The sequence below is a fragment of the Iodidimonas gelatinilytica genome, assembly GCF_008579125.1.
GTDB classification, from domain to species: domain Bacteria; phylum Pseudomonadota; class Alphaproteobacteria; order Sphingomonadales; family Rhodothalassiaceae; genus Iodidimonas; species Iodidimonas muriae.
In genome coordinates, this window is sequence record NZ_BKCL01000013.1 from 1 (window position 1) to 57,671 (window position 57,671).

General features: G+C 56.3%; 50 protein-coding genes, 2 tRNA genes and 10 pseudogenes (1 of these 62 running past the window's edge). 12 read left to right on the top strand and 50 right to left on the bottom strand.

Annotation, left to right across the window (positions count from 1 at the left end; all coding sequences use genetic code 11):
• Positions 1-53: 53 nt before the first annotated feature.
• A complete protein-coding gene (locus JCM17844_RS12515; protein WP_150001259.1) occupies positions 54-422 on the bottom strand; it encodes an energy transducer TonB in 369 nt (122 codons plus the stop codon).
• A gap of 330 nt (positions 423-752) precedes the next feature.
• Here JCM17844_RS12515 and JCM17844_RS12520 point away from each other — a divergent pair, with 330 nt between their 5' ends.
• Positions 753-1,493, top strand: a complete 741-nt coding sequence (locus tag JCM17844_RS12520; RefSeq protein ID WP_150001260.1) for a DUF2927 domain-containing protein — start codon at positions 753-755, stop codon at positions 1,491-1,493.
• Here the strand turns inward: JCM17844_RS12520 and JCM17844_RS12525 are convergent, their stop codons facing one another.
• The gene (locus JCM17844_RS12525) at positions 1,494-1,964 is read right to left on the bottom strand and encodes a GNAT family N-acetyltransferase (RefSeq protein ID WP_210431957.1); all 471 of its coding nucleotides are present in this window, start codon (positions 1,962-1,964) and stop codon (positions 1,494-1,496) included. It abuts the gene before it with no gap.
• A gap of 11 nt (positions 1,965-1,975) precedes the next feature.
• Complete coding sequence (locus JCM17844_RS12530; protein WP_210431958.1) at positions 1,976-2,956, bottom strand: zinc transporter ZntB; 981 nt, start codon at positions 2,954-2,956, stop codon at positions 1,976-1,978.
• A gap of 75 nt (positions 2,957-3,031) precedes the next feature.
• On the opposite strand from JCM17844_RS12530, the gene JCM17844_RS12535 reads away from it, so the two are divergent.
• The gene (locus JCM17844_RS12535; protein ID WP_150001317.1) at positions 3,032-3,772 is read left to right on the top strand and encodes a TerC family protein; all 741 of its coding nucleotides are present in this window, start codon (positions 3,032-3,034) and stop codon (positions 3,770-3,772) included.
• A gap of 12 nt (positions 3,773-3,784) precedes the next feature.
• On the opposite strand, the pseudogene thiD reads toward JCM17844_RS12535, so the two are convergent.
• From thiD to JCM17844_RS17415, 16 genes and pseudogenes are all read right to left on the bottom strand, one after another.
• Positions 3,785-4,584 (bottom strand): annotated as a pseudogene (gene thiD, locus JCM17844_RS17405) (bifunctional hydroxymethylpyrimidine kinase/phosphomethylpyrimidine kinase).
• A gap of 1 nt (position 4,585) precedes the next feature.
• Positions 4,586-5,949: pseudogene (glmM, locus tag JCM17844_RS17410) on the bottom strand (phosphoglucosamine mutase).
• 28 nt (positions 5,950-5,977) lie between these two features.
• The gene (gene folP / locus JCM17844_RS12550; protein WP_150001263.1) at positions 5,978-7,114 is read right to left on the bottom strand and encodes a dihydropteroate synthase; all 1,137 of its coding nucleotides are present in this window, start codon (positions 7,112-7,114) and stop codon (positions 5,978-5,980) included.
• Between the two features lie 46 nt (positions 7,115-7,160).
• Entirely contained in the window at positions 7,161-9,083 is a 1,923-nt protein-coding gene (ftsH, locus tag JCM17844_RS12555) for an ATP-dependent zinc metalloprotease FtsH (RefSeq protein WP_150001264.1), read from the bottom strand.
• A 191-nt stretch (positions 9,084-9,274) separates the two neighbouring features.
• Positions 9,275-10,600 carry a tRNA lysidine(34) synthetase TilS gene (gene tilS, locus JCM17844_RS12560; RefSeq protein ID WP_150001265.1) on the bottom strand — a complete coding sequence of 442 codons (1,326 nt, stop codon included), beginning with the start codon at positions 10,598-10,600 and terminating at the stop codon, positions 9,275-9,277.
• Positions 10,601-10,611: 11 nt separating this feature from the next.
• A complete protein-coding gene (ybgF, locus tag JCM17844_RS12565; RefSeq protein WP_150001266.1) occupies positions 10,612-11,574 on the bottom strand; it encodes a tol-pal system protein YbgF in 963 nt (320 codons plus the stop codon).
• 158 nt (positions 11,575-11,732) lie between these two features.
• The gene (gene pal / locus JCM17844_RS12570; protein ID WP_150001267.1) at positions 11,733-12,296 is read right to left on the bottom strand and encodes a peptidoglycan-associated lipoprotein Pal; all 564 of its coding nucleotides are present in this window, start codon (positions 12,294-12,296) and stop codon (positions 11,733-11,735) included.
• A 186-nt stretch (positions 12,297-12,482) separates the two neighbouring features.
• Positions 12,483-13,832, bottom strand: coding sequence for a Tol-Pal system beta propeller repeat protein TolB (gene tolB, locus JCM17844_RS12575; protein WP_150001318.1), 1,350 nt, complete (start codon positions 13,830-13,832; stop codon positions 12,483-12,485).
• A gap of 60 nt (positions 13,833-13,892) precedes the next feature.
• Complete coding sequence (tolA, locus tag JCM17844_RS12580; RefSeq protein WP_150001268.1) at positions 13,893-14,750, bottom strand: cell envelope integrity protein TolA; 858 nt, start codon at positions 14,748-14,750, stop codon at positions 13,893-13,895.
• A gap of 96 nt (positions 14,751-14,846) precedes the next feature.
• Positions 14,847-15,290 (bottom strand): protein TolR, encoded by a 444-nt coding sequence (gene tolR, locus JCM17844_RS12585; RefSeq protein ID WP_150001319.1) that lies wholly within the window; start codon positions 15,288-15,290, stop codon positions 14,847-14,849.
• Positions 15,290-15,949 carry a protein TolQ gene (gene tolQ / locus JCM17844_RS12590; RefSeq protein ID WP_150001269.1) on the bottom strand — a complete coding sequence of 220 codons (660 nt, stop codon included), beginning with the start codon at positions 15,947-15,949 and terminating at the stop codon, positions 15,290-15,292. Before tolQ ends, tolR begins: the two co-directional genes overlap by 1 nt.
• A gap of 83 nt (positions 15,950-16,032) precedes the next feature.
• Positions 16,033-16,536: a YbgC/FadM family acyl-CoA thioesterase gene (locus JCM17844_RS12595; RefSeq protein WP_150001270.1), complete on the bottom strand. Its 504-nt coding sequence runs from the start codon at positions 16,534-16,536 to the stop codon at positions 16,033-16,035.
• Positions 16,533-17,570, bottom strand: coding sequence for a Holliday junction branch migration DNA helicase RuvB (gene ruvB / locus JCM17844_RS12600; RefSeq protein WP_150001271.1), 1,038 nt, complete (start codon positions 17,568-17,570; stop codon positions 16,533-16,535). Before ruvB ends, JCM17844_RS12595 begins: the two co-directional genes overlap by 4 nt.
• The gene (ruvA, locus tag JCM17844_RS12605) at positions 17,567-18,217 is read right to left on the bottom strand and encodes a Holliday junction branch migration protein RuvA (RefSeq protein ID WP_150001272.1); all 651 of its coding nucleotides are present in this window, start codon (positions 18,215-18,217) and stop codon (positions 17,567-17,569) included. The genes ruvB and ruvA overlap by 4 nt, the downstream gene beginning before the upstream one ends.
• Complete coding sequence (gene ruvC / locus JCM17844_RS12610) at positions 18,214-18,780, bottom strand: crossover junction endodeoxyribonuclease RuvC (protein ID WP_150001273.1); 567 nt, start codon at positions 18,778-18,780, stop codon at positions 18,214-18,216. Before ruvC ends, ruvA begins: the two co-directional genes overlap by 4 nt.
• A gap of 57 nt (positions 18,781-18,837) precedes the next feature.
• Positions 18,838-19,586, bottom strand: a pseudogene (locus JCM17844_RS17415) (YebC/PmpR family DNA-binding transcriptional regulator).
• 895 nt (positions 19,587-20,481) lie between these two features.
• Here JCM17844_RS17415 and JCM17844_RS12620 point away from each other — a divergent pair.
• Positions 20,482-21,273 carry a hypothetical protein gene (locus JCM17844_RS12620; protein ID WP_150001274.1) on the top strand — a complete coding sequence of 264 codons (792 nt, stop codon included), beginning with the start codon at positions 20,482-20,484 and terminating at the stop codon, positions 21,271-21,273.
• Positions 21,270-21,668: a hypothetical protein gene (locus tag JCM17844_RS12625; protein WP_150001275.1), complete on the top strand. Its 399-nt coding sequence runs from the start codon at positions 21,270-21,272 to the stop codon at positions 21,666-21,668. The genes JCM17844_RS12620 and JCM17844_RS12625 overlap by 4 nt, the downstream gene beginning before the upstream one ends.
• A gap of 33 nt (positions 21,669-21,701) precedes the next feature.
• On the opposite strand, the gene glpK is transcribed toward JCM17844_RS12625, so the two are convergent.
• Positions 21,702-23,177 (bottom strand): glycerol kinase GlpK, encoded by a 1,476-nt coding sequence (glpK, locus tag JCM17844_RS12630; protein ID WP_150001276.1) that lies wholly within the window; start codon positions 23,175-23,177, stop codon positions 21,702-21,704.
• Positions 23,178-23,460: 283 nt separating this feature from the next.
• On the opposite strand from glpK, the pseudogene JCM17844_RS12635 reads away from it, so the two are divergent.
• From JCM17844_RS12635 to fghA, 3 genes and pseudogenes are all read left to right on the top strand, one after another.
• Positions 23,461-24,233, top strand: a pseudogene (locus JCM17844_RS12635) (enoyl-CoA hydratase).
• A 42-nt stretch (positions 24,234-24,275) separates the two neighbouring features.
• Complete coding sequence (locus JCM17844_RS12640) at positions 24,276-25,385, top strand: S-(hydroxymethyl)glutathione dehydrogenase/class III alcohol dehydrogenase (protein ID WP_150001277.1); 1,110 nt, start codon at positions 24,276-24,278, stop codon at positions 25,383-25,385.
• A gap of 6 nt (positions 25,386-25,391) precedes the next feature.
• Positions 25,392-26,226: pseudogene (gene fghA / locus JCM17844_RS12645) on the top strand (S-formylglutathione hydrolase).
• Between the two features lie 28 nt (positions 26,227-26,254).
• Here the strand turns inward: fghA and JCM17844_RS12650 are convergent.
• The gene (locus tag JCM17844_RS12650) at positions 26,255-27,220 is read right to left on the bottom strand and encodes an alpha/beta hydrolase (protein ID WP_210431968.1); all 966 of its coding nucleotides are present in this window, start codon (positions 27,218-27,220) and stop codon (positions 26,255-26,257) included.
• A 10-nt stretch (positions 27,221-27,230) separates the two neighbouring features.
• The gene (locus JCM17844_RS12655; RefSeq protein ID WP_210431969.1) at positions 27,231-29,531 is read right to left on the bottom strand and encodes a TonB-dependent receptor; all 2,301 of its coding nucleotides are present in this window, start codon (positions 29,529-29,531) and stop codon (positions 27,231-27,233) included.
• A gap of 160 nt (positions 29,532-29,691) precedes the next feature.
• Between JCM17844_RS12655 and JCM17844_RS12660 the strand changes: the two genes are divergently transcribed.
• Complete coding sequence (locus JCM17844_RS12660; protein WP_150001280.1) at positions 29,692-30,741, top strand: helix-turn-helix domain-containing protein; 1,050 nt, start codon at positions 29,692-29,694, stop codon at positions 30,739-30,741.
• A gap of 170 nt (positions 30,742-30,911) precedes the next feature.
• Here the strand turns inward: JCM17844_RS12660 and JCM17844_RS12665 are convergent.
• Positions 30,912-30,988: transfer RNA gene (locus JCM17844_RS12665), tRNA-Arg, on the bottom strand.
• Between the two features lie 134 nt (positions 30,989-31,122).
• Here JCM17844_RS12665 and JCM17844_RS12670 point away from each other — a divergent pair.
• Positions 31,123-31,482: a hypothetical protein gene (locus JCM17844_RS12670; protein WP_150001281.1), complete on the top strand. Its 360-nt coding sequence runs from the start codon at positions 31,123-31,125 to the stop codon at positions 31,480-31,482.
• Between the two features lie 237 nt (positions 31,483-31,719).
• Here the strand turns inward: JCM17844_RS12670 and ptsN are convergent, their stop codons facing one another.
• The 10 genes and pseudogenes from ptsN to JCM17844_RS12720 form a co-directional block, all read right to left on the bottom strand.
• Positions 31,720-32,178 (bottom strand): PTS IIA-like nitrogen regulatory protein PtsN, encoded by a 459-nt coding sequence (gene ptsN, locus JCM17844_RS12675; protein ID WP_150001320.1) that lies wholly within the window; start codon positions 32,176-32,178, stop codon positions 31,720-31,722.
• A gap of 52 nt (positions 32,179-32,230) precedes the next feature.
• A complete protein-coding gene (gene hpf, locus JCM17844_RS12680; protein WP_150001282.1) occupies positions 32,231-32,863 on the bottom strand; it encodes a ribosome hibernation-promoting factor, HPF/YfiA family in 633 nt (210 codons plus the stop codon).
• A gap of 161 nt (positions 32,864-33,024) precedes the next feature.
• On the bottom strand, positions 33,025-34,584 hold the full coding sequence (gene rpoN, locus JCM17844_RS12685; protein WP_150001283.1) for an RNA polymerase factor sigma-54: 1,560 nt from the start codon (positions 34,582-34,584) through the stop codon (positions 33,025-33,027).
• Between the two features lie 3 nt (positions 34,585-34,587).
• Complete coding sequence (lptB, locus tag JCM17844_RS12690; protein WP_210431978.1) at positions 34,588-35,313, bottom strand: LPS export ABC transporter ATP-binding protein; 726 nt, start codon at positions 35,311-35,313, stop codon at positions 34,588-34,590.
• A gap of 301 nt (positions 35,314-35,614) precedes the next feature.
• Complete coding sequence (locus JCM17844_RS12695; RefSeq protein ID WP_150001285.1) at positions 35,615-36,232, bottom strand: LptA/OstA family protein; 618 nt, start codon at positions 36,230-36,232, stop codon at positions 35,615-35,617.
• Positions 36,229-36,930 carry an LPS export ABC transporter periplasmic protein LptC gene (gene lptC / locus JCM17844_RS12700; protein ID WP_210431971.1) on the bottom strand — a complete coding sequence of 234 codons (702 nt, stop codon included), beginning with the start codon at positions 36,928-36,930 and terminating at the stop codon, positions 36,229-36,231. The genes JCM17844_RS12695 and lptC overlap by 4 nt, the downstream gene beginning before the upstream one ends.
• Positions 36,931-36,947: 17 nt before the next feature.
• Positions 36,948-37,565: a ribonuclease D gene (locus JCM17844_RS12705; protein WP_150001287.1), complete on the bottom strand. Its 618-nt coding sequence runs from the start codon at positions 37,563-37,565 to the stop codon at positions 36,948-36,950.
• 135 nt (positions 37,566-37,700) lie between these two features.
• Complete coding sequence (locus JCM17844_RS12710; protein ID WP_150001288.1) at positions 37,701-38,825, bottom strand: acyltransferase family protein; 1,125 nt, start codon at positions 38,823-38,825, stop codon at positions 37,701-37,703.
• 235 nt (positions 38,826-39,060) lie between these two features.
• Positions 39,061-39,764 (bottom strand): annotated as a pseudogene (locus tag JCM17844_RS12715) (MIP/aquaporin family protein).
• Positions 39,765-39,999: 235 nt separating this feature from the next.
• Positions 40,000-40,075 (bottom strand) — tRNA-Arg (locus JCM17844_RS12720).
• A gap of 147 nt (positions 40,076-40,222) precedes the next feature.
• On the opposite strand from JCM17844_RS12720, the gene JCM17844_RS12725 reads away from it, so the two are divergent.
• Both JCM17844_RS12725 and JCM17844_RS12730 read left to right on the top strand, forming a co-directional pair.
• Positions 40,223-42,049: an ATP-binding cassette domain-containing protein gene (locus JCM17844_RS12725; RefSeq protein ID WP_150001289.1), complete on the top strand. Its 1,827-nt coding sequence runs from the start codon at positions 40,223-40,225 to the stop codon at positions 42,047-42,049.
• Positions 42,049-43,137 (top strand): Kelch repeat-containing protein, encoded by a 1,089-nt coding sequence (locus JCM17844_RS12730; RefSeq protein WP_371864767.1) that lies wholly within the window; start codon positions 42,049-42,051, stop codon positions 43,135-43,137. The genes JCM17844_RS12725 and JCM17844_RS12730 overlap by 1 nt, the downstream gene beginning before the upstream one ends.
• A gap of 41 nt (positions 43,138-43,178) precedes the next feature.
• Here the strand turns inward: JCM17844_RS12730 and yaaA are convergent.
• Positions 43,179-43,812: pseudogene (gene yaaA / locus JCM17844_RS12735) on the bottom strand (peroxide stress protein YaaA).
• Positions 43,812-43,958, bottom strand: coding sequence for a hypothetical protein (locus JCM17844_RS15440; RefSeq protein ID WP_210431973.1), 147 nt, complete (start codon positions 43,956-43,958; stop codon positions 43,812-43,814). Before JCM17844_RS15440 ends, yaaA begins: the two are co-directional and overlap by 1 nt.
• Positions 43,959-44,121: 163 nt before the next feature.
• Here JCM17844_RS15440 and JCM17844_RS12740 point away from each other — a divergent pair.
• Positions 44,122-45,410 (top strand): annotated as a pseudogene (locus JCM17844_RS12740) (cystathionine gamma-synthase family protein).
• A gap of 14 nt (positions 45,411-45,424) precedes the next feature.
• Here the strand turns inward: JCM17844_RS12740 and JCM17844_RS12745 are convergent.
• The 15 genes and pseudogenes from JCM17844_RS12745 to rpsE all read right to left on the bottom strand — a co-directional run.
• Positions 45,425-46,827: pseudogene (locus tag JCM17844_RS12745) on the bottom strand (DUF885 domain-containing protein).
• A gap of 470 nt (positions 46,828-47,297) precedes the next feature.
• The gene (locus JCM17844_RS12750) at positions 47,298-47,999 is read right to left on the bottom strand and encodes an ATP12 family chaperone protein (protein WP_150001291.1); all 702 of its coding nucleotides are present in this window, start codon (positions 47,997-47,999) and stop codon (positions 47,298-47,300) included.
• 15 nt (positions 48,000-48,014) lie between these two features.
• Positions 48,015-48,422 (bottom strand): hypothetical protein, encoded by a 408-nt coding sequence (locus tag JCM17844_RS12755; protein ID WP_150001292.1) that lies wholly within the window; start codon positions 48,420-48,422, stop codon positions 48,015-48,017.
• A complete protein-coding gene (locus JCM17844_RS12760; protein WP_150001293.1) occupies positions 48,412-49,131 on the bottom strand; it encodes an HAD-IA family hydrolase in 720 nt (239 codons plus the stop codon). The genes JCM17844_RS12755 and JCM17844_RS12760 overlap by 11 nt, the downstream gene beginning before the upstream one ends.
• A 41-nt stretch (positions 49,132-49,172) precedes the next feature.
• Positions 49,173-50,525 carry a replication-associated recombination protein A gene (locus JCM17844_RS12765; protein WP_235899015.1) on the bottom strand — a complete coding sequence of 451 codons (1,353 nt, stop codon included), beginning with the start codon at positions 50,523-50,525 and terminating at the stop codon, positions 49,173-49,175.
• 3 nt (positions 50,526-50,528) lie between these two features.
• Positions 50,529-52,007 (bottom strand): Do family serine endopeptidase, encoded by a 1,479-nt coding sequence (locus JCM17844_RS12770; protein ID WP_150001294.1) that lies wholly within the window; start codon positions 52,005-52,007, stop codon positions 50,529-50,531.
• Between the two features lie 191 nt (positions 52,008-52,198).
• Positions 52,199-52,621, bottom strand: coding sequence for a 50S ribosomal protein L17 (gene rplQ / locus JCM17844_RS12775; RefSeq protein WP_150001295.1), 423 nt, complete (start codon positions 52,619-52,621; stop codon positions 52,199-52,201).
• A 57-nt stretch (positions 52,622-52,678) separates the two neighbouring features.
• Positions 52,679-53,695 (bottom strand): DNA-directed RNA polymerase subunit alpha, encoded by a 1,017-nt coding sequence (locus tag JCM17844_RS12780; RefSeq protein WP_150001322.1) that lies wholly within the window; start codon positions 53,693-53,695, stop codon positions 52,679-52,681.
• Between the two features lie 107 nt (positions 53,696-53,802).
• Positions 53,803-54,192, bottom strand: coding sequence for a 30S ribosomal protein S11 (gene rpsK / locus JCM17844_RS12785; RefSeq protein WP_150001296.1), 390 nt, complete (start codon positions 54,190-54,192; stop codon positions 53,803-53,805).
• Between the two features lie 71 nt (positions 54,193-54,263).
• The gene (rpsM, locus tag JCM17844_RS12790) at positions 54,264-54,632 is read right to left on the bottom strand and encodes a 30S ribosomal protein S13 (protein WP_150001297.1); all 369 of its coding nucleotides are present in this window, start codon (positions 54,630-54,632) and stop codon (positions 54,264-54,266) included.
• Between the two features lie 149 nt (positions 54,633-54,781).
• Complete coding sequence (locus tag JCM17844_RS12795; RefSeq protein ID WP_150001298.1) at positions 54,782-55,453, bottom strand: adenylate kinase; 672 nt, start codon at positions 55,451-55,453, stop codon at positions 54,782-54,784.
• Positions 55,450-56,777: pseudogene (gene secY / locus JCM17844_RS12800) on the bottom strand (preprotein translocase subunit SecY). Before secY ends, JCM17844_RS12795 begins: the two are co-directional and overlap by 4 nt.
• 45 nt (positions 56,778-56,822) lie before the next feature.
• Positions 56,823-57,317 carry a 50S ribosomal protein L15 gene (rplO, locus tag JCM17844_RS12805; protein WP_150001299.1) on the bottom strand — a complete coding sequence of 165 codons (495 nt, stop codon included), beginning with the start codon at positions 57,315-57,317 and terminating at the stop codon, positions 56,823-56,825.
• 44 nt (positions 57,318-57,361) lie between these two features.
• A complete protein-coding gene (rpmD, locus tag JCM17844_RS12810; RefSeq protein WP_150001300.1) occupies positions 57,362-57,550 on the bottom strand; it encodes a 50S ribosomal protein L30 in 189 nt (62 codons plus the stop codon).
• Positions 57,551-57,556: 6 nt separating this feature from the next.
• On the bottom strand, positions 57,557-57,671 hold the 3' end of the coding sequence (rpsE, locus tag JCM17844_RS12815; RefSeq protein ID WP_150001301.1) for a 30S ribosomal protein S5. 461 nt of this gene lie beyond the right edge of the window; 115 of the gene's 576 nt are visible here — the last part of the coding sequence; its start codon lies beyond the right edge, outside the window; its stop codon occupies positions 57,557-57,559.

Consider the following 57,671-nt stretch of genomic DNA (forward strand, 5'->3'; position numbering starts at 1 on the left):
AGACGGCACGAATTGTGCCGCCTGTTTCTTTTTAGCCAAAAAGCGCGCTTGGCTTATTGTAACGCCCAGCTTAAAGGCAAAATGAACGTCAAATATTCATCACCCATATCGCTTGGCGGCTTAGGGAGGGGATTCACCCGTTCCATCAGGCGTTCAACTTCATTGTCCAGAACGCGGACCCCGGTGGCTTGCACCACTTCATAAGATTTGATGGCCCCGGTGCGGTCCACGGTCATTTTCACCTTGGCCGTCCCTTCCATCTGACGCATCAAAGCGGATCGCGGATATACCTGCTTATCGGCAATGGTGCGGGCAACGGCCATTTGCCAATCAGAGGCCCCGGCAGCAAAGCTGTCTTTCGGCGTTGCAGCAATCGCAACCGCGACCAGTAGGCTGGCCGCCATCATAATACGAGCGAACATGTCAATGCTTTCTTATAGAGGGGAAATTGCGTGATGCGGCAGGGTTTTGTTTCCGTAGCAACACGCCCCTCCATTAAGGCCAAGGTTGTAAATTCTTCCTTAGCAAAAATGGTTAATTTTTATTTTTTCGCATCTGCAGCATAGACGGACGAGGCGGTCTGTAGACACGGCCTATTTCCACATCGGTAAATATAAATTCTAAGGGAGCGCCCTTTTCCCAGTCACACAAAATGTGATGGAAATGTGTGCAGGCTGCAATCTTATGCTCAGCTTTTATTAATGTTGTCTCAATATGGTTAACACATCGCTTTTCACAAGGATGCGTTTGCCATGCCTCTTTCCGTCCGCGCCATCTCTGCCTGTATCAGCCTTGCGATAATGCTCCACAGCCCCACTGTCAGGGCGAATATGATGGAGGTGTCCCCCAATCAGCTTTTCCGGCAATTCGATGATGTGGTGTTCGGGCATGAGCATGGCATGAAAAACAACACCATCCGGCGGTGGGGAGCGCCGCTTGAGGTGGCTATTTTCGCGTCACCCGCTCTGGATACGCCACCGCCTCTTGGCCGCATCCAATCGGTGCTCACAGAAATTTCCCGGATCACCGGCATCGATGTGGCTCGTGTCGACGACACCAAACAAGCCACTTTGCGGCTCGGATATTTCCCGCGCCGGGATTTTGCCGCCCTGCCCGCAGCCGATAAAACGGACCCTCGTTATCATGATTTTATCAACACAAGCGCTTGTCTGGGGGTTTCCAGCAGCGAAAGCGATCGCATCAAGGGCGGTGTTATCATGATCGGCAGCGATATTTCCCCGGCGCTGCAAGATCATTGTCTGATGGAAGAGCTGGTGCAGATCATGGGCCTGCCCAATGATGCCTGCAACTATCAGCCATCGCTGTTTTGCGAGGCCGACCATGTGACGGAATTGACCGAGGCCGACAAGGTCTTGCTGGCTATGCTCTATGATCCCCGCCTTCAAAGCGGGATGGAGCGTGCCGATGCCTTGACTCATGTGCGGAAAATGATCCTGGAGCGGGTCACAGATGCCGACCCCATGACAGAATGATCATAATGGCTTTTCAAAATACCGGATATCCTCCAAAGGATTGTCGTTATAAGCCGCGCAAGGGCTGAATCCCATCCGGTCATAAAGCGCATTGGCGGCCTTCAGCCGTGCCAAAGTGTCCAGCTTCATCATCCGGTAGCCGCGCATGGACGCTTCGGCTTCCAGCGCCCGGCACAAGGCTTCGGCCACCCCTGTCTCGCGTGCCGAAGGCCGCACATAAAGCCGTTTCATTTCGCACACACCGTCGCCCAGTTCTGAAAGCGGCTTCAGGGCCACAACGCCCACGGGCAAGCCATCGCTTTCCGCCAGCAAGATCACCCCAGAAGGCTCCCGATAAAGGCCGGGGAGATCCGCCAATTCCGCTTCAACCCCCTGAAAAGACAAATCCACGCCCAATTCGCGCAAATAAGCGGAAAAAAGCTGGCGGGCCGTTGCCATATCGGTCACGCCCACGGCGCGCCTGATGTCCATATCCAAGGCGTTCAAATCCATTTCAAAAACCGGAAAATCAACAGTTCCACAAAGATCAGCACCACCATTCCAAGGCAGAAATATAAAAATGCAACGGGGCTTTCCACCCCCGGCATACCGCCAATATTCACCCCGAACAGGCCGGTTAAAAAGCTGATGGGCAAGAACACGCCGGTGATGATTGTCAGAAGATAGACAATGCGGTTCATGCGGTCGGACAATTGCGAATAAAGTTCATCTTGCAAAACAAAGGCCCGCTCGCGGATCACATCCAGATCCTCCACATAACGGGTCACCCGGTCCACCTGTTCCAGCAGATGCTCCCGGTCTTCGCTTTCCAGCCATGGGGGCCGCGCCGTTGCCAATTCCGACAAAGCCTCGCGCTGGCTGGAAATATAGCGCCGCAAGGAAATGGCACGCCTGCGTACCGCCCCCAATTCCTTGCGCAAACCCACCCCCGGCTCATCCACCAGCCGCTCTTCCAAATCTCCCAATTCATCTTCCAGACTATCAAGGGCCGGCTCCATGCGTTCGGTCAGCCCGGCAGCAAGCATGGCAACAAATTGCCCAACGGTTTTTGGCCCCGTCCCTTGTTCGATCTTATCACGGATATTGGCAATGGCGGCGATCTTGTGCAGCCGCGCAGAGATGATGCAATGGGGCGTGATCCACAAACGAATCGCCACCATATTTGCAGGATCCTGGGAAGGATTGAGATTGACGCCGCGCAAGTTCAGCAAAACGCCATCGCTAAAGGCGGTGCAGCGTGGCCGCGTATCTTCCGCCAACAGCGCCCGAATGGCCATGGCATCAAGCCCCGATCCGGTTTTCAACCAATTTTGTGCGCGCGCATTGGTGCGATTCACATGAATCCATGTAAGCGGACCGGTCTCATCCTCTATCGAACGATCAAGCGCCTCCCACCCCAATGCCGCGCCACCGCCAAGACCATCCAGCGCATAGGCACAAATCAGACCGTCGTCTTCCCCCATAGGACATTCCTTTTCATTGCCCACATCCTGCCTTAAACAGAATAGCGAAAATCTCATGAAGGGACAGCGTCCATGATCCTCGATTATCTCGCCACCCCGGAAATTTGGGCCAGTTTTCTCACACTGTCTCTTCTCGAAATCGTTTTGGGCATCGACAATCTGGTGTTTTTGTCGGTCATCACCGAAAAGCTGCCTCCCGATCAGGCAAAGAAAGCCCGGCGTATCGGGCTTGCCGGTGCGCTTATCATGCGCATTGCCTTGCTTTTGATGCTGTCATGGATCATTGGCCTGACCGCCCCCATTCTGACCATTTATGATTTTGTCTTTTCCTGGCGCGATCTGATCCTTGGCGCAGGCGGGCTGTTCCTATTGTATAAAGGCACCAGAGAAATCCACGCAGAAGTGGAAGGCGAAGAAGAACACGGCCCCGAAAAAGTGGCGCTTGGCATGGCCGCCGCCATCATGCAGATCATGATATTGGATGCGGTGTTTTCGCTCGATTCCGTAATCACCGCCGTGGGCATGACAGCAGAACTGCCGGTGATGGTCGCCGCCGTGGTCTTTGCCATTCTGGTCATGCTGTTTGCCGCCGAACCCGTGGCGGCGTTCATCAGCCGCCATCCCACCACGAAAATGCTGGCCTTGAGCTTTTTGCTCCTGGTCGGCGTGGCCTTGGTGGCCGATGGCATGCACTTCCATATCCCGCGCGGCTATCTCTATTTTGCCATCGCCTTTTCCTTGTTGGTGGAAGGGCTGAATTTGGCCGCCATGCGCCGCCGGGCCCGCCTGCGCGCCGAAAGGAAAAATCAGTCTTGATCCCTTTTAGATTTAATCCAGAGGATGGCCGTGATTGAGCGGCCCATGGCCCTTGCCAAAGCCCGGTGCTGTGGCAATGGCCTTATGCACATAAGCATGGGCGCGGCGCACCGCGTCTTTTATATCCATGCCTTGCGCCAAGCCGGTGGCAATGGCACTGGCAAGGGTGCAGCCGGTGCCGTGGGTATGGCGGCTTTCGATACGGGATGCGGAAAACTGCGTCACCGTTTCTTCCTGCACCAAAAGATCCACCAGACCCGCCCCGTCCAGATGGCCGCCTTTGGCCAAAACCGCCATTTTATGGGGAAGCAATTCCGCACATAATGTCCGGGCCGCCTTTTCCATCATCCTGTGGTTTCAACAGGCAGACCGGTAAGGGCCGCAAGTTCCGGGGCATTGGGGGTAACAAGATAGGCAAGGGGCAACAAATGCTGCTTGAGACACGCCACGGCATCCGGTGCCAAAAGCGACGCCCCTCCCTTCGCCACCATCACAGGATCCAGAACAAGGGGGATCTGGCACGCCTCCTCACGCAAGACCTCCGCCACCGCCATGATGGTTTCCACATCGCCCATCATGCCCGTTTTGATCGCATCGGCCCCAATATCCCGCAGCACCACGCGGATCTGATCGGCAATCATATGGGGGGAAATGGCCTGCACACCGTGCACGCCCAGCGTATCTTGTACCGTAATGGCGGTGATGGCGCTGGCCGCATAGCCGCCCAGCATGGTGACGGTTTTTATATCCGCCTGAACACCGGCACCGCCGCCGGAATCCGAACCCGCAATGATCAGCACCCGGCCCCGCATATCAGGCTGCCGCCTCAACCACCTGGCAGATATCGTGCACCACATGCGCCACAAGGTCCGCATCATCGCCTTCGGCCATCACCCGTACCAAAGGTTCCGTACCGGATTTGCGAATCACCAAACGCCCGTGATTGCCCAGCCGCATTTTTCCTTGTTCGATGGCTGCTTGGATGCGGTCATGCTCCAAGGGATTTTCAACGCTAAAGCGCACACTTTTCAAAAGCTGCGGGACTTTTTCAAAACAGCGGGTCACGTGGCTCGCCGCATTGCCCGATGTCACAATACAGGCCAGAATCTGCAAGGCGGCGATCAAACCATCGCCCGTAGTGGAATAATCAGACATAACGATATGCCCTGATTGCTCGCCACCAAGATTAAAACCGTGGCTCCGCATATGTTCCACAACATATCGGTCCCCCACATCGGTGCGCGCCAAACTTAGGCCGCGCCCTGCCAAGAAACGTTCCAGCCCCAGATTGGACATGCTGGTGGCCACCAACCCGCCGCCTTTCAACAAGCCGCGTGTATGCCAATTATCGGCGATCAGGCCATCAATTGATCGCCATCAACAATCCGCCCCGTTTCATCGGCCAAAATCAGCCGGTCTGCATCGCCATCAAGGGCAATGCCCAGATCCGCACCATGCTCCACCACCGCTTTTGCCATGCGTTCCGGCGCTGTAGAGCCGCAGCCATCATTGATATTGAAACCATCGGGGTCCACGCCGATGCGCACCACATCCGCTCCCAATTCCCACAGCACAGTGGGGGCAACCTTATAAGCGGCCCCATTGGCGCAATCGATCACCACTTTTACACCATCCAGCGTCAATCCTGCGGGCACGGTGGCCTTGGCAAATTCGATATAGCGACCTTCCGCATCGGCAAGACGGCTGGCACGGCCCAGATCGGACGGCGCAACAAGCCCTTCATCCAGACCATTATCCATCAGCCGCTCGATATCGATTTCCACGATGTCCGACAATTTATAGCCATCAGGGCCAAACAGCTTGATGCCATTATCATGATGCGGATTATGCGAGGCGGAGATCATCACCCCCAGATCAGCGCGTAAAGACCGGGTAAGCATGGCAACGGCGGGGGTCGGCATGGGCCCCACCATGATGGCATCCATACCGGTGGCGGTGAACCCTGCTGTCAGGGCTGGCTCCAGCATATAGCCCGAAAGCCGGGTATCCTTGCCGATCACCACCCGATGGCGATGGTCGCCGCGCCGGAAAATGCGCCCAGCGGCCATGCCCACACGCATAGCAATATCCGCAGTCATGGGGGCGGTATTGACAGTTCCCCGAATCCCGTCCGTTCCGAAATATTTCCGTGACATGCAGCCCTCGACACTTTCAATTCTTTTACGGGTGGTGGACCCAATGGTCTCAATGCCCCGCATCTATCCCTTGTTCCATCACCGCGCTGGCTGCCAAGCCTTGAAGAACGCGCACAGCCTGTACGGTTTCGTGCACATCATGCACCCGCAGGATCTGCACGCCAAGTCCAAGCCCGGCAAGGCCCGCAGCCAAAGACCCGCCCAAGCGGTCGCTGGCCGGTTCTTCCGCAGACAACGCCCCGATGAACCGTTTTCTCGATACGCCCAAAAGCTGCGGCACCCCAAGGCTGTGCAAGGCCCCCAAGCCATTGATCACATCCAGATTGTGCCGCACGGTCTTGCCAAAGCCGATACCGGGATCGACCATCAACCGTTCCCGCACCAGCCCCGCCGCTTCACATGCGGCAATACGGTGCAAAAGCCAGATATATATTTCAGCCAGCACATGATCATAGACCGGCGCATCCTGCATGGTTTGGGGCGTGCCCTTGGCATGCATCAAGATCACCGGCGCATCGCTGGCCGCGGCCACAGCCAAGGCCCTATCGTCATAGGTCAGGGCCGATATGTCATTGATGATATGCGCTCCGGCTTCCAAAGCCGCTTCCATCACCGATGCCTTGCGGGTATCCACCGAAAGCACCGCGCCACTTTTCGCCAGACCTTCGATCACCGGCACAATGCGCTGGCGCTCTTCTTCTTCCCAAACGGACTTGGCACCGGGCCGTGTGCTTTCACCGCCGATATCCAGAATATCCGCCCCGGCATCGATCAGCGCCTGACCATGTGCAAGAGCTGCATCCACATCGGAAAACCGCCCACCATCGGAAAAGCTATCGGGTGTGACATTCACGATGCCCATCACCATGGGGCGGCCAAAGCCCAAAGGCATCGCGCGGCCCGGTATGGTCATGGGCGGGCGAGGCGCTGTCAACGCCGTCAACCGGCTATCAAATTTTTCCAAAAGCGCCGGATTAAGATCAGCCCGCCACTCTGCAAGCTGCCGAACAGACAGCTGTTCCATTGCCACCGGTGCATCGCCATCAAGAAGCGTCACAAGAAGGCGGGAAAACCCGTAAGGCCCCCCCGCCAAAGGCAGGAACGGGGCACCGGCAACAAGCGCCGGCGCCACAGGTTTGAGAAGAAATTCGCTGTCTTGACACGCCGAGGCGTCTTTAATCCGCATGGGTCACTTTTGTCCCGGCGCCATTCCCGTCAGCATGGACTTACAGTCAGCCTTGGGGCTGAGGCTCGATATCGGGCCCTTGTCCAAAGCCCGGACGTCCCGCTTTGGGCACAGTGCCCGCAGCCGGTGCCTTGGGTGCAGGCGGCTCTTCATCCGCAGAGGGGCGGTCAATAGGTTCACCGCGCAACAGCCCTTTGATCTCGTCACCAGACAAGGTTTCATATTCCAACAACGCATTGGCGATTTTGTGCAAATCATCCAAATGATCGGTCAGGATGGTTCTGGCCCGCTCATGGGCATCATCCACAAAGCGCCGCACTTCCCGATCAATTTCCTGCGCCGTGGCTTCCGAAATATTCTGCTGGCGCGCCACCGAATGGCCCAGGAAGACCTCTTCTTCATTTTCGGAATAAAGCAACGGCCCCAACTTGTCGGACAGACCATATTTGGTCACCATCGCCCGCGCCAAACGCGTGGCCATCTGGATATCGCCCGAAGCGCCAGAGGTGACGGCATCATGACCGAAAATCAGTTCTTCTGCCGCACGTCCACCCATGGCAATGGCCAGATTTTCATGCATCTTCTGCCGTGACTGGCTGTATTCATCCCGCTCAGGAAGGCGCATGACCATCCCCAGTGCCCGACCACGAGGAATGATGGTGGCCTTATGCACTGGATCCGATACCGGACAATGCAGCGCCACCAAAGCATGGCCGCCTTCATGATAAGCGGTAAGCTTTTTCTCGTCGTCGGTCATCACCATGGAGCGCCGTTCGGCCCCCATCATCACCTTATCCTTGGCTTCTTCCAGTTCCTGCATCGAAACCAGACGCTTGCCCTTACGCGCGGCCAAAAGCGCCGCTTCATTCACCAAATTGGCAAGGTCGGCCCCGGAAAAGCCTGGCGTACCGCGCGCAATCACCCGAGCCTTCACATCAGGAGCGATGGGAACCTTGCGCATATGCACAGTCAGGATTTTCTCACGGCCCAGAACATCGGGATTGGGCACCACCACCTGACGGTCGAAGCGGCCCGGACGCAGCAAAGCCGGATCCAGCACATCGGGGCGATTTGTGGCCGCCACCAGAATGATGCCTTCATTGGCTTCGAACCCGTCCATTTCCACCAGAAGCTGGTTCAAGGTCTGTTCGCGCTCGTCATTGCCGCCGCCAAGGCCGGCCCCACGATGGCGACCCACAGCGTCGATCTCGTCGATGAAGATGATGCAGGGCGCGTTTTTCTTCGCTTGCTCGAACATATCGCGCACGCGACTGGCGCCCACACCCACAAACATTTCAACAAAATCCGAACCGGAAATGGTGAAGAACGGCACATTGGCCTCACCTGCAATGGCACGGGCCAGCAGGGTTTTCCCGGTACCGGGAGGGCCAACGAGCAACGCCCCTTTGGGAATCCGCCCGCCAAGCCGCTGGAATTTTTGCGGATCACGCAAAAACTCGACAATTTCTTCCAATTCTTCCTTGGCTTCGTCGATACCGGCCACATCCTCAAAGGTCACGCGGCCAGTTTTTTCCGTAAGCAACCGCGCCCGCGATTTGCCAAAGCCCATGGCCCCGCCGCGTCCGCCCGATTGCATTTGGCGCATGAAGAAAATCCATACAGCAATCAGCAAAAGCATGGGGAACCACGCCAACAACGTGCCCAGAACCGCATTGGAGTCTTCTTCCTTTGCGGTAAAACGCACCCCGTTTTGCTTCAAAGTGGGAATCAGCGTGGCATCATCGGGCATATAAGTGGAAAACCGCCCGCCATCCCGCGATTCGCCGCTGATGGTCTGGCCCTGAATGGTAACAGACTGCACCTGTCCCTGCTCTACCCGCGACAAAAAGTCGGAATACGCCAATTGCGGTGCACCGGTGCTCGCTGGCCCCTGAAACAGATTAAAAACAGCCACCAATACAATGATGATAACAAGCCACAAAAGCGCATTGCGGGCAAAATTGCTCACGCCAGTTCCTTCCATTCGCCGCACGCAGGCCGAAAACATAAACTGCGCGCACAGATAACAGCCTTATTAAACCACTCTTCAACGCCTGTTGCTAGAGTGTGAACCCATAAATTGCAGCTTAGGGTCAGCTTCTAGCAAATAAGCACTCGCCTCCCATCTACAAGGACAATTCTCCATAGAAGGGGCCAGCCTTACTCTTGTTCAACATCCGGCATGGCCCCGAACACCGATTGACGCGCCATAAGTTCGGTGGAAAATCCTGCTTCAGACCCCCGCCATCCCAAGAAAGGCACCGACACCACCCGCCCATCGCTCCACAAGGCGGGCAGGCTTAAACGCACGGGATAGGGCAACGCTTTATCAATGCCTTGGCATTCTTTGCATAAATACCGCCACCCCGCATCCCCCAAGGCCCCCACCATAGCGGGTTTTTGGTCCGCGTCTAAAAACGCTCTGATTCGGCCATCCCAAAACACCGTCTCGCCCGGCTTTATCGGAAGAGGCGCCGCGCAAGAGGCTTCTTCGCGGCAGATAATCACCTGCTCCCCATCTTGCAAGAAAACCCGGCAGCCGCGCAATGTTGCCCCTTTGAAACCGGTTGCGCCCATCTCTGCCAACAAGGCTTCAAGGCCAGTGAGCCGGGGCGGATAGATCGCGCCCCCCACAAACATCAACAATCTGGACAGCAGCCGCAATTGAATTTCCAATGGTGCCGTCTGGAAGCCGGTCCGTTGAACAGTCACATATCCTTGGGCTGAAAAGACAACACAACGCGCCATCAAACCTTGCGCATAATGGTCCAGCGCCTCTCCCGCCCGGCGCATGTGCTGTGCCGTTTGCGCCAAACGCCGGGCCGTCAATCCGGACAAGGGCGGATTGGCCAGCAATGCCCGTGTGTGGCTGCGATCATAAGACACATCCCGGTTCGAGGGATCTTCAATCCATTCTTGGGAAAAGGCTTTGCAGGTGGCAATAAGCCGCGCCTTGGGCAACGACAAGAGCGGACGATAACGACGCAAAGGACGCCCATTCTGCACAGGCATATCTGTCAGGGCCGGGGCGACTGCCGCCATCCCGCCAAGCCCCCACACACCGGACCCGCGGGCCAAACGCAACAAAAGCGTTTCCGCCTGATCATTCTGGTGATGGGCCAGCAACAGGGCATGAATGCCGCGCTCCCGACACCGCTTCTCCAACAACCGATACCGCGCCGCGCGAGCCGCTGCCTGCAGATCGCTTGCGGGTTTCGGGCCGTCCCAGTGCAGGCGATCATGGGGAATCCCCAAAGGCTTCAGCCAAGCCCCGACCCGATCCAGTTCCAAAGAGGCTTCCGGACGCAAGCCGTGATCCACACTCAGCGCCACCACTGCCCCCCAGCGGGCCGCCAAGCGCACAAGAGCCATGCTATCCGCCCCGCCTGACACAGCAACCGCCACCGGGCCGTTTTCAGGCCCCAGCCCCAGCCCCGCCATCAGATGAGCGAAGGTCTGATCGGAAACAGGCGCATTATCGACCATGCGCCCGCCTTTTAGTTACAAGACAGCCGCGCACGCTCTGCCGCCATCCTTTGCTTGATGCGGCTTTCCGCCTCTGGATATTTCTGATCCAATTCATCAAAGGCTGCACAGGCATCGGACGGTTGCCCCAAAGCCGCCAGTGTCATTCCCAGCTTCAAAAGGCTGTCCGCTGCCTTGGCGCCATCGCCATAATCCTGATAGCCGGTGAGAAATGCCTGGGCGGCGCGGGGATAATCCTGGCGCACATAATAGCTTTCCCCCAGCCAATATTGGGCATTGCCCGCCAAAGGATGATCACGATGATCGGCCAAGAACTTGCGAAAAGCCGTTTCGGCCTGAGGGAACTGGCCGCGGCGTAGCAGATCATAAGCCCGCTGATATTGCTCGTCGGGGCTTAAAATATCGCCGCTGGTTGAGGCAACCGTGTCGGGCGAGCTTGTGGGATTGGCAAGCAAAGCCTGCGCGTCTTCCGGTGTGGGGGTTTTGACCAACCCCGCGGGTGCCGGTTGCCCCGCCCCCATATCCCCACGGCTGCCAGATGCAGTCCCGGCAATAGCCGCACCGGAAACGCCGCGCCCTTCCAGCATTTGCAACCGTAAGGCCGTGTCTTTTTCAAAACGGGAAAGCTGGTCAGCCATTTGGCGATTCTCGAATTTCAGCTCTTCGATTTTTCCGGTCAGCGCGCCCAACTGGCTTTCAAGCGCATCGACCCGCAAGGACAAATCTGCCAGCAAACCGCGACCACCGGCCGTGGCCGGCATTTGGTTGACCGCGCCCGATGATGCAGAATCAATAGCACGATCCTGTTGCGGAAATGCCGTGTCATCACCATTGAAAACCCGGCGCTGTACCGCCCGCAATTGCTTTTCAAGCGTTTCGATCTTGTCGTTGATTTCGGCCCGGGTCTGCGCGAAAGACGGGGTCGCTTGGAAAATAAGGCTTAAAAAGACAAGAAAAACCAATTGCCTGTACATAGAAACTCCCTTGATCCCGCATCAGCACGCCCCTGCATGGGGCGGAACGCTGAAACGCCCCGCACTCCCCCAGCCAACCATAAAGGTTTGGCAAAAGAGAGGCACGGAGCGCTTCGGAGAAGAAACCGGCCTTTCAAGAAAGCCAGCGCCGGCGCAAATTACGCGCCAGCACGATCAATTTTCAAGACAGCACGGCGGTTTTGACGCCACACGCTTTCACCCGACCCCAAAACAGCAGGACGCTCTTTGCCATAGCTGATGGTCGACAGGCGATCCGGAGAAATTCCGAGTGCCACCAAATAATTCTTGGCAGCCGTGGCACGGCGTTCACCCAGCGCCAGATTGTATTCGCGGGTGCCGCGTTCATCGGCATGGCCTTCCACAACAGCCTTTACAGACCGATGGTTTTGCATCCATTCCGCCTGACGTTGCAGCGTTTGGCGCGCTGCAGGGTTCAATTCAGAACTGTCAAAAGAAAAGAACACCCGGTCACCGGCATAATTTTCCAGTGCCGATTGCGTTGCGTCACCGAATGGATCGGTAATTTGTTCCTGCTCCACCTCGGCAGAAGGTACGGCCTGAGGCTCTGTCTGTTCACTGACAACTGGTGCAGCCGTGGCGGTGGCCTCTTCGTCAGCCGGGTTTGTGCTCGCACAAGCGGCGAGAAGGAAGGCGGCCGCGGCAACAGTCAGTGCCTGCAGACCAAATCGTTTGGCGATCATTTTTCCGTCGTCTCCATGAATTTGAAGCTGAGGCCCGAGCTTGTTTGGGTTGTGGGACACGGGCAGCCCTTCGACCCGCGCACATCGATCCCTATGATCTTTTGCAACCCTACTTATATCCATCCCCCATCTGACATTCAAGACTGCTAATTAGTCGAAATTACAGCAATTTTTGACAGACTGCTCTTATTTTTCCAAAATTGGCGACCACGCAGGGTCCGAGGCATCCAAGGGCGTGGGGACCAAACGTTCATTATAGCCCGTCAAATCCACAGATCGCAATGTGGTTTGGCCGCTTTCCGGCGACAAGCGGAAAAACATCAAAACACGGCCATTGGGCGACCATGTGGGGCCTTCATCCTGATAGCTGTCGGTCAAAACCCGCTCGCCGGAGCCGTCGGGCTTCATCACGCCAATGCGAAATTTCGAATCACCGATCTTGGTAAAAGCAATCAGATCCCCGCGTGGCGACCAGACCGGCGTTGCATACCGCCCGCCCCCGAAAGAAATCCGCTCTACATTGGAACCATCGGCACGCATCACATACAATTGCTGACTGCCCCCCCGGTTGGAATTGAACACCACATGACGCCCGTCGGGAGAATAGGACGGCGAGGTATCAATACCGGGATGGCTGGTCAGACGGCGAACCCGGCGCGTGCGCAGGTCCATTTCATAAATATCGGAATTACCGTTTTCCGCCAAAGACATGATCACGCGGTCCCCGTCAGGGGAAAAGCGCGGCGCAAAGGTCATATTGGGGAAATCGCCCAGAACCTCGTGCTTGCCGGTATCCAGATTATAAAGATAGACTCGCGGCTTATCGTTATAATAGGCAAGATAGGTGATTTCCTGCCGGTTGGGCGAAAAGCGCGGCGTCAAAACCAGATCGTCGCCATTGGTCAAAAACAGATGATTGTGGCCATCCTGATCCATGATGGCGAGCCTTTTGCGCCGATTGATGCGGCTCCCACTTTCAGCGATATACACCACGCGGCTATCGAAATAGCCGTCTTCTCCGGTCAGGCGTTCATAAATAGAATCCGCGATTTTATGGGCGATGCGCCGCCAGTCACCGGGCTGGGCCGTATAGCGCAGGCCCGTCAATTGCGCTTCGCTCAGCACATCCCAAAGACGAAACTCTGCCACCATCAGGCCATCGCTACGCATATCCACCTGGCCCGTCACCAAAGCTTGCGAGGCAATGGCCCGCCAATTGGCAAAGCGCGGGCGAATATCTGCTGATTGCGGTTGGGAAATAAAGGCCGAACGATCAAGGGGACGGAACAGCCCGGACCGCAGCAGATCGGCTGAAACCACCGAAGCAATCTGCCCGCCAATCGCCTCTAAGCTTCCGTCTTTGGTTTGTACCGGACGCACCGGAATGAAATCGGGAATGGCAATGGGCAAAGGCTCCACATTCCCGCGGGAAACATCCACCTGCAAAACAGCCCATGCCCGGTTGGCGGGGCTTAATATAGCCAAAAAGGCCAAGGCCAGAAAAACCGCACTGCTCCAGCGTTGGAAGGTCGACATCACCACGCTTTTTCACTCCTGTTTTCGCCCCACGGCCACAAAGGGGACGCACATTATCGTTTAACCGCCCAGCATGTCTGCCGCATCAAACGTAAAGTCAATTTCACGCCATTTGTCATATTGCGCCAATGGCAAGCTGTCATAAGGCTCGCATTTCTGGACCGCCCGCCGCGCACTTTCAGCAAAAATGCGATAAAATTCATTGCCCGGCTTGGAAAGATCCCCCGCATCGATGAACTGCGGCGGCCGCAACAATTTGCCGTCCTGACGCAGCTGGATGCGAATACGCACACGCATATTGGCCACATCTTTGCCACCGCTGGGCAAATACCAACATTCTTGCACCCTTTGACGAATCGCCGCTTGCAAAGTGGCCGTGGCAATCCGGTCCGCAAAAGCCGAAGGCTGAGGCGTTTCAGTATCTTTCTCTTCGGTTTTTTCCACAGGATCCGGCACAGACTGCGGGCGCTCTTCCTTGATGGAACGATCGATCAATGCCGCCACCTTGCTGGAATCGAAACGCGAAGGCGGGCGCGGCTTGGTGCGCGGGGCCACAGTCAATCTCGGCTTTACGGGCTCCGGTTTCGCTTCCGGCGCAGGGTCCGGCTTTTTCTCGGGCGGTGCGGGCTTGTCCTCGGGAAGCGGCACGTCCAATTCAGCCATATCGATCTGTTGCGGTTCATCGCGGGCATACAGATCCTCCGGTTCGGGATCCGGTTGCGGTTCCGGCTCGGATTGCGGCTCGTTACTGCGGGTTACATCAGAGATTTCCACAAATGATACCGGCACAATATCGGGCATGTCCGGCTCGGGGCGCGACAAATGCGGCAAGCCAAAATATCCCACAGCCAACAGCCCCAAATGCACCGCAGCAGACAGCGCCAATCCCTCACGGTAGAACCGTTTTACATCGCTCATATCAAATGACCGTACGCCGAAGAAGGCATCATTTGTATAAAGTCAGGAAATATGGGTCTGCAAATGCACAACATCGGCGGTCCGTCTCTCCTGCACTTATTGGGGGCGGTCGGCAACCAGCGCCACTTTTGTAAATCCAGCCCCGTTAATGGCCGACATCACCTGCATGATACGCCCATAATCCAACCCCCGGTCCCCGCGCACATAGATACGGGTTTCCGTTCGATCACGAGTTTCCGCAATGGCGGCAAGGCGCGGCACCAATTCCTCATATCCGATTTCAGTGTCTTCGATGAATATGGCACCAGTTTGATCAACAGAAATGGTCAGCGGTGTATTGTCCTGTTGCAGCTTTTGCGCATCCGCACGGGGCAGGTCCACCGGCACCCCGACCTGCAACAAGGGGGCGGTCACCATGAATACGATCAGCAAAACCAGCATCACATCCACAAAGGGCGTCACATTGATTTCCGCCAAAGGCTTATATTGAGCCACACCCCGGCGATCCCGCCCGCGCAGCTGTATCTGCATCCCCGCCATCATGCGCTCCTGTCATCAAGCTGCCGCGACAAAATCGCTGCGAACTCATCGGAGAAGCCTTCCAGACGGCCAGCAAAACGCGACAAATCGCTGGCATGTTTATTATAGGCCACCACCGCCGGAATCGCCGCCACCAACCCAAGGGCCGTGGCCAAAAGAGCCTCGGCAATCCCCGGAGCCACCACCGCAAGGCTGGTATTGGATGTGAGTGCGATGGATTGAAAGCTGTTCATGATGCCCCACACCGTGCCAAACAGCCCCACAAAAGGAGCCGCCGAGCCAAGCGTGGCCAAAAATCCGACCTGACCTTCCAAGCGCTCCATTTCGCGCGAAACGGCGATACGCATCACTTTATTCACCCGGTCTTCAATGCTCAGGCGTTCTGCAAAGCCCCGACCCGTGCCCTTCAAAGACCGTTGCCATTCACGCATGGCGGCCACGAAAACCATTGCCATGGGATGGCTTATACGGTTTTTCAGCCCATCATATAATTCTTCGGGAGACGCACCGGACCAAAAGCGATCTTCAAACGCATCGGCGGCGCGGTTGACCTTGCGCACCCGCAGCCATGTGGAAAAAATGATTGTCCAGCTCCAAAGCGATGCAAGAACAAGCGCCAGCATAACCGTTTGCACCACGATATCCGCCTGGCTGAACATACCCCAGACCGAAAAATCGGAACGCTTCCCGCCAAAATTACTTCATCGACCTGTCCGTCCATCTCACAACCCTTTTCAATCCGTCACTCGACATTGGCACGCGCAAAAAGCCGGGCCTCTGGTGGAACTTCCAGTGCCTTCAAAATCGTCCGCCACGCCAGAGGCAAACGACATGGCCTTCCATTATCATTGACCAAAGCCACACGCAAATCAGCGCGCGCCAGCAAAACCCCGCCCCGTAAAACGGCTTGCTGCACATCCACATAGGCGGCAGCGGTGGCCAGAACGATGCTCTGAATATCAAGAGAATCATCCAGAATGGCGGGCCGGAAATACTCCAGCTCCACCCGGCGCACCGCAAAGCCCATGCGTTCTCCCGCAGGTTGATCGCGCCATGCGGTCACATGGTCAATCCCCACAAGCCGCAGCATTTCACCCCGCGCCCGCTCGAAAAACCGTAAATAATTGGCGTGATAAACGATCCCGCCCGCATCGGTATCTTCATAATAGATACGGATGGGAAGATGATGCCGCCGATCCTTTATCCATCCGGTTTGCGGTCCGTCCGTTCGACCGGTCGCTGTCATATATCTTGTTCCTCATCGGAAAACAGATCCCGCCCACTGGCAGATGGCGCGACAAGGCCCAGATGGCTATAGGCGGCGGGGGTAAGCAGCCGCCCGCGCGGTGTGCGCTGCACCAATCCGCGCTGGATCAAATACGGCTCGATAATATCTTCAATGGCATCCCGTGGTTCCGACAGGGCAGCCGCCAATGTTTCCACACCCACAGGCCCCCCCATATAGGTTTCCCCGATACAGCGCAAATAGCGGTGATCCATCGCATCCAATCCAAAGCCATCCACCTCCAAACGGGTGAGAGCGGCATCGGCGGCCAGCTTATCCACCACATCCTTGCCTGCCACAGCGGCAAAATCGCGCACCCGGCGCAGCAGCCGCCCGGCAATACGCGGCGTTCCTCTGGATCGGGCGGCAATTTCGCGCGCCCCATCTTCGGTCAACCGCAATCCCAAAATCCGCGCGCCCCGGCTCACCACCTTCACCAGATCGGCCACATCGTAAAAATCCAACCGTGTCGGAATACCGAACCGGTCGCGTAAAGGATTGGTCAGCAGGCCCAGCCTGGTGGTGGCCCCCACCAGCGTAAAGGGAGGCAGATCGATTTTCACCGACCGCGCCGCCGGGCCTTCGCCAATAATCAGATCCAGCTGAAAATCTTCCATAGCCGGATATAAAATCTCTTCCACGGCAGGATTAAGGCGGTGGATTTCATCAATAAACAAAACATCATGGGCTTCCAGATTGGTCAAAAGCGCCGCCAGATCCCCCGCCTTGGCGATCACCGGCCCCGATGTGGACCGAAAGCCCACGCCCAATTCCCGAGAAACAATCTGCGCCAAGGTTGTTTTGCCAAGGCCGGGCGGCCCGAACAACAACACATGATCCAGCGCTTCCTGACGCGACCGGGCGGCTTCAATGAACACCCGCAAATTGTTTCTGGCCTGTGCCTGCCCGATGAAATCATCCAGCTTTTGCGGCCGCAATCCGCTTTCGCCGGCATCCTCTTCCCCTTCCACCGGAGCCACCATCCGCTCGCTCATCGGCCCAGCTCCCGCAGGCCGGCGCGGATCAATATTTGTAAGGACGGCGCGTCATCTTGCTGCCGGGCGACGGTGGAAATAGCGGAAAAGGCTTCGGTGCGGCCATAGCCCAAATTCACCAACGCACTTACCGCATCATTAAGCAGTTCCGACCGTGCATCGCTGTCATCGGGCGCCGCCTTCGCACCAGCCGCCTTCGACGGTGCGGAGGGTGAAGCCGGAGCCGCGCTTGCCGACACAGCAAAGCCCGCCACTTTATCTTTCAATTCGGTCACGATCCGCTGGGCAAGGCGAGGCCCCACACCCTGGGCGCGGGCCACCGCCCCCTTATCCCCTGCCGCAATGGCCTGCGCCAAAGCATCCGGTGCCAAAACGGAAAGAATCGCCAGCCCCACCTTGGCGCCCACTCCGGACACCGAGGTCAAAAGCCGGAACATGTCTCGCTCAGCCACGGTGGGAAAGCCATAAAGATGGATATGATCTTCGCGCACATGGGTTTCGATGATCAGGGAAATCGCCCCGCCATTGGCCGGTAAATTCCCCAAAGTGCGCCCGGATGCAAACACCAGATAGCCCACGCCGGACACATCAATGATCAACCAATCCGTGCCCGAAGAATCCAGCAGGCCCTTTAATTTGGCAATCATGAACGTCTCCCGATCCGCTGTCCGGCCCACCGCTTGCCGCCAGCATGGCTTTGGGCGGCGACCGAACTTTCAACAGCTTTTATTTGGGCCAACCGCCCGGCGCGGTTATGGGCATGGCAGATGGCCACCGCCAGCGCATCGGCGGCATCGGCTCCATGAATGGCAACACCCGGCAGCAAAACGTTCACCATGGCATGGATCTGCTCTTTTGCCGCATGCCCTGCCCCCACAACCGATTTCTTGATGTGATTGGGGGAATATTCCGCCACGAGCAACCCCTTCAAGGCTGGCACCAGCAAGGCCACGCCACGCGCCTGCCCCAGCTTCAAGGTGGAGGTGGGGTTTTTATTGACGAAGGTTTCTTCAACAGCAGCGTCTGATGGCTGATACTGTTCCACAACCGCCATCAGACCATCATGTATTTCCACCAACCGCGCCGATAAAGGGAGCGATGCGGTGGAACGCACGGTGCCATTGGCCACATGGCGCAAATGCAGCCCATCGCTTTCAATAATGCCCCAGCCGGTTGCCTGAAGTCCCGGATCCAATCCCAAAAGCCGCATAACGCTCCCTTTATGAAAATTTCGGGAAAAGGATCAGGCAAAGACGCATCCCAAAGATCAAGCCGCTTCCAGCTTGGCCATCACCTCGTCGGGAATGTCGTAATTACCGTACACTTCCTGGACATCATCATTATCGTCCAGCGCATCGAGCAGTTTCAAAAGCTTTTGCGCATCCTCTTCCGAAACGGAAATCAGATCCTTGGCTTTCCATGCCAGCTTGGCACTTTCCGGCTCGCCAAACGTGCTTTCAAGCTGCTTTGCCACCGTATGCAGGTCTTCCAAGGAAGTGATGATTTCGTGGGTTTCATCATCGCTTTCCACATTTTCCGCACCAGCTTCTACCGCTGCTTCAAAAATGCTGTCCGCATCGCCCACATCCACCTTGTAGATAATCATACCCACATGATCGAACATGAAATTGGCCGAGCCGGTTTCGCCCATATTTCCGCCGTTCTTGGAAAAAGTGGCGCGAATATCGGATGCCGACCGGTTTTTATTGTCGGTCAAAACCTCAACGATCAGGCCGTGCCACCGGGCGCGAATCCTTCATAACGCAGCTCGTCATAATTTTCCGCGTCGCCACCTTGTGACGAAGCAATGGCCCTTTCGATACGGTCTTTCGGCATGGATTGCGATTTTGCTGCCAGAATCGCCGTTCTAAGCCGTGGATTCATATCCGGATCGGGCAAGCCCATTTTGGCTGCCACCGTGATTTCACGCCCCAGCTTTGCGAAGATTTTCGCACGCTTGGCGTCTTGTGCACCTTTACGATGCATGATGTTTTTAAACTTGGAATGTCCTGCCATGATCACCTCTCGCGGGTTTGCGCGATTTTCCAATGGCCGCCTAAGCGACCCATTCCGTTGTTTTCTATACCAATCACAGAATCCGGCAAGACCCGGCGAACGTCCAGAACAAGAACAAAACAAGATCATAGCCCACAAATCAAGCCATCATCGCTTTTTCTTTTATAAGTGCGCCCTCGATTTTTGCTTTCGCACCGCCTGTGCGTCTCAAATTTCTTCACATATCAATTTCACGAATATGTTATGGTAAATATATCAGGAACAGAAATTGGAAGAGAATCATGCACCGTCCCTTCGCAGCGACGCTGTGCGCAGCCTTGGCGGGCGTTGTTATTTTCAGTGCCCCGCCTTCCATGCCTTTGGATGACCAACCGGCGGATCTGCGCGCCCAAAGGCTGGCAGATTATCTTGATCCATCCAAAGCGGCGCGACTGGCCTGCAAAGGATCGCGTAAAAACGCACTGGCTGCCCTGTTCCGGGCGGGAACGGCCCATGCGGAAAATCCCGAACATGCAGAAGCCGGAATGCCCCCGATGCTGTTTGAAGGGCTTGGCGATCACAGCGTCCCCATCAGCACAAATCATGCCGGCGCCCAGGCCCTTTTCGATCAGGGTCTGAAATTTGCCTATGCCTTCAACCATGAACAGGCGGCGCGGTCGTTCCGCGCAGCACAGATGCTGGACCCCACATGCGCCATGTGCTTTTGGGGCGAAGCGCTGGTTCTTGGCCCCAATATCAACGCCCCCATGGGAGAAGATGCACGGGTGCCCGCCCTGAAAGCGCTGGCCATGGCGAAAGCCAATATCGGGAACGCCCTTCCCTTGGAAAAGGCCCTGATCGAAGCGTTGAACCACCGCTATAGCACCGACCTGTCCACAGAACGGGCAGACGCGACATGGCCTATGCCACCGCCATGCAAGATCTTGCCGATCGCTATCCCCGATCGGATCTGGCACAAGCCCTGGCTGCGGAAGCCATTATGGACACCCAGCCCTGGACCTATTGGGAGCCGGATGGTCAAACGCCCATGGGCAAGGCCGGCAAGGCCATAACGCGCATTGAAACCATTTTGGCGCGCAGCCCCAATCATGCAGGGGCCATCCATCTCTATATTCATTTGGTAGAGGCATCCGCCAAGCCGGAAATTGCCGAACCCTATGCCGACAGGCTGGCCGCCTTGATGCCTTCTGCGGGCCATATCGCCCATATGCCATCACATCTTTATTTTCGGCTGGGCAAATACAAGCAATCCCTAAGCACCAATATCAAGGCGATCGCCGCCGATGAGGCCTATTTCGATCAAGTGGGCCGCGAAGGCATTTATGGTTATGGCTATTATCCGCATAATGTTCATTTCCTGCTGATGTCTGCCCAAATGGCAGGGGATGCGGTCACAGCCCTTGAAGCCGCAAAAAAGCTGGAAAGCCTGATCCCTGTGGAAGCCGCTTTGGCCGCACCGGCCTTCATGCAGCCCATCATGGCCGCGCCCCTTTATGCCCGCGCCCAGTTTCTCTCGCCCGACAAGCTGCGGGCCATCCCCAAGCCCGATGCCCGCATGCCCTTTGTTCTGGCTATCTGGCATTATAGCAAGGCATGGCCGCCGCCCTTGATGGCGATGAAAACAGCACTAAAACTGCCGTTTCTGCCCTGCGCCAAACCGCCCGGAGCGACCAAATCGGCCCCTTGACCGAGAATAATGTGCCCGCCGATACGATTTTGGGCATCGCCGCCCATATTCTGGAAGGGCGCTTGGCGCTTACCCAGAAAAAGAGCATGGCCGCCGCAGCGCATTTCAAGGCCGCCGCCGAACTGCAAGACAGCCTGCCTTATATGGAACCACCTTTTTGGTATTATCCCGCACGGCAATCGCTGGGCGCAGCCCTTATGGCAGCAGGCAAGGCCGATGAAGCGGTGGTGGCCCTCAACCAAAGCCTGTTGAGCGCCCCCAACAATGCCTATGCGTTGTTTATGCTCAGAAAAGCAGAAACCGCGCGCGGCAATGAAGCGGCAGCAAAAGCGGCCCAAAAAGCCTATGAAGCGGCATGGGCAGGGAAAGGAACACCGCCCGAAGGCCGCATCTGACCGCCCGCCCCGAAAAGGCGGGTCAAATGGTTTTCACCCGTGCCACGGCATCGTCCCAGCCCGCCACCAAGCTTTGCGGGTTTGGGCCGGCATTTTTGGAGAAAAGCGGGCATCACGCGCCCAATTGCGGGCAATATCGGCAGGCGATTCATAAACGCCCATGTGCAGCCCCGCCAGATAGGCGGCCCCCAATGCGGTGGTTTCGCTGACCACGGGACGTTCCACCTCGATACCAAGAATATCGCTGAGAAACTGCATCACCCAATCATTGGCCACCATACCGCCATCCACCCGAATGGATTGGGGCGACAGGCCATCGGCTTCCATGGCCGCCAACAGATCATGGGTTTGATAACATACGGATTCCAAAGCGGCGCGAGCCAGATGCTGCGGTCCCGTATCGCGGGTGATGCCGAAAATCCCGCCGCGCGCATCCGGGTCCCAATGGGGCGCACCAAGGCCCGTGAAGGCGGGCACCATATAGACGCCTTGATTATCCGCCAGATTCGCCGCCAAAGCCTGAGTTTGTGCGGCGCTTTTGATGATGCCCAATCCATCGCGCAGCCATTGGACCGCCGCCCCGGCAATGAAGATCGAGCCTTCAAGGGCATAGGCCACCTGCCCCTGCATCCGGTAAGCCACCGTGGTCAAAAGCCTATTTTGCGACCATTTGGGGTTATCCCCCGTATTCATCAATACAAAACAGCCGGTGCCATAGGTGCTTTTGATCATTCCGGGGGTGAAACAACACTGGCCAATGCTGGCTGCCTGTTGATCTCCCGCCAAGGCTGCGATGGGAAGGGCACGCCCAAACAGGCTTGGATCGGTTTCACCGAAATCATCGGCGCAATCCATGATTTGTGGCAACAGGGCACGCGGAATTTTGAACAGCCGCAACAATTCCTCGTCCCATTCCAATGTCTCGAGCGACATCAATCCGGTGCGGGCTGCATTGGTGACATCGGTTTTATGCTTTTTGCCGCCGGTCAGCTTCCATAGCAAAAAACTATCCACCGTTCCAAAAGCCAGATCCCCTTTTTCCGCTCGGGCGCGTGCACCCTCCACATGATCCAGAATCCAGCCGATCTTGGTCATGGAAAAATAAGGGTCCAGCAACAGCCCGGTGCGCTCATGCAGCGTTTTTTCCACCCCGTCCGCTTTCATGGCCCGGCAAATATCGGCGGTGCGTCTGTCTTGCCAGACAATGGCATTATAGATGGGCTGACCGGTTTTACGATCCCAGATGATGGTGGTTTCCCGCTGATTGGTGATGCCAATGGCCGCCACCTCACAGCCTTTGGCCTGTGCCTCTTGAAACGCATCTCGGGCGGTTTCAATAGTGGTTGTCCAAATATCATCCGGGTCATGCTCGACCCAGCCTTGCCTGGGGAAGTGCTGGGGAAATTCTTTTTGATGAAGAGCGATTTTCTCGGCCTTACGATCAAACACAATCGCCCGGCTGGACGTGGTCCCCTGATCCAAAGCCATCAATCCCGTCGTTTTGCTCATATCACTCCCCAATTTTTTATCTTGGATATAGGCCTTATGGGAGCACCCTACGCCCATACTGGCAAGAGGGAAGCGACTCATTCACCGCCATATGCTTCAATTTCATCAGAGCCATTTTTGACCCGCAGGCTTGAAGGGGCACATTTTTGGCTGTGCTTTTCAATTTCACCCTTTCCCTTGCCATTTGTTCTGATGCACATCACTGGAATGCGACAAACGGACGTTAATCTGTTATTTCGGCAAGGATACATCTCTCTCACGCATAGCCTGTACGGAACATCTTATGACCGCTGAACTTCTTATTTCCCGCGATGGAGCCATTCTGGAAATTGGCTTCAACCGCCCGGCCAAAAAAAACGCCCTCACCGAAGCCATGTACAAAGCCATTGCCGATAGCCTTGAACAGGCGTCCGACGATCCGGACATTCGCGTTGTGCTGTTTTACGGGGAAGGCGGCATTTTCACCTCTGGCAATGATCTCAATGATTTTGCCCAGGTGGCCACCGGCCAGCGCCGCGCCGAAGACATGGAAGTCATGCGGGTTCTGCACATTCTGGCCGGCTTTCAAAAGCCGGTAATTGCCGCGGTGGAAGGCTTGGCGGTGGGCATTGGCCTCACCTTGTTGTTGCATTGCGATCTGGCTTATGTGGCGCAGGATGCCCGCCTGACCGCGCCCTTCGTTGATCTGGCACTGGTACCCGAAGCGGCTTCCAGCCTGTTGATGCCCGCATGCATCGGCCACCAGAAGGCCTTTGCGCTTTTTGCCTTGGGAGAAGCCCTCAGCGGGGATGATGCCGCCCGCTTGGGCCTTGCCAATGCGGCTCTGCCCGCTGGCGATGTATTGGCGCAGGCACGTCTATCGGCCAAGCCTTGGCCAAAAAAGCCCCCGGCGCCCTTGCCGCCACCAAGGCTTTGATGCGTGACAGCGCCACCATCCGCGCCCGGATGGACAAGGAAGGGCTGGAATTTGCCCGCCGGCTGGTTTCACCGGAAGCGCGGGAAGCCTTCATGGCCTTTGCCCAGAAACGTGCACCGGATTTTTCGAATTTGGCCTGATCCCGCCACCCCGACCTGACAGTACCCCATAAGGAGATATCCATGGATGTAAGAGCGGCCATCGCCTTTGAAGCCGGAAAGCCTCTTGAAATTGATACGGTCCAGCTTGAAGGCCCGAAAGCCGGTGAAGTTCTGGTGGAAATCAAGGCCACCGGCGTGTGTCATACGGACCAATTCACCTTGTCGGGTGCCGATCCGGAAGGGGCATTTCCGGCCATTTTGGGCCATGAAGGCGCGGGCGTGGTGGTGGATACCGGCCCCGGCGTTACCAGCCTGGACATTGGCGATCATGTGATCCCGCTTTACACGCCGGAATGTCGTGAATGCGACTATTGCCTGCATCCCAAAACCAATTTGTGCCAGAAAGTGCGCGCCACCCAAGGGCAGGGCCTGATGCCCGATGGCACATCGCGCTTTTCCTATAAAGGCAAGCCGATCCTGCATTATATGGGCACCTCTACCTTTGCCAATTACACGGTGCTGCCAGAAATTGCTCTGGCGAAAATCCGCAAGGATGCCCCCTTCGACAAGGTTTGCTATATCGGCTGCGGGGTCACCACCGGCATTGGAGCCGTGATGTTCACCGCCAAGGTAGAGCCGGATACCGCCTGTGTGGTGTTTGGGCTGGGCGGCATTGGGCTGAATGTGATCCAGGGCCTTAAAATGGTGGGGGCGCGGCAGATCATCGGCGTTGATATCAACCCGCAAAAACGCGCATTGGCGGAAAAGTTTGGCATGACCGATTTTGTCAATCCCCGCGACATCAAGGGCGATATCGTAGGCCATCTGGTGGAGCTGACCGGCGGCGGGGCCGATTACAGCTTTGAATGTATCGGACGTCCCGACACCATGCGCCAAGCCCTTGAATGTTGCCATAAGGGCTGGGGAGAGAGCGTGATTATCGGTGTGGCGGGGGCCGGTGAGGAAATCTCCACACGCCCCTTCCAGCTTGTCACCGGCCGCGTATGGCGCGGATCAGCCTTTGGCGGCGCCCGCGGCCGCACCGATGTGCCGAGAATCGTCGATATGTATATGGATGGTCGCATCAATATTGACGATCTGATCACCCATCATTTGCCATTGGAAGAGATCAACACCGCCTTCGATCTGATGCATAGCGGTGAAAGCATCCGTAGCGTTGTGGTTTATTGAACGATGATGGAGATCATTTCGGAAAATCTGTGCTTTGGCGGGGTGCAACGGGTCTATAGCCATGAGAGCCGCACCTGCGGCGGCCCCATGCGGCTGGGCGTTTATCTGCCGCCCGATTGCGACCACAGCACCGCCCCGGTTTTGCTCTGGCTTTCGGGGCTAACATGCACCGAACAGAATTTCATCACCAAAGCCGGAGCGCAAAGGGTGGCGGCAGAGCTGGGCATGGTTCTGGTCGCCCCCGATACCAGCCCACGCGGCGACGGCACACCCGATGCGCCTGATGAAGCCTATGATCTGGGCTTGGGGGCTGGTTTTTATGTGGATGCCACCGAAAGCCCTTGGGCGCAGCGTTACCGGATGTATCGCTATATTGCCGATGAACTGCCCCAAATCCTGCCGGAAACCCTGGGCCTGAACACCAAAAAGATGGGCATTTCCGGCCATTCCATGGGTGGCCACGGGGCTTTGATAATGCACCTTAAAAATCCCGCCCTGTTTCAAACCGTATCGGCTTTTGCCCCTATCGTTGCCCCGATGCAGGTGCCTTGGGGGAAAAAGGCCTTCCAAGCCTATCTGGGGACGGATCAAAAGGCATGGGCGGATTATGATGCAACAGCACTGGTGACGCAGAACAAAAGCGCCGCACATATTTTGATCGATCAGGCGGAGCCGACGCTTTTTAGAAGAACAATTAAAGCCGCACCTGTTTGAAGCGGCCTGCAAGAAAGCCGGACAAGCGCTGACCTTGCGCATCCAGCCGGGCTATGATCACAGCTATTATTTCATTGCCAGCTTCATCGAAGATCATTTGCGCCATCATGCAAGCGGACTTTCCTGATGATAGGCGCACTTGGCTGGCCTGAAGGTTAATCGCCCGCCAATTGCGCCATCGCCTCTCCTAGCCAGCTGCGGGCGGTTTGGGCTGCCGTGAATTGAGGAAAGGACAGGAAGGCGTGGATCGCGCCTTTGAAACAGCGATAGCGGGTCTTCACCCCGGCATCCTTGAGACGTGCGACGAAAGTTTCATTCTCGGAACGCAAAGGATCATGGCCGGCAGCGATCAGAAAAGTCGGTGGCAGGCCTGAAACATCCTCGATAAAGAGAGGGGAAATGGCCGGATCGTCACGGCGGATGCTGTGATCGGGCACATACCAGTTCGCCGTGGTATCGATGGCCCCCAGATCCAGAAGATAACCGCCGCCCCCCCAGTCCATGCGCGATGGATAGCTTTCATGCGGACGGCTGATATCCAGCATCGGATAAATCAGATATTGCGCCTTGATCGCCAGTTCGCCGCCGCCATGCAGTTGATGCGCCACCACAGCGGCAAGATTACCACCGGCGCTATCACCCATCACACCAAGCCGCGTAGGATCGACGCCAAGCGACGCTGCATGGCGCACCACCCAATACAGGCTATCGATGCAATCATGAAGACCGGCAGGAAAGGGATGCTCCGGCGCAAGGCGATAATCCACCGAGAGCAGCGCAATACCGCTGCGGTCGCACAGATCGGACACAAGTTCATGATAGCTGTCCAGATCACCCATCGCCCATCCGCCCCCATGAAAGAACATAACCAGCGGAATCGCCCTCTCAGAGGCCACAGGGTTGGCAGGCCGATAGAACCGGGCTCCGATCAGGCTGTCACGCCCCTCCAAAGTCAGGTTTTCGCTATGGCAGGCGGGCTCCGTGGACGGCACGAAACCGGTAAATAAGGCTTGGCTCATTTCGCGCGCAGCAATGATACCAAGCTCGGCAAAGCTCGGCGCATCCGCCGCTGCCGCATTCATTTCCCGCAGAAAAGCCGCGGCATCTTCATCCAACGTCATCGAGCATCTCCTAGAAATGGTAGAACAGCCGCAGATCCCAGCTCCGACGATTGCTGAAGAATGCCGTTTCCACGCCCGGGAATTCCGCCAGATTAAAGCCTTGCACGCGGATCTCCCGACCGGTGATATTCTTGCCACCAGCACGCAGTTCCCAACCGGCATCATCTGACTTCACCGAAATAAAGGCATTGAGCAAAATATATTCGTCTTGGCGCAGAATAGGGGAATCGGTGATCTCATTGGCCACATCGCCACGATAGGCGGCATCCACATGAAAAACGCCCAACAAGCCATTGCCGACAGGCTGTTCCCATGTTGCACCCAGACTGGCATTCCATTTCGGCGAGTTGATCAGATCGCGATCACTGACATCTTCCGGCACGCCATTCACCAATGTGATAAACTCTTTGTACTCGGCATCCATAAAGCCAACTGTGGCATTGATGGAAAGGCGATCAATAGGGCGCGCCGCCAGCTCGAACTCCACGCCTTGAATACGGGCTGCGGCTGCGTTGCTAAACAAGCTTTGGAAAAAGCCTGTCTCGGCGTCCCGCCCGAAAGACGTTACCTGCAGGTCGCGATAACGGCTGTAAAAATAGGTGCCGTTAACGGCCAAACGATTATCAAGCCAGCTTGATTTGACGCCCCCTTCAAAGGTCCAGACCTTCTCCGGTGAAAAAGGCTGGAACTCGAACTCCGTGGAACCACGCCCGTCAAACCCGCCGCTTTTGAAGCCTCGTGAAACCGATGCGTAATAGAGCAACGTGTCCCTTGGAGCATATGACAAAGCAATTTTCGGCGTCAGAGCATCCCAGTCCTCTTTACCGGAAATCGTATTAAGTGGCGTGCCAAAACCTGCGAGAAAGGGCGGAAAGTCCTGTGCCACCCGGATATCGGGGGCAAATAGTTCGAACCGTCTGCGAGAGCTTTTCTCATCATACGTATAGCGCAATCCCAGCTCCAGGCTGAGTGTGTCGGTCAGATCAATGGTGGACTGGCCAAACACGGCGATGGAGTCCGTCCGCTGGTCGGTATCGGCGAGTTGGCTATTGGGAGAAAACAGTGCCAGCGGCAGTCCGAAAGCCGGCAGTGCCCCCGCCTGCGCATCGAAACCCGATAAGGTGAGATCAGAATCATGGAAGTAAAAAACGCCGCCCGTGAAGGTAAAGCCCTTGCCATTGTCATAGCTGGCCCGAAGCTCCTGACTGACCTGCCACTGATCTTGAAACAACGATATATCGAGCACCGGCAAGGGTGAGCCATCGGTGTCCAGCACCAGATCGAAATCCATTTCCCGATAAGCGGAAATGGACTCCAAAGACCAATCTTGCGAAATCTGCCAGTCAGCTTTCAAAGTAAAACCAAAGCTGGTCAGGTCATTCAATCCGTTGGCATTGGTATCAACCACGAAGGGATCGTCATTAGGCGGCAGGATCACCGGCACATCTGGCGCGGTGAAGGCGTCTGGAAAGGCCAGCAAGGGTGTTTCGCGAATTGGGCTTTTCGACGTATCGGGACGGTCCAACTTACCATCAGCCGTCAACGTCAGGGCTAGGTCGTCACTGGGCGCGAAAGTCAGTGCTCCGCGCCAAGCGAAGGATTCGGTATCGCCGTCACGTCGCCCGGTAAAACTGTTACGGTTGATGCCATCATGATTTGTCAGTGCCACCGCCAGCTTGGCATGCAGCTTATCCTGAATGATGGGGCCACCAACCCGGCCTTTCAGGGTCAGGAATTCAAAACGGCCGCCGCCAATCTCGAAATCTGCCTCGAACTCGTCTGGCGGGGCGGTAGAGATGAACTTGATAGCTCCACCGGGCGAATTGCGACCATAGAGTGTGCCCTGAGGGCCGCGCAAAACCTCCACCCGTTCCACATCGAACAGATCAAGAAAAGCGGCTTGTGTCCGGGAAATAAAAACATCATCCACATAAACCGCAACGCCCGACTCGACGAATGCAAGGGAATCGTTCTGCCCCACACCGCGTAGGAAAATAACGGCATTCGATGCATCGCCCTCTTCCAGATACAAATTGGGGACGGCATATTGCAGGCCGCTGATATCATCGGCTTGCAAATCCCCGATCAGAGTGTCCGAAAAAGCGGAAACCGCCCCCGGCACATCCTGCAGCGTTTCCGAACGTCGACGTGCTGTGACAATGATTTCTTCAAGAACCGATTGCCGTGCGGACAAATCCTCTGGCTGCTGCGCTTCCGCAATCACCGGGAAAAGCGCAATGGCAGCACAGCCCAAACCCGTCACGGATAAAATACAGTGATCCCGATAGCCTTTTACCCGGCGGCATCTCATCTCATCCTCCCCTGTTTCATTTGCACGATCCCCATCGAGATCGCGTATGATTAAACACATCATAAGCTGGTGGATATGGCTGCGGCGAGGACAGCCCGGATCAAACAGGGTGTACAATTTCGCTCATATCGCCAAGATTGCGTAAACAAGAGAGGATCAAATGGCCCGAACTTTGCGCTTCGACGGTGAGTATACCGTACCGATCATGACGCTGAAATCACTCTCCACCATGACAACGGCGTCGGGTGATGTTGTCGTGCGGATCATGCGCAATCTGGGCCTGCCACAAAATCTGGAGCTTGCCGGTCCGGAAGACGAGATCGATCTGGCCGATTATTTCCGTGTACTTGAACAGGTATCGCGGGAAATCGGCGACGAAACCTGTAGGCTGTCGCAGCGCTCGCTGATGCCGGGCTCAACGCATTTCGTCTGGTCGAGCGCGGCAAGCGAAGGTGACTTGCGCGCCGCAATGAAACGTGTAGCACAAGCCTATAACATGCTGCATGGCGGGCATTATAATTACGTGCGCGAAGACGCGAAAAGCATCACATATCTGATTGATGACCGTGGCTTTCCCTATACGCGACAGGATGAACAGGACTATATCCATGTCTTTCTGGAATGTGTGCTGATTTTCTTGCACTGTACGCTGATATTGCTCACCGGCGACGATCTGGATGGTAAGCTGCACAAAGTCTGGACGCGGCGTCCACGCCCCAAGGGGCACAGGGCGCATCTTGAATTTTTTGGCGTTCCGGTCCGGTGGAATGCGGGCACCTATGCCCTGAGCTATGATATCTCCGCTGCCGGCCTTCGGGTGACCGGCAGTCCAACCGGCCTGCCAGCGGAAAATGCCGTATACCGCAAAATCGTTGATCTGATTGAGACACGCGGCCTGAAAAAGCCAATGCGACTATCCGTAGCCGACCGGGTTCACGCGCAGCTTGAAACCGGCATATACGAACAATCACAAATCGCTCGCGCCTTGGGAATGAGTGTCGCAACCCTGCGCCGCAGACTTGCTGATGAAGGCGTAGATTTCCGTAGCCTGAAACAAAAAGCGCTTGATGACAGGGCAAAGACCCTGCTGCGCCAAGGCTATGACCTCGCCGAGATCGCGGAATTACTCGATTACGCAGATTTTCGCAGCTTCACCCGCGCTTTCAAGGCACAAAATGGCGTGACCCCTGCGCAATACACACAGGGATGAGCGCGCCATAGAGGCGCGAAGGAACGTGCCATATGATTGTGGGAAAAGTGGCGCGGCTTGAAGGACCAAGTTCATCCCCCAGCCCTGAGCGCGTTCCATGCAAGCACCGGCCCCCGGCGCCGGAAACGGCGACAAGATCGAGTCGAGCAGAGCGGGAACAAATATAAAAGTGGCGCGCTCGGGAAGATTCGAACTCCCGACCCCCAGATTCGTAGTCTGGTGCTCTATCCAGCTGAGCTACGAGCGCATAACCATCTTTTGTGCGACCGCATAACGTTGCGGTGCGGTGGCGGACCATATAAACATCGCTGGGGGCTGGCAAGCCCCTAAATTCAGGAAAATCGATATATCTTCATTTTCCGCTGATAGATGGACCGTTTTATGACTGCAAAGCTTGGTTTTTTGGGACGCACCTTGCCCCTTACCGCCTTATTTTTCGTGGCCGGATGCGGTGCGATGGAAGGATCATGGCCCAATCTGGCTGGTGATCCCCCTGCCGAGCCTGTGGCATTGCTTGATCCCGTGCGCCTTCCTGAGCCTCGTACCGAGATGGCCGCCATAAGCCCCCAAGAGGCACGCGCCCTTCTGGAAGCCCTGCCGCAACGCCAAAATGTCTTGTCACAACAGCTTCACGATGCCCGGTCACGCTATGAATCAGCAAAGGCGGCCATCGGCACACAGCAGCCGGAGCGTTTGCAAGGGGTGGATTACCGCACGGCGCAATTTGCCCTATCGCGCTAAGCGCCCTTGAAACGGACCTGACACAGCTTTCAAGACAAGCACAAAGCGCGTGGGCGACCCTTAGCCCCCAAGACCGCAGCAATGACATACAAAGCCTGATCGACTCACTGGCGCAAACGGCGCAGGCGCTGACAGCCTATTTGATAGAAGAGCGGAGCGCACTGACGCAAATGGCCCCGTAAAGCCGGCTATGGCCGAAAGAAAACAGCCCGATCCATAAAAAGACCGGGCCGTGTTTCAAGCAGCCGCTGCTTTGCGCAACAATAAGGCATGAAGCGCATCGGCGCCTTCGGCTCCGCGCAGTTTTTCACATATGGCTTTATCGCGGAACAGACGCGAGACCCGAGCCAGAGCTTTCAAATGATCCGCTCCGGCATTTTCCGGTGCCAGAAGCAGGAAAAACAGATCCACAGGGCGATCGTCCATCGAATCGAAATCCACAGGCTCGACGGTCCGCCCAAACAGGCCAAAAACCTGATCGAGCTCTGGCAATTTCCCATGGGGAATGGCCACGCCCTGACCAACGCCGGTTGTGCCCAGGCGCTCGCGCTCGATCAACACATCGAATATAGCCCGCTCCGGCACTTCAATCAGCGTCGCTGCATGCGCCGCCAATTCCTGCAGAACTTGCCTTTTGCTCTTTGCTTTGAGCGCAGGAAGAATGCTTGCAGGACCGATCAGGTCGTCGATATCCATCCCGATCAAACCTATTCCCTTATTGCGCGGCCTTAAATTCGCCGCGACCTCATTAGCGCTTCAATTCGGCGGGATCAACCCAACCGATATTTCCATCCGACCGCCGATAGACCACATTAAACTGGCCGTTTCGGCTATTGCGAAACATCAAGGCGGGTTGTTCGGACAAATCCATCAACATCACCGCATCTCCCACCGAAACATGCGGAATTTCCATACGCGTTTCAGCAACAATCACCGGCTGATCGTCTGTAAAGTCGGCGGACTTGCCATTGGCCTGTCCACTATCGTCGCCAGCCTCTTCGGCCAGAGATTCCGTTTCTTCAGGCTGCAAAATATAAGCCTGCGCCATCAGCGCCGCTTCTTCTTCCTGAACAGCCCGGCCAGTGATGTGGCGATCCTTAAGGCGTCGTTTGTGCCGACGCAACTGCTTTTCCAATTTGTCTGCCGCCAGTTCAAACGCCGCATGGGCTTCATCGGCCTCGCCGTGGCTTTGCATATGAATGCCGTGCCGCACATGCAACGAGCAATCCACATGGAAGAAAGGACCCTTCTTGGAAACGGTGACATGGGCCTCGATGGAGCGGCTAAAATACTTTTCCACAATCCCTTCAAAGCGTTCGTGAATGTGCGCCTTTAATGCATCTCCGACATTGATTTTCCGTCCGGAAACATTGATTTGCATCCTATCCGCCTTTCTTTGGAATTATGAGAAACCCCTTATCATTGGCCGTTGAAAACCATGCGGTGCACAGTTCTCACCCCACATCCCGAACTGTAGCACAGATGGAGGACCAACTTGCAATCCTCCCCTCTCATTTGGGATCAAAGATGCAAAAGTCCAGATCAGGCGCTCATGCGTTTTTCACGACGACGCTGCACACTGGACGGAATGCGCATGGCTTCACGATATTTGGCAACAGTCCGCCGGGCGATATCAATGCCTTCCGCCTTCAAAAGCTCGACGATTCGGTCGTCGGATAAAATCTTCTTGGGGTCTTCGGCATTGATCAAGGCCCGGATCGTATCGCGCACCGATTCGGAAGAATGGCTATCGCCCCCCTCCGAAGACTGGATCGCCGAAGTGAAGAAATATTTCAGTTCGAACACACCGCGATTGGTGGCCATGAATTTCGCCGATGTCACCCGGCTGACGGTGCTTTCATGCATCTCGATGGTATCGGCGATATCCCGCAAGGTTAAGGGACGCAAGTGCCGCACACCATGGGTGAAAAAGCCTTCCTGTTGGCGCACGATTTCTGTTGAAACCTTCAAGATCGTCCGCGCCCGCTGATCCAGCGCTTTCACCAGCCAATTGGCGTTGGACAGGCAATCCGACAAAAATTGCTTGTCGTCCTTCCCGCTGGCCCGGGAGCTTAGCGCGCTGAAATAATGCTGATTCACCAAAACCCGCGGCAAGGTTTCACTGTTCAGCTCAACCGTCCAGCCACCTTCGGGGCTGCGGCGGACAAACACATCGGGCACCACGGTTTGTGTCTCTTCACTGCCAAAGGCAAGGCCCGGCTTGGGATCAAGCGCCCGGATTTCACCGATCATCTGCGCAAGATCTTCATCATCCACACCGCAAACACGCTTGAGGGCCGCCAGATCACGCCGCCCCAATAGATGCAGATTTTCTACCAGTTTCGCCATGCAGGGATCGAAACGGTCTTTTTCCTTTAGTTGCAGGACCAGACATTCCGCCAGATCACGCGCGAAAACCCCCGTTGGCTCCATGCCTTTCAACAGGGCCAAAACCCGCTCCACATCCTGCGGTTCCACACCAAGACGTTCTGGCATGTCGGAAAGATCGGCGCTCAAATAACCGGCCTCATCCACTAGATCGATCAGGTTGCTGGCGATCATCCGGTCGGCGACATCATGGATCAAAAGCTGCATTTCCCTATTGAGATGGGTACGCAGATCCGGCACGTCGCTTAAATTTTGCTCGAAGCCTTCTTCATCGCCATTGCCACCCAAACGCCCATTGCCGCCGGAACTACCGCCGCTAAGACCCAACTGGCCAGAGCCCCCTGCGGCCTGTGCAATCCCGTCATTGGGGCCATCATCAAAGACATTGACGGAAAAATCCGCATCCAGTGGCGCATCTTGCGCCCCCACAACGCCAGAGCCATCCATGCCCGCATCGGCACCATAAACGCCACTTTCCGAATCAAAGCCGGAAAGCTCGGCAGCCCCCATATCGGCCGCATCGCCGCCGGGTTCATCAGAACCGCCCTTGTCCCCTTCCCCCAGTTCCAATAGGGGATTGCGCTCCATTTCCTGCTCGATAAAGCCCGACAGTTCCAGATTCGCCATCTGTAACAGCTTGATCGCCTGCTGGAGCTGAGGAGTCAGAACCAGCTGCTGACTTTGTCGCAGATCTAAACGCGGTGACAGGGCCATGATCTAAAGACTGAACGCCTCTCCCAGATAAACGCGGCGCACATCGGGGCTCGCCAGAATTTGCTCCGCATTGCCTTCCATCAAAACCCGCCCATCATGAATAATATAGGCGCGGTCGATAATATCGAGGGTTTCCCGCACATTATGATCGGTGATCAGCACACCAATCCCTCGATCTTTCAAATGCACCGTCAAGTGTCGAATATCGGCAATGGCGATGGGGTCGATACCGGCAAAGGGTTCATCCAGAAGGACAAAGGATGGTTCCGACGCCAACGCCCGGGCAATCTCGCACCGCCTGCGCTCGCCACCGGACAAAGCCAGTGCCGGCGAATGACGCAGATGCGAGATGGAAAACTCTTCCAAAAGCTCATCCAGCTTCTGATCGCGCCGACGATTTGACGGCTCGTTCACTTCCAGAACAGCCAGAATATTCTGTTCCACCGTCATACCGCGAAAAATCGAGGCTTCCTGCGGCAAATATCCGATCCCCAGCCGCGCCCGGCGATACATGGGCAATTTGGAAATATCGCGCCCATCCAGGCTGATGGTGCCGTGATCCCCTTCCACAAGCCCCACCAAGGTGTAAAAACAGGTAGTTTTGCCCGCGCCATTGGGCCCCAAAAGCCCCACAACCTCGCCGCGCTGCACATGTAAGGAAAGATCCCGCAAAATAACGCGGCCGCCATAGCTTTTGCCAATGGCATGCGCCACCAAACCATCGGCCATCACCCCTTGCGGGCGCTGGTCGCGTTCCGTGGCCCTTTTATCCTGGCTGGCATTTTCTTGTTCAATAACGGTCATAGTCCCCGGACTTTGCACGTACTGTGCTTAACAAATGATGAGTTTGTGAGTTTGGCGCAAATCTTGCCTGACACACAAATCAAAGCAGAAAAATCAAGCACAAAAGCCCGGCCAGAGCCCCCGACACAGACCTTTGCGCCATCTCCGCCTAGAATCGTCCATGCACATCAGACTGTCCAGCCCTCAATTCATAAGGAGGGCGCGCTCCGCACCTTCAAGGAGACTTTTATTGTGGGGTGTCGTTGGTTTTCGGCATCCCGTTTTCGGGGCTGCGCTCGGGGAGAACGAAGCGGCCGCGCACCCGTGCACCTTCACCGTCCATATCCTCGCCATCCAGCTTGGTCACGCCGGACACCAGATCAATTTCCAGCCGGTCGCCAGCCAGCCGGGTATCGCCGCGGGTAAGCACCACGCCGCCGCCCAGAGTAATGATCCGCTTGGGAATATCATAGACCGCCCATTGCGAAAGGGCGCGCTCGGACGGGCTGACAATTTCCACATTTCCGGTCACATCCAACCGCTCCACATTGGGATCGGTCTGCCCTTGAGCGATGGTGTAAAACACATGCAGCCGGTCGGAATGTAGCTCCAGAGCCCCTTGCTTCACCCGCACATTGCCCATGAACAGCGCCACATCATCACGGCCCAACAATTCCGAGCGCTGCGCCTCCCATTCGATGGGCTGGTCAATATCATGATCTTTCAAAGCGGAAATGCTTTGTGCCAATGCCGTTTGGCCCACCAGCATTGCCGACAAAACAGCCAGCCCCCGCAAGCCGGGCAACCTTTTGAAAGCCGCGCCCCACCCCAATGGCCCTTTCTTGTAAAAAACGGCTGTCATCATTTCGGTTCCTTTTTCGGCATAGCGGCTCTGCCCTCTCTTGGGGCGGGCTGGCTTTTGGCAGGGATCGTTTTCATTTTCACAGCACCTTCCAAAACGGCTTTTTGCTCATTCACATCCAGCGTGATCCGGTCCCCACGCATCTGGCCCAATGGCCCCACGCCTTCCACCGGCTGGTCGCTGGTGATGATCTTGTTCTTGATATCCAACATCGCGCCGGTGCCCTCAAGGCTATAGCCGTCACTGGTTTCCAGATGCATCGGGCCCACCACCTCCACCGTTTCCGTAGAGGTGTCGTAAATGCCCTTTTCCGCCGCAACAAAGGCCGTGCGTCCTTCGCCCAGATCCATATTGGCCTTCAGGCCCGTCAAGGCAATACGCGGCGCATCGGGCGATGTTTGTACGGCTTCATCTGCCTGAATGCTGAACAGCCGGTTGGATTCATCGGTGCCGCGATAGATAGGCCCCAAAACCCGCACTTCACGTTCACCGCGCTGCATGGTTTCGCGGTTGAACACAAAGGAGCTGTCTTTTTCCACGAACAAAGGCCACAAAAAGCTCAAGCCGGCACTGGCGATCGCCAATAGAATCAAGGCCGGGCGCATGAACGCCACATAGCGGTCATAGGCCGTGGTCACACGGAAAATCTGCCCCGGCGGGGATTGCGGCAAAGGTGGCTTTGATAGGGACGGCTCAGCCATGGGCATGTCCTGCCTGATCAGGAATGGGCAAACAGATCGTAGTCCTCGCCCGCCATCAAATCCAGCTCGGCACGGATGGGAAGAAACTCAAAAGCGGCCTGCGCAATATGCTGACGGTTTTCACGCTGCAAAACGGGGTCCAGCGCCTCTTTCAAACGGTGCAGATAGAGCACATCCGAAGCCGCATAAGCCTGCTGTGCATCCGACAAGTCGTCCGCGCCCCAATCGGAGCTTTGCTGCGCCTTGGAAATATCCACCGACAGCAATTCACGGCACAAATCCTTCAAGCCATGCCGGTCCGTATAGGTGCGGGTCAGCTTGGAAGCGATCTTGGTGCAATAAGCGGGTGTCGGCATCACCCCCAGCGCGTGATATAAAACCGCAAGATCAAAGCGGGCAAAATGGAACAGCTTGGTGACAGTGGAATCCCCCATCAACGCTTTCAGATTCGGTGCGTCATAGCTGCTGTCATGGTTGAATTTCACCAGATGTGCGGTGCCGTCGCCAGACGATAATTGCACAAGGCACAAGCGATCCCGATGCGGTTTCAGCCCCATGGTTTCCGTATCCACCGCCACGGTCGGCCCGAAATCCAGTCCATCGGGCAAATCGCCATAATGCACGCTGATGCTCATAAGAGGGTCCGCTCCTTGCAGGGTTTTCGCATTTGCTGGCTGTTTATAAAGCGAATAAGCGGCCCGACGCCATGATGCAAGGGCGCAATGACGCACGCTAACGTTTAAATCCCAAGCATGGTCTTTTTTAAGTATTCAAGCGGCATAGGAGGCTTTCATCCTCTGTTTGGTCTTCAAACCGAACAAAACCCTCATCCCATTCAGCGGGTAAATAACACGGGTACAAATCAGCGCGGTGACAAGAAAAGACGACAGGAACAACACGCTTATCTTGATGCCAATGCCAAACGGCCATTGCACGATATAAAAGGCCAGAATCACGATCACCGTCTGGTGCAGAATATAAAAGGGATAGATCAGTTCATTGGCCCGCCTGAGCCAGTCCGGTGTGACGGTCAAAAATCGTTGCGCTATGCCCAGAATACACAGTGCTGCTGTCCAAGCCACAAGACTGCCAAGCGCCCACCAGATAGACCACAGCACCGCATGAGAGGCATAGGCGCTGAAGTCCAAGAAATAATAGAGATAAAACACCACGCTCAACACCGCGAGGACCGCACTATGCCAAAGCCATCGCTCACCAAGACGCTGCCAGAAATCAGCCCGCTGGACCAGCACCATACCCATGATAAAAAAGAACAGATAATAAAGCGAGGATGACAGATTTTCGATGCCGCTACTGTCGGACGGAAAGTGCTCTTTCAGCCAAACACGCATCCCGGCCAGCAGCAGCCCGAAGCTCAAGAGCCCCAAGGGATGGTGCACAATGCGGCCAAACACTCGAAAACCCCCTTCCGCCAGTCTGCTGGTAAAAAACAGATGCAACGGGATGGCCAGCACAGAAAATACGAACAGATATTCGATAAACCACAGGTGCATGGAGTCGAATTCCAGCGCCAAGGCCGGATAAGCCACCCACAGTGATTCATAAGCCGCCGGATTTTTGAAATAAAGCTGCGGTGGGATGATAAAAATCATACCGACCAGCAAAGGCAGGAACAGCCGCTTCACCTTGTCCCAAGCAAAGGTGAATGGAGATATTTTTGATAGCAAAAGATACGCGCCCGCGCCGGCAATAACGAACAGGGTAGGCAGCCGGAATTGCTCGAAATACACCATGATATGGTCAAGCAATTTACTCGATTGGGCATTCATTATCACCCAGTCATCGCCATTGAACGGCATCCCTACATGGTGCAGATAAACGGCGAATACCAAAATCACCCGGGTCCAGTCCAGTTCACTCAGGCGCGTTGGCAAGGGTTATCCCCCGATATGGGGCATCGAATATAACCCATGGATAAGGCTCCTCTTGTCCTTGTTACGCGAACTGATTTTTCGCACGTTTTCTCCTGATTGCCAAGCGGCAGGAATCCCCTCTCTCGTCCGTCCAATCGCGGTTCAGGGATAGGGTTGATGTTTGGTCCGCTTTGGCCGACTTCTCTTTATGAGATTGCCACGCCAACAACCCGATAAGAGTCTTCAAATATAGGCTTTAAAACACCACGCGATAAAAGACCCCGCCTAAAAGCCCGCCAATACACGGCCCCGCCACAGGCACCCAGCATATCGCCAGCCCGATGGGCCTTTGCCGGCAATGGGCAACAAAGCATGGGCGATGCGCGGCCCCAGATCACGCGCCGGATTGATCGCATAGCCGGTTGTGCCGCCCATGGACAGGCCGATGGCAAAAACCAACAGGCCGACAACCAGCGGGAACATGCCTTCGGTGAACTGATTGGCGCCGATGGCCAAAACGCCCAACACCAGAATGAAGCTGCCCAGAACTTCGCTAAACAAATTGGCTGGCCCGTGGGCGATGGCGGGATCGGTGGCGAAAACAGCGCGTTTCACCGCAGGATCGGGCGTTTTTTCCCAATGGGGATAGTAATGCAGCCAAACCAGCACCGCGCCAATAAAGGCCCCCAGAAATTGCCCTGCGATATAAAGCGGCACATCGGCCCAAGGAAAAGCATCGGCAATGGCCAAACCCAAAGTCACCGCCGGATTGATATGCGCACCGGAAATGCCGCCCACCATATAAACGGCGACCGCCACGCCCATGCCCCACCCCGCCGTAATAACGATCCAGCCTGCCCCTTCGGCCTTGGACTGACGGAGCACAACCCCGCCCACAACGCCGCCCCCGAAAAGGATGAGAACCATTGTCCCGATAACTTCGCCCAGAAAAGGTGTCATATAGTGCCCCCGCCTATCATGCGAATATGTGTCGTCTCTCTGCTGTGCCGGGCATTTGCTTGGCCCGACGCCATTGCAACTCTGATTGCGCCCGGCAGTCTAGACACTTTTTGCAGCCCTGTCCGCCACCCTGTTCGGGAGGGTGTTTGGATATGGATTGGCCATGGGAACAAGACGCACAACCGCCTTGGAGACAAGACAGGCGCAAGACCTGCGAAGCGGAAACAAGGGAAAATGGTGCGCCCGACAGGATTCGAACCTGTGGCCCCAGATTAGGAATCTGGTGCTCTATCCTACTGAGCTACGGGCGCGTACCTTAGAAAGGCGAGGAAATCCTTTGCCCCAAAGGAAGCGGGAAGTCAAACCCGCTCGAGTGTACCGGCACGCCACATCAAAGGGCCCCACCCTTCCCACGGAGGTCTTGACAAATGGCATAGCTGGCCCCACTTCTCGCCGCCATGGCTCCACCTCCTTTACTCACACTTGCCGGACTTCGCCTCGAACTGGGGGCGCAAACCCTGTTTTCCGGCATTGATCTGGCCATTGGGCCAAGCGACCGGCTGTGTCTGTTGGGGCGCAATGGGGCGGGAAAATCCACGCTTTTAAAGATTATTGCCGGGATCATCGAAGCCGATGGCGGCGAGCGATTCGTCCGGCCCGGCGTATCCATCGCCTATCTGCCGCAAGAACCGGATCTGGGCCGTTACGACCGGCTATTCGATTATGTGGCGGCGGGCCTGCCCTCATCACAAGCCGATGCCGCGTTTCGGGTGGAAGCGGCCTTGGCGGAAGTCAATCTGCCCGCCGATGCCAATCCCCGCACCCTTTCAGGTGGAGAGCAGCGCCGCGCCGCCATTGCCCGCGCTTTTCTGGGTGAACCGGATGTGCTGCTTCTGGATGAGCCAACGAACCATCTGGACCTGCCCACCATTGAATGGCTGGAAGGCCGCCTTGCCGCCTTTCGCGGTGCGATCATTGTGATCAGCCATGACCGGGCGTTTCTATCGCGCCTTGCCAGCGCATGTTTGTGGCTTGATCGCGGCGTGGTCAAACGCCTTGAGCGCGGCTTTGCCGCCTTTGAGGAATGGGTAGAGCAAGAATATGCCCGCGATGCCACCGAGACTGCAAAGCTCGACAAACTCATCGCCGAAGAAACCCGTTGGTCCCGCGAGGGGATTTCCGCCCGCCGCACCCGGAATCAGGGGCGTTTGCGGCGTCTTGATGGCCTGCGGCAAGAACGCCGCTCCCGCATCGCCCGCTCTGGCACCGCCGCCCTTGCCGCTGCGGAAGGCAAAACATCGGGCAAGCTGGTGATCGAAGCCAAATCCATCAGCAAATCCTTTGGCGAGCGTGTGCTGCTGAATGATTTCTCTACGCGGATCATGCGCGGCGATAGAATAGGCATCATCGGTCCCAATGGCGCAGGGAAATCCACGCTTTTAAAATTACTGACCGGAGAGGTCGCCCCCGATAGCGGCGTGGTGCGCCTGGGCACCAATCTGGAAATGCTTTTGATCGATCAAAAGCGTGACAGCCTCGATCCCGATCTCTCTTTATGGGAAACCCTGACCGGTGGCAGCGCCGATCAGGTGATGGTGCGCGGCCAGCCCAAGCATGTGGTGGCCTATCTCAAGGATTTTCTGTTCAGCCCGGCGCAAGCCCGCGGCCCGGTGCGGGCCTTATCGGGTGGCGAGAAAAACCGGCTGATGCTCGCCCGCGCTTTGGCCAAGCCATCCAATCTGATGATTCTGGATGAGCCGACCAACGATCTGGACATGGAAACGCTTGATCTTTTGCAAGAGGTTTTGTCCGATTATGAAGGCACCATCTTGTTGGTGAGCCATGACCGGGATTTTCTTGACCGCCTTGTTACCAGCACCATTGTGCTGGACGGCAATGGTGCCGCCACCGAATATGCCGGAGGCTATACAGACAGCCTGCGCCAAGCCGCTCAGGCACCGAAAACGAGCGATCCGCAAAAGCCTTCCACGCGCCTGAACGCCGCCCTCACATCCAGACCGCCTCAAAAGCCCAAAAATCCAGGCAAGCGCATGAGTTTCAAGCAGAAACACGCTTTGGAACAACTGCCCGAGGAAATGCGCGCCCTTGAGCAAGACATTTCTTTACTTGAAAAAGCCATCGCCGACCCGCAAGCCTATAGCCGTGACCCGGACAAATTCATGCTGGCCAGCAAAAAGCTGGATCGCTGCCGGGCGGAGCTGGAAGAAAAGGAAGAGGAATGGCTGGCCTTGGAAATGCTGCGCGAGGAATTGGAAAACGAGTGATGGGCGCCCCCCGCACAGGATTACGCATGACCGCCCTTGGCGCGCTTATGGCGCTGAGTGCCGCCTGTAGCCAAACACCGCCCCAATCCATGCCGCCTCAAAGCCCTTATGCGCCAATGCCGCAAGCCCATAGCAACAATGCGGCGGCCAGCCTCGACCATCAGGGAAAGCCGGTTTTATACAGCTTCATGGGCTTGAAAGCCGGAAAGCGCTTTGAGGATCTGTCCACCGCAGCCTTTGCCTATGATGTAACGGCCGACCGCTGGACAAGGCTTGCACCGGTGCCGGTGCCGGAAGGGCGGTTGGCATCCGTTGCTGTTGCCCTTGATGGTGCGATCTATTTATTCGGCGGCTATACGGTGGCGGCGGACGGGTATGAAATATCCACCCCGCACACATTTCGTTACGAACCCGAAACAAATACCTATCACCGGCTTGCCGACATCCCGAAGCCGGTGGATGACAGCATCGCGCTGGCTTATAAAGACCGCTATATCTATCTGGTGAGCGGCTGGCATATGGACGGCAATGTTTCCACGGTGCAAGTGTTCGACACCAAAGAAGGCGTGTGGTTCAACGCCACCGACTTCCCCGGCGTTCCGGTCTTTGGCCATGCGGGCGGTCTTGTTGCCGATTATATGCTGGTGATCGACGGGGTGGCGGTTTTGGGAAAGGATCAAGGCAAGCGCCGCTTTGGCCTTGTGGAACAGGCATGGCTGGGGCGCATCAATCCCGACGATCCTTCCGATATTGAATGGCATCAGATCGCGTCCCATGGCGGCGGCCCCCTTTATCGCGCGGCGGGAACCGGGTCCGATGAACGCGGTCTGATCTTGTTCGCCGGTGGATCGAAAACCGCCTATAATTATAACGGCATCGGCTATGACGGCACACCGGCGCAGCCTTCGGCGCGGGTCTTTGGCTATGATCCCTTCAACGATCTGTGGATGCGCTTTGCTGATAAACCGGTGCCCAGCATGGACCATCGGGCGCTCTTACCCGCCAATGGCGCATTCTGGACCATCGGTGGCATGACCAAGGATCAACAGGTCAGCCCCCTTGTGGACCGCATAGACGCCAAGGAATAGATGGCTTTCGTGCACCCTTGGCACGGCTCCTCCGCAAAAAATCAAGCGGCGCGGCTATCGGGGCGCAGAAAGGTCCAGACACGCTCATCAGACAATGCCGGTGCGAATTCGTACCCGTCCACCGAAAATTCTTTCAAATCGGCCGGTTTGGTCAGGCGGTTTTCCGCAATGAATCGCGCCATCACCCCCCGCGCCTTTTTGCAAAAAGCCGATCATCCGCGCCTCGCCATCGCGCATTTCGCGGAAATCAAGGGTAATCATTGGGGCGACCAGCGCTTTTTTATCCACCGCCTTCACATATTCCCGGCTGGCCAGATTAATCAGGCACGATGCCCCCACCTCCTTCATATCAGCATTCAGGGCTTTGGCGATTTTGTCTCCCCAAAAGCCATAAAGATCAGCGGCATGGTCCGTTCGGAACCGGGTTCCCATTTCCAGCCGATAGGGCTGCATCAGATCGAATGGCCGCAACAGCCCATAAAGGCCCGATAAAATACGCAGATGCTTTTGCGCGTGATCGCGTGCGCCAGCGTCCAGACTATCGGCGTCCAGCCCCTGATACACATCGCCACGAAAAGCCAAAATCGCCGGTTTCGCATTGGCTTGTGTGAAAGGCGGAGAAAACTGCTGGAAGCGTGCATGTGTCAGTTGCGCCAAGCTGTCGGACAATTTCATCAGCCTTGCAGGCGGGCGGCCCCCATGGTTTTTCCAACACAGGCAAGGGCTTTTGCCTCATCCATAAAACGGGGCTGGCTATACCGATCCGTATCCGCCGGTGATTCGGCATCTAATTTCTTGGCAGGAGAAAGAACAACAAGCATCGATAAAAGCCCATTTTAAGAAGGAAAACAAAAGCACCGCACCCCTTCATCGCAAGATACGGTCAAACTTGTCAAAACGCATGGCACAGCATTGCAACTGAAGCTATGTAGAGAGCCTGTCAAGCACCGGTATCAAACAAGTACTGGCCAGCAAGGATCAACGATGACCGACCAGAAAAAAAATTTCCGCCGCAGCAAAATCGGCAATCATGTTTTAAAACCGGAAACCCAGATGATGGGCTATGGCTTTGATCCAACCCTATCGGAAGGGTCCTTGAAGCCACCGGTTTTTCTGACCTCCACATTCGTTTTTGAATCCGCCGAACATGGTCGCGACTTTTTCGACGTGGTCAGCGGCCGCCGCGATGCCCGCCCCGGCGAGGAAGCCGGGCTGATCTATTCGCGCTTCAACAATCCCGATATGGAAGTGCTGGAAGACCGCTTGGCGCTGTGGGACGATGCAGAGATGGCCATTGTCTATTCTTCAGGCATGGCCGCCATTTATTCCGCCATCATGGCCCATATGAAGCCCGGCGAGGTGCTGATTTATTCACAGCCCATTTATGGCGGTACCGAAACGCTGATGCTGAATGTTTTGCCCAAATGGGGCATCAAAACCGTTGGCTTTGCCGCCAATCGCAGCGTCGAAGCCATCGACGAAGCCTTTGAAAAAGCCGCAGAGCTTGGCCCTATCGGCATGGTACTGGCGGAAACTCCGGCCAACCCCACCAATGGCCTTGTGGATATTGCCTATCTTGCTTCCAAGCTGAAGGATGTGCGCAATTCTTCGGGCGAACGGCCACCTTTGGCGGTGGATAACACCTTCCTTGGGCCGGTATGGCAAAAGCCTTTGGACCATGGCGCCGATATCGTTCTTTATTCCATGACCAAATATATCGGCGGCCATTCCGATCTGGTTGCAGGGGGGGCCACCGGACCCACCGCCTATCTAAAACCCATGAAAGCCCTGCGCGGGGCCATTGGCAACCAGATCGACCCGCATACCTGCTGGATGGTTTTGAGAAGCCTTGAAACCCTGAAGATCCGCATGGAAAAAGCCACCGACAATGCAAGATCATCGCCGAATATCTGCGCGATCACGACAAGATCGAAAAAGTGCATTATCTGGGCTTTCTGGAGCCGGGCAGCGATGCCCATGCGGTGTATTCCCGCCAGTGCCTTGCCCCCGGCTCGACCTTTGCTTTCGATGTAAAGGGCGGCCAGGCAGGAGCCTTCCGCTTCCTGAATGCCTTGACCGTCTTGAAGCTGGCGGTCAGCCTTGGCGGCACGGAAACACTGATCAGCCACCCGGCGTCCACCACCCATTCCGGAGTTCCCAAAGAACTGCGTGACATCGCCGGTGTTTCCGATGCCCTATGCCGCGTTTCGGTGGGCATCGAGAATGCGTCCGATCTGATCGCTGATCTGGAACAGGCGCTCAAACAGGTCTGACCCAGCGGCCCTGTTTACGGTGAATGCAATGATGCGGCGGCCCCGGACCCGTTCTGAGTGGCCGCCGTTTCACGGTCTATATACCGGTCGATCATCTGCTCCAGAATGGGCAAAGGCAAAGAGCCGTTTTCCAGAACCGCATCATGGAAAGCGCGGATATCGAACCGGTCCCCCAAGGCTTTTTCAGCGCGGGCCCGCAGCTCCAGAAGTTTCAATTCGCCCATTTTATAACCCAAAGCCTGCCCCGGCCACGAGATATAGCGATCCACTTCCGTATTGATATTGTGCAAGGACAAGGCGGAATTCTCGGTGAAAAAGGCCACCGCTTCCTCGCGGCTCCAGCCCATGGCGTGAATTCCTGTATCCACCACCAAGCGCCCGGCGCGCCACATTTCATAGGTGAGCCGCCCAAACTGCTCATAAGGGGTTTCATAGATCCCCATGTCCACCCCGAGTTTTTCCGTATAAAGGCCCCACCCTTCCCCAAAGGCCACCACATACATGGCCCGGCGAAACTCCGGCACATCCTTGATTTCCCGCGCAAGGGCGATTTGCAGATGATGGCCCGGCACCGCCTCATGCAAGGTGAGCGACGGCAGGCTGTATAAGGGGCGCTTATCAAGGGCATGGGTGTTGACCATATAAAGCCCACCGCGCACGCCATCCACCGGCCCCCAATAACGCCCGGTGGTATAATTCGGGGCAATTGCATCGGGCACGGCCCGCACCCCATAAGGCATCCGCGGCAATGTCTTGAAAAAGGCGGGGAGTTTTTCATCGGCCTGCTTGGCGATCCAGGCCGCCCGGTTCAAAAGCTCTTGCGGTGTTTTGGCATAAAATTGCGGATCGGTGCGCAGAAACTCCAAAAAGTCGGCGAAGCTGCCCTCGAACCCCAAGCCGTCAATAATGGCTTCCATCTCTGATTTGATCCGCGCGACCTCTGACAAGCCGATGCGGTGGATCTCTTGGGCGGAAAGGTCCAAAGTGGTATATTGGCGGATCAACATGGCGTAATAGGCATCGCCATCGGGCAATGATGTCGCCCCCAATGTGTCCCGCGCGGCGGCATATAATCTTCGATGAAAAACGCATAAAGCCCGCGCCAGGCAGGCAACAGCCGCTGGTTCAGCACATCCATCGCGGACTTTTGCAAACGCGCCCGATCTGTCTCCGGAATGCTTTCGGGCATATTGTCAAAAGGCGCGTAAAAAGCACTGTCTACAGCACGATCCACCGCCAGCGCCTTGAAGCCGGGGGCCACTTTTTCCAGAATGGCGCGCGGCATGGTGAAGCCGGTCTCCAACCCCGCCCGCATATTGGCAATATTTTGGGCCACATAACCATCCAGCTTGGAAAGCCGCGCCAGATAGTCTTCATAATGCTTGATGGTTTTAAAAGGGATTGCCTCGATCGCCATGGTGGCGCTGGTATGAAAGCCACTGTCAGAAACAAAGGGAATACGCCAAGGCTCATAAGCCTTTCGGCCAGTCGTTCTTCCAAAACAGCGCCGAACAAATCCGTGTTCAAGCGGTCTGAAGCCGTAAGCCCGGCACGATCAATGACAGAAAGGCGCTCAAGAAAAGCCTGATCCTCACGCTGGAAACGCTGTTGCGCCTCCGCCGAGACATCGGGCACCAGAGCATCATATTCACGCAGGCCGCGTTGGCTTGCCCAGAAGGGATGGCGGTCCATGCGTGCCTGCCATTCATCGGCAAACAGCTTTTCCAGCGCCGCATCCGGAGCCATCGCGGCGGCATCTTTATCTTGATCAGGGCTGTGCGCCAAAGCGGATATTGGCAGAAGAAACACAGCGATCAAGGCACATAAACGGAACATCCAATCCCCCTTGGCTTCATAACATCCCAAGCGGCAAGGATGGCATATCCTTTAGATCAGGGAAAGCCAGCGGTCCAAATCTGTCAATTCTGCATGCACCAGATCGCGCCGTTTTTTGGCCTCCGCATCTTCACCCCAGCGGGATATCTGAAAATCTTCGTCCACCATCGCCGCAGCCCACAAGTCCGCATGGTCAAGCACACCCGCCAGATAAGAAAGTGCCAGCACCACCGATCCTGTCACGGTCGTGGCGTTGTGCAAGGCCATCAGGCGCATATCATCAAAAGACGCCACAACAGCCCGCAAAGCCGCCAAGGCATCAGGTTTTTGAGAAATCGGGCTGACCCCGATGGTGGTGGCAAGGCGAATGCCGTGGGTACGATCCAGCCACTCCAATGGCGGGGTCCAGTGCTGTTCTTGCAACGCCACCAGCGTGTCGGGCGCATCGGCGCGATAACACAGCAAATCGGTGGCACCATAGGCGCTCACCTCGTCGATCACCGGTTGGCGGCGCATTCCCACCCGGTCGATGGCGCTATTGAGAAACTGCGTCATGGGCATGGTCGCCAGATCGATCTTGTCGCCTTGCGCCTCCCATTCGCCTTGAATCGCCTGCGCCAGTGCCTTGGTTGGCGCCCGAAGTGGTTGCTTGAGCGGCGTTTTTACCAAGCGGCCATCCAAAGCGATGCCGAAGCCTTCCCCCTCCCCTGTATCTGCTGGCACAGAGGTAACGGCTTTATAAAATCGTTTCATTGTCACATATCTGCTTCAGGATTTTGGATTATGGTCTTTATGGGCATAATGGCGACGCGCCTGACGCTGGAGCTTGCGCTTTGTGGCAAAGCGTTTCTCATCCAGCCCGCTTTCCGCGTGATAGCCAAACAGTCCCAAATGCCTCAAAGGCACAGCAAAGGCATCGCGCAAATACTGGAAGCGCCGGGCAAAGGCAGCCCCCATCCGTTTGTTGGAAAAGCAAAACAGCATCAATAAGGCCGCAGCCACCAAAAGCGTCAGAATCAGCGCCATCACCGTGTAAAGCGCCGTCAGCACCTGCGAACTGCCGACATATTCCATGGAATCCATCAACAGATAAACAAGCAGCGCAAAGGTCAGAAACAGTCCGGCAAGCTGCAAAAACCCATAACGGTTGGGCGGCATTTTCGGTTCATGGCTCATGGCACTGTCCGTTTCGAGATAGTGGCGGGAACGCCGGCATAAAGGCCCGTGATAACAGACGGCAATTGCCCGGCTCATCGGCAATGACATGGGCGCCCGCGGCTTCAAGATCTTCCGGTGCATGATAGCCCCAGCTTACCCCCAGGCCTATAGCCCCGGCATTCTTCGCCATCAGCATATCATAGCTGGTATCGCCAATCAGAATGGTTTGTTCTGCCTTGGCTCCGGCTTCCCTTATGGCGGCTTCCAGCATGGCCGGATGCGGCTTGGACGGGTGTAGGTCGGCCGTTTGCAGGCTGATGAAATGGTCGGACAAGCCATGATGCTCAAGGATAGACACCAGACCGCGCATGGATTTTCCCGTGGCGATCCCCATCAAAATCCCCGCCTCTCCCAGCGCGATAAGGGTGTCTTCAATACCGGGATAAAGCGGTTCATGGCGGTGACCATGGCTATGGCGCAAATCAATGAAGGCGTTTTTATAAGAATCCGCCAAAGCCGGGACAATGCCTTGGTCCAAAGGCAGGCGATCATCCCCCAGCAAGGCATGTACGGCTTGGGGCAAAGACAGGCCAACAATACGCCGGATCGCCTCATCCGCAGGCGGCGACAGACTTTGGGCCGCAAAGGCCGCACGCATGGCCGCCAAAATTACCGATTGGCTATCCACCAAGGTGCCATCGCAATCAAATACAACAAGCTGTGTCATGGCATGGATATAAGCATTTCCGCCAAGAAACGAAAGCCCGCTTAATCGCCCGCTTCACCGCGACCCGCTGCCTCGGCGCGCAACCGCGCCCAATAGGCCAGCCTTTTTGTGATATCCCGTTCAAAGCCGCGCTCTTTCGGATTGTAAAACACATGCCTCCCCATATCCTGGGGAAAATAATCCTGCCCGGAAAACCCGTCTTCCGTATCATGGTCATAGGCATAGCCGGCACCATAGCCCAGATCCTTCATCATCCGCGTCGGGGCATTCAGGATATGGGCGGGGGGCATCAAAGAGCCGGTTTCCCGTGCCGCTTTCGTGGCGGTGTTATAGGCTTTGTAGGCCGCATTGGATTTGGGGGCCGTCGCCAGATAAAGGGCGGCCTGTGCAATGGCCAGTTCCCCCTCCGGACTGCCTAAAAACTGATAGGCATCCTTCGCCGCCAAAGCCTGCACCAAAGCCTGGGGATCGGCCAGTCCCACATCCTCGCTGGCGAAACGCACCAGCCTGCGCAGGATGAACTTTGGATCTTCCCCACCCACAAGCGCACGCGCCAGCCAATAAAGCGCCGCATCGGCATCGGACCCGCGCAAAGATTTATGAAGGGCAGAAGCCAGATTATAATGGCCTTCACGATCCTTGTCATGGGCAGGGGCGCGGCGCTGTAACAACCGCGCCAACCCCGCTTCATCCACAGGCTCCTCGCCCGCCAGATCAAAAAGCGCTTCCGCGCAATTAAGCAAATACCGGCCATCTCCATCGGCCATGGCCAGCAAAGCCGCACGGGCCCCGTCTTGAACCGGAAGGGGGCGCTCCATCAATTGCTCGGCGCGGACCAAAAGCGCGTCCAGGGCAGCCGCATCCAGACGATGCAATACCAGAACCTGCATCCGCGACAGCAAAGCACCATTGATCTCGAAGGACGGATTTTCGGTGGTGGCCCCCACCAAGGTGATGGTGCCATCTTCCACATGGGGCAGGAAACTGTCTTGCTGGGATCGGTTGAAACGATGGATTTCATCGACAAACAACAAGGTGCTGCGCCCGGCGCGTTTCTGCAGCGATGCTGCCTCGAAAATTTTCTTCAGATCGGCAACGCCGGACAGGATCGCCGAGATTTGCACAAAGGCAAAACCACCCACATCGGCCAACAAACGGGCAATGGTGGTTTTCCCGGTCCCCGGCGGGCCCCACAAAATAAGGGACGATACCTTCCCCAAGGCCACCATCCGGCCCAAAGGCGCATCTTGGGACAGCAAATGATCTTGCCCCATCACCTCGTTCAGATGGCGCGGGCGTAAACGGTCCGCCAAGGGCCGGTGCACATCCCCATCCTCGTTCTGCAGACCGGATGGCTTCTCCCCTAAAGGCGGCGTGCCGAATAAATCACTCACGGCTCATCCTGACACGCGGCACTCCACCGCGCCATTTTTCGCCACAGCACAATCCAGCAACCGGCCCGGCCGGCGCACCCGATAAACCCAGTTTTCCCATGGCCTTTCGGTGATGGCCAACAGATCATCCACCGATGCCACCAGCTCATTTTGCACGTTCAGGATGATGTCTCCCGGGCGCACAAAGCCAAAGCGCCCCGCCGGGCTGCGGCGTGAAACCTCCAGCGTCACAACGCCGGACCGCATGGGATCAACCCCCAGTTCCTCGGCAAAGCGTGGCGATAAATTGCCCACGGTGATGCCTTGAAACGGATGCCGCCCATCCAGCCGGGTGATCTGCCGCTCGGGAACTTCCGGCAGCAAGGCCAATTCCACATCCCACACTGATCGCTCGCCATCACGCAGAATCAGCAATTGCACATGATCGCCCGCTTCACGGGTGGCCGTGCGGAACCGCAAGCCCCGCTCGTCCACCACATCCTCGCCGTCGATCCCTAAAATCACATCGCCCGGTTCCAGCCCGCTCAAAGCGGCAGGACCGCCCGCATAAAGATCGCTAATCATCACTCCGCCGGGCCGATCCAGACCCACAGCACGGGCAATGTCAGAGGTCACCGGCTGGCCGGCAATGCCAAGCCATGGCCGGATGATTTCCCCTTCATCCAAAGCAGCGCGCAAAACCGATCGCACCATGGATGCCGGAATGGCAAAACCGATGCCGCTGGTATCCCCCGTACGCGAAAAAATTGCCGTGTTGATCCCCACGAGATCGCCGGTCAAAGCCACCAGCGCTCCCCCGGAATTGCCCGGGTTTACCGCCGCATCGGTTTGCAGGAAAAAGCCGAAATCGCTCACCCCCACCTGAGTCCGGGCCGTTGCCGACACAATGCCAGAGGTCACGGTCTGGCCGATGCCAAAGGGATTGCCAATGGCCAGAACAATATCCCCTACTTCCATCTGGTCGATTTGTGCCAAGCGTGCCACCGGCAAGTCTTCCTCCCCGGCATCAATACGCAAAATCGCCAGATCGGTGCGGGCATCCGCCAAAATCACCTCGGCGTCATATTCGCGACGATCCGCCAGAACCACTTTGATGGTATCCGCCTCGCCAATCACATGATTATTGGTAACAACCACCCCATCGGCGCGCACGATCACGCCCGACCCCAAAGATCGCTGCACTCGTTCGCGCGGGGCCCCAAAAGAGAAATTGTCCCCCATGAACCGCCGGAAAAACGAATCGCTAAACACCGACTGACGGGCCGCCACTTTGCGCGCGGTGTAGATATTCACCACGGCTGGCGCCACCTCTTTCACCACAGGGGCATAAGATAACAGCACCTCACTGGAGGCTGTCGGCACTTGGCGCACCAAGGACGTTTCCTCTCGCCCGGTATCGCCATCTTCTTGCGCTACCGCACCAATAGAAACACCCAAGACACCCAGCACCAGAAAGCTCAGGCAAAAGCGAACACGCATCATCGCTGTCATCATTTCAGACCTTTACTGATCGGACACTGCTATTCTTTTACCACCGGCGTGCATGGGAGCAACCATTCAGGCAGCAAAAAGCCCTCTCCACCAGGGAAAGGGCTATTTGTTCTCGCACCAATTTCACAGCCGAACCTGATCACGCATCCGCGCTGTCCGGCCAAAAATATGGTTCACTAAGCTCAGGCTGCGTCTTCAACCGCATCAGCGAATTCAACCGGGCCAGAATCCTGCCCTTTGGCGTCTTCATTGCGGTCCACAAGCTCGATGATTGCGATGGGGGCATTGTCGCCCTTACGGAAACCAGCCTTCAAAACCCGCACATACCCGCCGGGACGATCAGCATAGCGCGTGGCAAATTCGGAAAAGATCTTTTCCACCAGGGTTTCATTTTGCAATTGAGCAATGGCCCGGCGCCGATTGGCAAGACCACCCTTTTTCCCCAGCGTGATAAGCTTTTCCAGCACAGGCCGAAGCTCTTTCGCTTTGGGAAGCGTGGTGATGATCTGTTCGTGCTTAACAAGAGCCTGCGACATGTTCATGAACATGGCGCGGCGGTGGGACGAGGTCCGCCCGAGCTTACGTCCGGCGTTACGATGCCGCATTTCTCTCTCCTTGAACGCCTGCCGTCCGGGCCCTCACGGGCGCGGGACGTGGCAAGATCAGTATTCGTTTTCCAGCTTTTTGGCCAGGTCTTCAATATTCTCGGGCGGCCAACCAGGCAATTCCATGCCCAGCTTCAAGCCCATTTGGGTCAACACTTCCTTGATTTCATTCAAGGATTTGCGCCCAAAATTCGGGGTCCGAAGCATTTCTGCTTCTGTCTTTTGCACAAGATCGCCAATATAGACGATATTGTCGTTCTTCAGGCAATTGGCAGACCGCACAGACAGTTCCAGCTCGTCCACCTTGCGCAAGAAATTGCGGTTGAACAGCGGCTCTTCTTCTTCGCGGCGTTCTTCCACCTGACGCGGCTCTTCAAAATTGATGAAGAGCTGCAACTGGTCTTGAAGAATACGCGCGGCAAAGGCCACAGCATCTTCTGGTGTCACCGTGCCATCGGTTTCCACTTCCATGACAAGTTTGTCATAGTCAAGGATCTGACCTTCGCGGGTGTTTTCCACCTTATAGGCAACGCGCTTGACCGGCGAAAACAAGGCATCAATGGGGATCAGGCCAATCGGCGCATCTTCAGGCCGGTTACGATCCGCAGGAACATAGCCTTTACCCGATTCGATGGTAAATTCCATATTCAGGGTCGCGCCCTCATCAAGGGTGCAAATCACCAAATCCTTGTCGAGAATTTCCACCCCGGACACTTCCGAGATCTGGCCCGCTTTCACTTCTCCCGGCCCCGTAGCCGTCAGGTGCAACCGCTTGGGCTGATCCGCATACATGCTGATGGGAAGCTGCTTCACGTTCAAAACGATATCGGTCACGTCTTCACGCACACCGGGGATCGAGGAGAATTCGTGCAACACACCTTCAATCTGAATGTTGGTAACAGCACCGCCCTGAAGCGACGACAACAAGACGCGACGCAAGGCGTTGCCCAATGTCATTCCAAAACCACGCTCAAGCGGTTCCGCCACCACTTTCGCCCGGCGCTTTGGATCCGCACCGGGTGTGATCTCGAGCGCACTCGGCTTGATCAGTTCATGCCAGTTCTTCTGAATCACGCTATCATCCTCGCCCTTGCAAAAGGCCATATTCGAGACGCTTTGTGCGCCAGTCGCAACACGGCCCCATCCATAAAGGACGCGACCGGATCACATGAGAACCAAAATCAGACGCGGCGACGCTTCGGCGGCCGGCATCCGTTATGCGGGATCGGGGTCACATCACGGATCGCCGTAATGGTGAAACCGATGGCCTGCAAAGCACGCAGAGCCGATTCGCGTCCCGAGCCGGGGCCTTTTACTTCAACCTCAACCGTGTTCATACCGTGGTCAGCGGCCTTCTTGCCAGCATCTTCCGCAGCAATCTGCGCTGCATAAGGCGTGGATTTACGAGAGCCTTTAAAGCCCATCATCCCGGCGCTGGACCAGGAAATCACATTGCCTTGGGCATCGGTGATGCTGATCATGGTATTATTGAACGACGCGTTCACATGAACAACACCGCTGGTGATGTTCTTACGCTCGCGGCGTTTCACTCTGCTTGGTTCTTTCGCCATTGTCTCATCCGTCCTTCAGCGATACGGGGCAATTCCATAAACCCGAAAATTCTTACGGGCCGGAATTGCGATTATTTCTTTTTACCGGCGATGGGCTTGGCTTTGCCCTTGCGGGTGCGCGCATTGGTATGCGTACGCTGACCGCGAACCGGCAAGCCACGACGATGCCGCAGACCACGATAGGTGGCCAGATCCATCAGCCGCTTGATGTTCATTGCCACTTCACGGCGCAGATCGCCTTCAACGACAAAATCGCTGTCGATCAGTTCGCGAATCTGGATCACTTCCGCATCGGTCAGATCCTGCACGCGACGCTCTGCCGGAAAGCCCAGTTTTTCACAGATCTCAGTGGCCTTTGTGCGACCGATGCCGTGAATATAGGTCAAGGCAATCTCGACCCGCTTGTTCGTTGGAATGTTAACGCCTGCAATACGCGCCACGACTTAACTCCTCGTCACCGCCATAAACGGTCTGTTTTTCGAATCATCCGCCCGCCGAAGCGCGCGATTATATGAATCGGCCAGCTCTAGTCAACCATGCCGATTCCATGAAAGCCCGAAACTCTTCAGGTCTGTCCGCCCCGAATACCTCAACAATCGTTCGGCGAGGCGGAGTCGACATCAAGAGCTGCGTCGATTTCTTGTGCAACCTTTTTAATCGGCTGCTCCCCGTTCACCTGAAGAAGGACACCCTTCGCCCGGTAATAGGGTAGAAGAGGCTCGGTCTGTGCCTTATAGGCATCCAGCCGGGCCTGCACCGTTTCGGCATTATCGTCGGCGCGGCGTACGAACTCCGTAGAGCCGCATTTGTCGCACACACCGTCAACAGCCGGTTTTTTAAACCTATCGTGATAGCCTTCACCGCAAGCGGCACAGGCATAGCGTCCAGAGACGCGATCCACCAGAATATGATCGGGGACCGTCACTTCCACAACCGCATCCAGCTTGCGCCCGATATCGGCCAACATAACATCCAGCGCCTCAGCCTGTGCGACAGTCCGGGGGAAGCCGTCAAGCAAAAAACCGTTTGCGCAATCTTTTTCCTGAATCCGGTCGGCAATGATCTGCACAACGATGTCGTCACTGACCAATTGGCCTTGATCCATTGCCTGCTTGGCCAACAAACCGACACGTGATTCGGCTTTTACCGCCGCCCGCAACATATCACCTGTGCTCAATTGAACAAGACCGCGTTCTGTTTGCAAACGCTGGGCCTGTGTTCCTTTGCCCGCACCGGGTGGTCCAAGAAGGATAACAATCATCGACGCCCCCCTTTAAGCTTCGCTTTCTTGATCAGCCCTTCATATTGATGGGCCATCAGATGCGAATGGATTTGTCCCACAGTATCCATGGTAACGCTTACCACAATAAGCAAGCTGGTGCCGCCAAGATAGAACGGTATGGAATATTGCGAGATCAAAATTTCGGGGATCACACAGACAATCGCCAGATAAATCGAGCCGATGACCGTCAGGCGGGTCAGGACAAAGTCCAGATATTCCGCCGTGCGCTTGCCGGGACGAATACCGGGAACGAAACCGCCATGCTTTTTCAGATTGTCGGCTGTTTCTTCCGGATTGAAAACGATGGCCGTGTAGAAAAAGGCGAAGAAGATGATACCAGCGGTATAAAACGCGATATAGAGCGGTTGTCCATGCCCCAAAAGCGCTGTCACCGTCGTCATCCAGGCAGGTCCACCTTCAGCGGAGAACCCGGCAATGGTCATGGGTAGCAACAGCAAGGAGCTGGCAAAGATCGGCGGGATAACACCCGCAGTATTGAGTTTCATAGGCAAATGGGAGGTATCGCCTTGGAACATGCGATTGCCCATTTGACGCTTGGGGTATTGCACGATCACCCGCCGTTGGGCGCGCTCCATGAAAACAATGCCATAGATCAGCGCAACCACGCCAATCAGCAACAGCACGATCGCTGCCGGAGACAACAATCCTTGCTCGCCAAGCGACAAAGCCTGACCAAGAGCGCGGGGCAGTTCAGCGACAATCCCGGCAAAGATAATCAGGGAAATACCATTGCCGACACCGCGCGCCGTGATCTGTTCACCCAGCCACATCAGGAACATGGTGCCGCCCACCAGCGTAATCACCGTGGCCAGACGGAAGAACATCCCCGGATCCAGCACCACATTCTGGGCTTCCAATGCCATGGCAAGGCCATATCCTTGCACGGCCGTCAGCGCCACTGTGCCGAATCGGGTATATTGATTGATCTTCTTGCGGCCTGCCTCACCCTCTTTTTTCAATTGCGCCATACTCGGCGACATAGAGGTGAGGAGCTGCATGATGATCGATGCCGAAATATACGGCATGATATTCAGCGCAACGATAGACATGCGCTGCAGGCTCCGCCGGAAAACATGTTGAACATGTCCAGCATGCCGCCTTGCGTGCGTTGGAAGAACTGCCCCAGCGCCACAGGGTCGATACCCGGCAACGGCACATAGGTCAGCAGCCGATAGACAATCAACGCGCCCAAGGTGAACCATAGGCGCTTTTTAAGTTCTTCCGCTTTTGCGAAAGATCTGAAATTCAGATTTGCAGCTAATTGCTCAGCGGCGGATGCCATCTGCGTCTCCGACTACACGACAAGGAGGGGGGGCAACGCGTATAATTACGCGTCGCCGGAGGTTTTTTCTTCCGACTTCACAGGAGCGGTCAGTGTGACGGAGCCCCCTGCTTTCTCAACCGCAGCCACAGCGGCCTTGGATGCGCCAGCAACGGTGATCGTCACTTTCGACGTGATTGCACCCTTGCCCAGCAAACGCACACCGTCTTTTTCCTTGCGCGCGACACCGGCAGCCACAAGCACATCTTCATCGATCGGCTTCTTGGCATCCAACTTGCCCGCATCGATCGCCTTTTGCAGACGGCCGATATTGACCTCGCCATATACGCGGCCATTCAGCATGGTAAAGCCACGCTTGGGAAGACGCATATGGATCGGCATCTGGCCGCCCTCGAACCCCTTCACAACATAGCCCGAGCGAGACTTGGCACCTTTATGGCCACGGCCGGCAGTTTTGCCTTTGCCAGAGCCGATGCCCCGCCCAACCCGCATCCGGTCCTTTTTGGCCCCGGACTTGTCTTTCAATTCATTCAAACGCATGACGTACCCTTAACGCCAGCATATCACTGGCTTTCGAGACAGTCTCACTGGTCTTCAATACGAACCAGATGCGACACTTTTTCGATCATCCCGCGGATGGCTGGTGTATCAGCCAATTCACGGGTGCGGTTCATCTTGTTCAACCCCAGGCCGATCAGCGTAGCACGCTGATCTTTTTGCCGGCGAATGGGGCTGCCGGTCTGTGTGACCGTGATGGTTTTGGCTTTGGCCATAATGCTTTACTCCGCGCTGGCGGCAGAAGGCATTGTCTCGCCTCCGCCAGTATGCTCGACAGCGGCACGCCGCGAAACAATTTCACCAACCTTCTTGCCGCGCTTGGCAGCAATCTGGCGC

Bases quoted from the DNA above. Each gene is read 5' to 3' on its own strand.
- JCM17844_RS12515 (WP_150001259.1), bottom strand. From the start codon at position 422: ATGTTCGCTCGTATTATGATGGCGGCCAGCCTACTGGTCGCGGTTGCG.
- JCM17844_RS12520 (WP_150001260.1), top strand. From the start codon at position 753: ATGCCTCTTTCCGTCCGCGCCATCTCTGCCTGTATCAGCCTTGCGATA.
- JCM17844_RS12525 (WP_210431957.1), bottom strand. From the start codon at position 1,964: ATGGACATCAGGCGCGCCGTGGGCGTGACCGATATGGCAACGGCCCGC.
- JCM17844_RS12530 (WP_210431958.1), bottom strand. From the start codon at position 2,956: ATGGGGGAAGACGACGGTCTGATTTGTGCCTATGCGCTGGATGGTCTT.
- folP (WP_150001263.1), bottom strand. From the start codon at position 7,114: ATGCGGATTAAAGACGCCTCGGCGTGTCAAGACAGCGAATTTCTTCTC.
- tilS (WP_150001265.1), bottom strand. From the start codon at position 10,600: ATGGTCGATAATGCGCCTGTTTCCGATCAGACCTTCGCTCATCTGATG.
- ybgF (WP_150001266.1), bottom strand. From the start codon at position 11,574: ATGTACAGGCAATTGGTTTTTCTTGTCTTTTTAAGCCTTATTTTCCAA.
- pal (WP_150001267.1), bottom strand. From the start codon at position 12,296: ATGATCGCCAAACGATTTGGTCTGCAGGCACTGACTGTTGCCGCGGCC.
- tolB (WP_150001318.1), bottom strand. From the start codon at position 13,832: ATGTCGACCTTCCAACGCTGGAGCAGTGCGGTTTTTCTGGCCTTGGCC.
- tolA (WP_150001268.1), bottom strand. From the start codon at position 14,750: ATGAGCGATGTAAAACGGTTCTACCGTGAGGGATTGGCGCTGTCTGCT.
- tolR (WP_150001319.1), bottom strand. From the start codon at position 15,290: ATGGCGGGGATGCAGATACAGCTGCGCGGGCGGGATCGCCGGGGTGTG.
- tolQ (WP_150001269.1), bottom strand. From the start codon at position 15,949: ATGTTCAGCCAGGCGGATATCGTGGTGCAAACGGTTATGCTGGCGCTT.
- JCM17844_RS12595 (WP_150001270.1), bottom strand. From the start codon at position 16,536: ATGACAGCGACCGGTCGAACGGACGGACCGCAAACCGGATGGATAAAG.
- ruvB (WP_150001271.1), bottom strand. From the start codon at position 17,570: ATGAGCGAGCGGATGGTGGCTCCGGTGGAAGGGGAAGAGGATGCCGGC.
- ruvA (WP_150001272.1), bottom strand. From the start codon at position 18,217: ATGATTGCCAAATTAAAGGGCCTGCTGGATTCTTCGGGCACGGATTGG.
- ruvC (WP_150001273.1), bottom strand. From the start codon at position 18,780: ATGCGGCTTTTGGGATTGGATCCGGGACTTCAGGCAACCGGCTGGGGC.
- JCM17844_RS12620 (WP_150001274.1), top strand. From the start codon at position 20,482: ATGGCCTATGCCACCGCCATGCAAGATCTTGCCGATCGCTATCCCCGA.
- glpK (WP_150001276.1), bottom strand. From the start codon at position 23,177: ATGAGCAAAACGACGGGATTGATGGCTTTGGATCAGGGGACCACGTCC.
- JCM17844_RS12640 (WP_150001277.1), top strand. From the start codon at position 24,276: ATGGATGTAAGAGCGGCCATCGCCTTTGAAGCCGGAAAGCCTCTTGAA.
- JCM17844_RS12650 (WP_210431968.1), bottom strand. From the start codon at position 27,220: ATGACGTTGGATGAAGATGCCGCGGCTTTTCTGCGGGAAATGAATGCG.
- JCM17844_RS12655 (WP_210431969.1), bottom strand. From the start codon at position 29,531: ATGAGATGCCGCCGGGTAAAAGGCTATCGGGATCACTGTATTTTATCC.
- JCM17844_RS12660 (WP_150001280.1), top strand. From the start codon at position 29,692: ATGGCCCGAACTTTGCGCTTCGACGGTGAGTATACCGTACCGATCATG.
- JCM17844_RS12670 (WP_150001281.1), top strand. From the start codon at position 31,123: ATGACTGCAAAGCTTGGTTTTTTGGGACGCACCTTGCCCCTTACCGCC.
- ptsN (WP_150001320.1), bottom strand. From the start codon at position 32,178: ATGGATATCGACGACCTGATCGGTCCTGCAAGCATTCTTCCTGCGCTC.
- hpf (WP_150001282.1), bottom strand. From the start codon at position 32,863: ATGCAAATCAATGTTTCCGGACGGAAAATCAATGTCGGAGATGCATTA.
- rpoN (WP_150001283.1), bottom strand. From the start codon at position 34,584: ATGGCCCTGTCACCGCGTTTAGATCTGCGACAAAGTCAGCAGCTGGTT.
- lptB (WP_210431978.1), bottom strand. From the start codon at position 35,313: ATGGCCGATGGTTTGGTGGCGCATGCCATTGGCAAAAGCTATGGCGGC.
- JCM17844_RS12695 (WP_150001285.1), bottom strand. From the start codon at position 36,232: ATGATGACAGCCGTTTTTTACAAGAAAGGGCCATTGGGGTGGGGCGCG.
- lptC (WP_210431971.1), bottom strand. From the start codon at position 36,930: ATGGCTGAGCCGTCCCTATCAAAGCCACCTTTGCCGCAATCCCCGCCG.
- JCM17844_RS12705 (WP_150001287.1), bottom strand. From the start codon at position 37,565: ATGAGCATCAGCGTGCATTATGGCGATTTGCCCGATGGACTGGATTTC.
- JCM17844_RS12725 (WP_150001289.1), top strand. From the start codon at position 40,223: ATGGCTCCACCTCCTTTACTCACACTTGCCGGACTTCGCCTCGAACTG.
- JCM17844_RS12730 (WP_371864767.1), top strand. From the start codon at position 42,049: ATGGGCGCCCCCCGCACAGGATTACGCATGACCGCCCTTGGCGCGCTT.
- JCM17844_RS15440 (WP_210431973.1), bottom strand. From the start codon at position 43,958: ATGCTTGTTGTTCTTTCTCCTGCCAAGAAATTAGATGCCGAATCACCG.
- JCM17844_RS12750 (WP_150001291.1), bottom strand. From the start codon at position 47,999: ATGAAACGATTTTATAAAGCCGTTACCTCTGTGCCAGCAGATACAGGG.
- JCM17844_RS12755 (WP_150001292.1), bottom strand. From the start codon at position 48,422: ATGAGCCATGAACCGAAAATGCCGCCCAACCGTTATGGGTTTTTGCAG.
- JCM17844_RS12760 (WP_150001293.1), bottom strand. From the start codon at position 49,131: ATGACACAGCTTGTTGTATTTGATTGCGATGGCACCTTGGTGGATAGC.
- JCM17844_RS12770 (WP_150001294.1), bottom strand. From the start codon at position 52,007: ATGATGCGTGTTCGCTTTTGCCTGAGCTTTCTGGTGCTGGGTGTCTTG.
- rplQ (WP_150001295.1), bottom strand. From the start codon at position 52,621: ATGCGGCATCGTAACGCCGGACGTAAGCTCGGGCGGACCTCGTCCCAC.
- rpsK (WP_150001296.1), bottom strand. From the start codon at position 54,192: ATGGCGAAAGAACCAAGCAGAGTGAAACGCCGCGAGCGTAAGAACATC.
- JCM17844_RS12795 (WP_150001298.1), bottom strand. From the start codon at position 55,453: ATGATTGTTATCCTTCTTGGACCACCCGGTGCGGGCAAAGGAACACAG.
- rplO (WP_150001299.1), bottom strand. From the start codon at position 57,317: ATGCGTTTGAATGAATTGAAAGACAAGTCCGGGGCCAAAAAGGACCGG.
- rpmD (WP_150001300.1), bottom strand. From the start codon at position 57,550: ATGGCCAAAGCCAAAACCATCACGGTCACACAGACCGGCAGCCCCATT.